We start from the raw sequence: 54,402 nt of genomic DNA, 5'->3' as shown, positions 1-54,402 counted from the left end.
ACTTCGACAACCTCGTGGAGGGCGCCGCGCCGCGCGAGGCTGTCCTGCGCGCGGCCGCCGCCCTGGCGGGCGTGCCGGCTGGATTTCGCGACAGTGCTGCTGGGACCACGACGCGCGTGGACCCAGCGGGCAGGACCGTCGAAGGAGCGCTGACGGCCACGCCTGGCACGTCGGTCATGGTCGACCGTAGCCGGGCGACGTCGGTGTGGCTCGAGCGTGAGGGGCCTGCGGGCCCTCTCGACGCGCTGATCCTTGAGCGCTGTGCGCAGGCCTTGCGGGTGAGGATCCGCCCGGTCACCGGGCCTCTGACGCCCGAGGAGCTCACGGCCACCGCTTGCGACGTCACCGCCCCACCCGCCGAGCGGGCGGCGGCGCTGACCACTCTGGGCCTTCCCCCGGATCCGGTCGTGGTGGCAACGCCCCCCGACACGCCGCCCGAAGTCTCGTCCCGTGCCCACGTCGCAGACGTGTGGATCGGGCTCCTGCACGACGATGCGCCGACACCAGGGCATCCTGCGGTCGCCGTCCGCACCGGCCGGGCCTTCTCGCAGGGGGGCGACGTCCCAGGGGCGTGCAGCCGGGCGATCGCGGCGCTGCGCTTGGCCGTGGGTCCTCACCACGGTGGGCCCACCGTGGTGAGGCATGAGGAACTCGGCGCGGCGCGGGTGATCAGTGAGCAGATCACCCCGCAGATGGCCGCCGCTGATCCCGAGATCGTCCTGCTCGAGGGAATGCGCGCACGCCGGCCCTGGGTCCCACAGACCTTCTACCACCTGGCCTCGGGAGCCACGCTGCGTCAGGCCGCGCAAGCCTTGCAGATCCACCATTCCACGCTGCAGGACCGGCTGGAATGGCTCGAAGTGCAAGCCGGCTATGCACTTCGCAGTCCTGAGGGTCGCCTGCGCGCCGCAAACGCCTGGACGCTCTGGAGGATCTCGGGACTCCTGCACACCGACTGACCGCAACGACGGTCGCCCGATGCCGGTCACGTGAAGCGTCGCGCAGGAGGACCGGGCGGCTCAGGCCCGGCTGTCCGCACTGCTCTCCCGCGCGATGGCCCCCAGCGCCTCGTCGAGAGTCGCCGCGAACGACACCCGGCGGGCTTGGGAGTGCGCGTGGGACGTCAGGAGCGCGGCGAACGCCGCGGCAACAAGAGCGGCTGCGTCGACGTCGCCCCATCCGGTCGTGCCGCGCCGCTCCTCGCGCCGCCGCAGCTCCTCCGCCACGAGATCTTGCGCATGCTGCATGCGCTGCAGATAGCCGGCCCGCAACGTCTCGGAGGACTGGATCACACGGTCCATCTCGGCCGCGTGCTGCCCCAACTCGGGGTCACTGCCGTAGGCGACGGCGTCGTCGAACATGCGCCGCAACGCGACCCACGCCGGTTCGTCGTCAGGGCGCTCGGCCAGCGCGCGGACGAACGCCTCCCCATGCCGGTCGACCTTGCCCAGCACGACCTCCTCCTTGCTGGAGAAATAGCGGAAGAAGCTCCGCCTCGACATCCCGGCCGCGGCGGCGATCTGGTCGACGGTCACAGCCTCGAAGCCCAGCTCGGCGAACAGCTTCTGCGCAGCGTCGATCAGCTCAGAGCGCACCGCCCGCCGGGTGCGCTCGCGCAGCGTCTCGCGGTCGCTCGTCGAGGTCATGCCCACATACTAGCCCATGAGAGCCACACTTGACACTGAGTGCCACGAAAGGCGTATGGTGTTATCTGAAGCGATCGACACGAGGAGTGCAGCAATGAGCAAGATCTGGTTCATCACCGGCGCGGGCCGCGGGTTCGGCAAGGAGTTCGCGAAGAGCGCGCTGGGTCGCGGAGACAAGGTCGCCGCGACAGCCCGCGACACCGCTGCTCTGGACGATCTGGTGAAGCAGTTCGGTGACAACGTGCTTCCGCTGAAGCTGGACGTCACCGACCGCGACGGTGTCTTTGCTGCCGTCGCCGCCGCGAACGAGCACTTCGGCCGCTTGGACGTCGTGGTGAACAACGCCGGGTACGGGCTCTTCGGCATGGTCGAGGAACTGACCGAGCAGCAGCTGCGCGACCAGCTCGAGGTCAACCTGTTCGGCGTCCTGCACGTCACCCAGGCCGTTCTGCCGATCCTGCGCGCGCAGGGCGCGGGACACATCATCCAGATTTCGACCGTCGGCGGCGTGACCGCGTTCCCTAACCTCGGCGGCTACCACGCATCGAAGTGGGCCCTGGAGGGCCTCAGCGACGCACTCTCGCAGGAGATTGCTGGCTTCGGCATCAAGGTCACCCTCGTCGAGCCGGGTGGGTTCAGCACCGACTGGGGTGGCAGCAGCGCGACCCACGCGAACCCGCAGCCGCAGTACGACCCCCTGCGTGAGCAGATGTCCGCTCGACTGGCCGACATCGGCGCCTCGATGGGCGACCCCGCCGCCGCCGGAGCAGCCATCCTCAAGATCGTCGACGCCGAACAGCCCCCGCTGCGCGTTTTCTTCGGTACCGCCCCTACCCAGGTCGCCCCGCACGTCTACCAGCAGCGCCTCGCCGAGTGGAAGCAGTGGGAGCCGCTGTCCATCGAAGCCGACGGCCACTGAACCGCCCTCGGGCAGAAGGAGTAGCAGCTCATGAGTCAGCGCACCATCGTCATCACCGGCGCCTCGGACGGCATCGGTGCGGCCGCCGCGAGGAAGCTCGCCGACCGAGGCGAACGCCTCCTGCTCGTCGGGCGCCGCCGGGACAAGCTCGACGCCGTCGCCCGACCGCTGGGCGCCGAGACCTTCACCGCGGACTTCGAACGGCTGTCGGACGTCCGCGCGCTCGCTACGCAGATCCGGGAGCGCACCGACCGCATCGACGTGCTCGCCAACAACGCCGGCGGTGTGTTCGCCCAGCGCGTGGTGACCGAGGACGGCAACGAGCGCACCATGCAGGTCAACCACTTCGCCGGGTTCCTGCTGACCAATCTGCTGATCGACGTTCTCGTGGCTAGCGACGCGAAGGTCGTCAACACCTCCAGCGTCGGAGCCCACGCGTTCGGCAAGATCGATCTCGCCGACCTCGACGCGACGAAGAAGTACAAGACGATGAAGGCCTACGGCGACTCCAAGCTCGCCAACATCCTGTTCGCCAAGGGGCTGCACGCCCGCTACCACGACCAGGGCCTGAGCGCCGTCGCGCTGCACCCGGGCAACATCTCGTCCAATTTCGGCCGAGAGACCGGGAACGGCATGATGAAGCTCATCTACAAGAGCCCCCTGGCTCGCATGCTGTCTAGGCCCGAGTCCGGTGCCGACAACCTCATCTGGGCGATGGACGGAACTCCCGGCCTCACCTGGCAGTCCGGGGAGTACTACGACGAGCACCGCAAGCTCCCCAAGCGGCCCAACCCGCAGCAGAACGATGCCGCTCTCGTCAACGCACTGTGGGCCGAGAGCGCCCGCCGTACCGGTCTCGAGGTCTCACCCGCCCTCGACGCCTGACCGCGGTTCCTGAGACCGCGGTCCAGACGTGTTTCTATCGGGAGTGAGCGGTGCGTCGGTGGTCACGCGTCGACCCGCGGGTCGTGCCTGGAGGCATGGCTTGAGGTGACCTCTTGGTGGCGGTCTGGCGCCTGCCGTGGTGTCTGAGCTCGCGCGCTGGTCACACCACGTGGCCGGTGGCAGGTAGCGCTAGGTTGGTGCGCGCTGCGAGCGTTTCGAGGAGCAGGCTTTGGAAGCCGCTGTCCATGGAGGCCGGGTGCGGGCGGCGCGATTTGCGGTGGTGCCAGTACCCGCCCGTCGTGGGGTGGATCTCGTCGACGGGGGCGGCGGCGAGCCACGTCTGGGTGCGATGCCCTTCGGTGAGATCGTCCGGCGCGGAGGAGCCGCCCATGCGCGTGGGCACCCAGCCCGGGTCGACCGCATGAGAGAGCGTGCTCGTGTACCGGCGCGCGAGCGCGAGGGCGAGCGTGGTGACGAACAACTTGCTGTCTGAGTAGGAGGCCTCGGTGCCCGTGTGGATCGGACGCAGGTCCGGTCGCCCGGAGTGATGCATCGAGCTGGACAGGAAGATCGCCCGGCCGGGCAGCGGCATCGACGCGGTGAGCAGATAGGGGGCCAGCACGTTCACCGCGAGTGTGTCGGCGCTGTCCATGACCCCGGCGTTGTGAATGACGGCGTCGAAGCGCCCGAACGCGTTCGCCTGTTCTGCGACGCTTACCGTCTCCTGCCGGTGGGAGAGGTCGCCGAGCACGATGCCGCGTATCTGGCCTCGAATCTTGTGGCCGTCGAGACGGCTGCGGGTGCGGGCGTGCAGGACGACGTCATGGCCCGCACGGGCAAGAGCGGTCGCGGTGGCCAGGCCGAGGCCGGTCGATGCGCCGGTGACCAGGACGAGTGCCATGAGCGCGCGTTCTCCGCTTCTGTCGAACGGGATGCGTCTGTTCGTTCAGGCCAACCGAGTGACGGCCTGGGCGAGCATGTCGACGATTCTCGCGGGCTCGGTGATCCCGACGGCGTTGACGTAGGCGACCGTGAAGCCGAGGTCGCGGGCCTGCTCTGCCTGATGCACGAGGTCGTCGACGGAGTCGTCGGCGCCGAGCACGAGTGAGATCGTCTTCTCGATCTCACTCTCCTCGCGGCCCACGGCATCGCAGTGACCGCGCAGCACATCGAGCTTGTGCCGGAGGTCGTGACTGGGGAACAGGTTGCACGCGTCGGCGTACTGGGCGACGAGGCGCAGGGTGCGCTTCTCGCCGCCGCCACCGATCATGAGGTAAGGGTTGTGCAGCGGCCCGGGAGAATCGAGCGAGCGCTCCAACTGGTAGTACGTGCCCTCGAACGAGTCCTGGGACCCCGACCACATCTGACGGCAGATCTGGAGTGTCTCCTCCAGGCGATCGAAGCGCTCGCGCGTGGGCGGGAACGGGAAGCCGAGTCCCTCCGCCTCCTGGACGAACCAGGCCGCTCCGATGCCCAGGCCCGCGCGGCCGCCGGAGAGGACGTCGAGGGTCGTGATCGTCTTCGCGAGCAGCGCAGGCTCTCGGTAGGTGACTCCGGTGACCAGCGTGTGCAACAGCACCTTCTCAGTGTGGGCGGCGATGAACCCGAGGGTCGTATACGCCTCGAGCATCTCGTTCTCTACGGGTCCGATCGGCGGTATCTGCCAGAAATGGTCCATGACCGTGATCCGGGAGATGCCTGCCTGCTCGGCGTCGCGCACATGCTGCGCGAGCGACCGTCGCAGCTCGCGGGAGCCGCCGGTCCAGGTGAAGTCGGTGATGTGCAGGGCAAGTTCCACGCTGAGTCTCTTCTTTCGGGCGATTCAGGGTTGGATGCGCAGGACGTGGTCGTCGTCGGGGCCGGGATCGCCGCGGCCGTCGGTGTTGTTCGTGAGCGTCTGCAGGGATCCGTCGGGGGCGACGGCGACGTCGCGCAGACGCCCGTGCTCGCCGACGAAGTGCTCAATCGAGGCTCCGAGGTCGTTCAGCGGGACCTCGCGGAGCCGCTCGCCGCGCAGGTTCGCGATCCAGATGCTGCCGTCGTAGACGGTGATGCCGCTCGGGCTGGCGTCGGCCGGATCCCACTGCTGGACGGGGTCGATGAACCGCTCGTCGCCGGCGATGCCTTCCACCTCCGGCCAGCCGTAGTTCCCGCCGGGCTCGATCACGTTGAGCTCGTCCCAGGTGTTCTGCCCGAACTCGCTCGCGTACATCGTGCCGTCGGAGTCCCAGGCGATGCCTTGCGGGTTGCGGTGGCCGTAGCTGTAGACGAGGGAACCGTCGAACGGGTTGTCGGCCGGTACGCCGCCGTCCGGGGTGAGCCGCAGGATCTTTCCTGACAGCGAGTCCCGGTCCTGCGCGGACCGCTGGTTCCCGGCGTCGCCGATGGTGACGTACAGCATGCCGTCGGGGCCGAAGGCGATACGTCCGCCGTTGTGATAGCTCGCCGCGTCCACGCCGTCGAGGATCGTCTCGGCCTCGCCCAGGCCGAGGCTGCCCGGCTCGCCGGTGAGCTCGTATCGCTCCAGACGGTTCTCCTCGCCCGCGGTGAAGTAGGCGTAGAGCACGCCCTCCTGCACGGCGATACCGAGCAGGCCACCCTCACCCATGGGTGTAGAGCCTTCGACCGTGGCGACCTCGCGGGACGTGCCGTCGTCGGCGAGTTCGAGGATGCGGCCGGAGTCGCGCTCGCTAATCAGAGTCGTGCCATCGTGAAAGGCGATCGACCACGGTGCCTCGAGTCCGCTGGTGACGGCGAGGGCCTGTCCCGGCTCGGCAGGCGACGTGCCGGGAGAGGAAGGCGCGTTCTGCGTCGCTGACGGCGGTGTCGTCCCGGCAGGCTCTTCGGCCGTGCAGGCGGTCAGAGCGGTCAGGACCGCGGCGGAGGCGGCGAGCAGTTCGACGGTTCGCGATGCCCTCACGCGTCGTCGTTCCCGACGAAGGTGCGGAACGCACCACGCTCGGCGTGCAGCGCCCAGATGCGCTCGGCCAAGGCGTCGGGCTCGTGGTTGGGGTCGCCTCCGCCGATACCGAGCGGGATGATCAGCTGCGCGACGTGAATGCCCTCTTCGGCCAGGGCGTCGTGCAGCATCTGGCCGTAGGCGCTCTCGCCGGCGAAGGCGACGGAGGTGCCCGTGACGTTTCCGTTCGGGCGTACGGCGCTGCCGCCGTTGATGAACAGGATCGTGCCGCGACCGAGGTCGCACATGCCGGGCAGGACGTGCTGGACGGCCGTGATCGGCCCGTAGATCGACTGTTCGACCGGACCGGTGAGGTCCTCGGCGGTCGTTTCGAGCACCGGCTTCATGAAGTCCTTGGCGGGTACCGGGCTGTACTGCAGGATCTCGATCGCACCCAGTTCCGCAGCGGCCGCGTCGAGCGCTGAGCGCAGCGCTTGCGGGTCGCGGACGTTTGCCGCGTACCCGCGCGCGGTGATGCCGTCGCTAGCGAGCTCGGACGCGAGCCGGTCGACGTTCTCCTGGTTGCGGGAGATGAGCGCGACGGAGAAGCCCTCGCGTCCGAAGCGGCGGGCGGTGGCCTGTCCGAGGCCGGGTCCTGCTCCGACGATGACGATGGTGGTCATGGTGCTCCTTCTGGGCACGGTCCCGGTGACCTGAAATGGGCGTGGACCTGGACGGGTCTGTGGTTTGCCTTTGTCCGCCGACGTCGCTCCTGGGGTCGCACAGCCAGGTCAGCGAGCTCGGCTGCGTCGTTCACGTGTTTCCACGCTAGGTTCCGCGCGCCGAGCCGGGGAGTCCCTGCGAGTACTCCCATCGACCGGGACTCCCTACGGGTGGAGGACTGTGGTGGCATGGTCCTGGACATTGCAGCGACCTCGGTCCAGATCCGGACCTCGACGGCCGCGGCCCCCCGACCTTGTCTCCCACCCCTGAAGGGCCCTCTTCCGTCATGCCTGAAATTGCCGTTCAGCCCGTCGCTCGACCCACCCCCGAGGCGGCGCGCCTGCCGTTCGTCGTCTATGTGCTCGCCGCCGGGGTGTTCCTCATGGGCACCACCGAGTTCATCGTCGCCGGGATCCTGCCGGAGATCGCCGCAGACATCGGCGTGGGCGTTGCCGATGCGGGACTGATGATCACCGTGTTCGCGATCGGGATGATCGTGGGCACCCCGCTGATGGCGATCGCGACCCTCAGGCTCCAGCGTCGGCTGGCTCTCTCATTGGCATTGGTCGTGTTCGCGATGGGTCACGTGGTTGTCGCGCTGAGCTCGCACTACGCGCTCGTCCTCGGTATGCGCTTCGTCACGGCACTCGCTACCGGTGCGTTCTGGGCCGTGGCCGCCGTCGTCGCCGCCAAGGCCGCGGGACCGCGGATGGCTTCCCGCGCGCTCGGCATCGTCCTCGGCGGCGGGATGCTCGCCAACGTCGTCGGCGTGCCGCTGGGCTCGTTCGCCGGCCAGGCGATCGGCTGGCGCGGCCCGTTCTGGGCGCTGGCGGTCCTGGCGCTGCTGGCCGTGGTCGCGATCCTCAAGCAGGTGCCCGCCGACCCGACAGGCGCGCCCCAGCCGTCCCTAAAGCGCGAGGCCGCCGCCCTGCGCGACGTGCGGGTCTGGCTCGTACTGGCAGGTGCTGCGATCGTGTGCGGCTCGTCGCTGGCTGCCTACAGCTTCATCTCCCCGCTGCTGACCGAGAACACCGGTATGTCCGCCGCCGCGGTCCCGCTCGTGCTCCTGGCGTACGGCGTCGGCGCCCTGATCGGATCGAACCTCGGCGGTCGCCTCGGCGCCGAGCGCCCGTACAGTGTGCTGTTCACGGCTGCGGCAGCGACCTTCCTCGTCCTCGTCGGCCTGGCGCTGTTCTCCCACGCACCGATCGCGACCGTGTCCCTGGTGTTCCTGCTCGGCCTGTTCGGTATGTCGACGAACCCGATCCTCATCGGCAAGGCCGTCGGCTACGCCGACGAGGCGCCGACGCTCGCCTCAGCGCTGAGCACCTCGGCGTTCAATGTCGGTACGGCCGTCGGCTCCTGGATCGCCGGCTTCGCCCTAGAGTCCACCCTCGGCGCGACCGGACCTGTCGTCGTCGGAGCGGCCATCGCCGCGCTGTACTTCCTCCCCCTGACCGCACTGATCGTGAAGGACCGCCGCACCGAGCGGCTCCGCGCGGACAACGGCGCCAGCACACACGACGGCCTGCCCATCGCGGTCTGAGCCAAGACCCTCATCCAGACACATGGCCCCGCCTCGCACGCAGCGAGGCGGGGCGTCGGTGCGCGGCGAGCTGCCAAGTCCGCAAGTCTCAGTGCCCGGCGGTGATGCGGATCGTCGTTCCGTCAGGAAGTGCGCGCAGCGCCTCCAGCGGATGGTCGAACCGGCCCACCCGGACCAGGCCCGGCCACCGGCCGGGGCTCGCGTAGTAGAGGACCAGGCAAGCCCCCGAGGCGTAGTAGCCGATCTCACCGGGCCGCGGAGCATCCGCACCTGGGACGCCGTCCAGAACAAGGGAGCGGCCGAGAGGTGCGAGCTTCTCCTGGTCGTGGAAGTCGTCGAACACAGCCTCGAAGGGCAGCATGTCAGCGATCTGGTTGGCAACAGGGTTGTCGTAGAGCTCGCCTGTGATCAGTTCGTCGCCGAGGCTCAAGGTGATCTTCACCGGCGTCTTCTTCCGTTGTTCGGGCCGGCTCACGCCCTCGAGCCCGGCCAGGAATCGTCGGTCAGTCGCTCGGCTCGCGACGCTTCCCGCCAGGAGCCAGTGCGGGCACCTCGTCCGCTGCGGTGGCAGTCCAGGAGGCGAGCAGCTGCATCCGCTCGGCTGAGTCAGAGCCCGGCTCGGCCGTATAGATCGTCAGCGTGAGGCCCGGCTCGGCGGCCATCTCCAGCCCTTCGAAGGCGAGCGTCATCGCACCCACTACCGGGTGCCTGAACGTCTTGAACCCTGTTCCGTGGTGCCGTACGTCGTGCGCACCCCAGAGACGGCGGAACTCGTCGCTGCGCGTGGAGAGCTCACCGACCAGGTCGTGCAGGTCCTTGTTGTGCGGGTCGCGGCCCGCCTCGGTGCGCAGAATCGAGACGGTGACCTCGGCGAACGCGTCCCAGTCCGGGTAGAAGTCGTGGGCGCGCTCGTCGAGGAAGGTGAACCTGGCGAGATTTGGCCTCTGCCCGGGCCTGTCGTAAGCCAAGGTGTAGAAGGCCCGACCCAACGCGTTCGCGGCAAGCAGGTCCATGCGACCGTTGCGAACGAACGCGGGGCCCGCGGTGACCGCGTCCAGCACCCACTGCAGGCTCGTGTGCGGCCTCCAGCCCTTCGGGCTGCGCTTGCGTGGCGGGCGCGCCACCGGGCTTGCGGCGTGAGCGAGGTCGAACAGGTGGGCGCGCTCAGCATCGTCCATGCACAGCGCTCTAGCCAGCGCCTCGAGCACCTCCGGGGACGCGCCGCTGATCGCGCCACGCTCCAGGCGCGTGTAGTACTCCACGCTCACGCCGGCCAGGGACGCCACCTCGCTGCGGCGGAGCCCCTTGACACGCCGGTTCGCGCCCGCCAGAAGGCCCACCTCTTCAGGGGTGACCTTCTCCCGTCGCGTGATGAGGAACTCGCGGACCTCCGCTCGGTTGTCCATGACTTCACGCTAGGTCACTGCCTGCGCGAGTGGGAGTCACTCGCAGTACCTCCATCGACGGGCCTGCCATATAGGGATCGGGTGCGCCTTCATGGCCCTGACCGCCCGCAACCGACGCGGCGCCGCGGCCCGACGCCCGCACTGAACAACACCGACGTGCTACCCGATGACGGGCACGTCTCGGCGTTCCGTCGGAGCCTTGACGGCCAAGCACCCGCCTCGCTGGAGACTTCTCCGGCGACAAGCAGTGAGCTGAAATCGCGGCGAGCCAGGAGCGCCGAGCATGTTCATCGGAAACCTCCCCGACCCGGCAGTCGCCGATCGACATCGGGTGGCAGTCCCTGACAGGGCCTCCCGCCGGGCGCCGGTTACATGATGGCCTGGAGACACAGCACACGAGCACAACCACGAAGGAGACCCACATGCGCGCCGTCGTCATGCATGCGCCCGGAGACGTCCGCGTCGACCAGGTCGACAAGCCCACCATCGTCGAGTCCACCGACGCCGTCATCCGTGTCACCGCGGCCTGCATCTGTGGGTCCGACCTGTGGCCGTACCGCGGCATCGAAGACGTCAACGGCCCGACCCCGATGGGCCACGAGTACATCGGCGTGGTCGAAGAAGTCGGCGACGACGTCCACGATGTTGCGGTCGGCGACTTCGTCGTCGGGTCCTTCGTCGCATCCGACAACACGTGCGAGATCTGCCAGGCGGGGTTTCAGTCGCGCTGCATCCACCAGGTCATGATGGGGTCGGTTGGGACCCAGTCCGACTACGCGCGGATCCCGCTCGCCGACGGCACCCTCGTGAAGGTCGACGGGGAGCCGACGCCGGCGCAGACGAAGAGCCTCTTGGCCGCCTCCGACGTGCTCGGCACCGGGTGGTTCGCCGCTGTCGCGGCCGAGGCGGGCCCTGGCAAGACCGTGGCCGTCGTGGGCGACGGCGCGGTCGGGCTCCTGGCTGTCCTCGCGGCCAAGCGCCTCGGCGCAGACCGGATCATCGCCATGTCGCGTCACGCCGAGCGTCAGGCGTTGGCGAAGAAGTTCGGAGCCACCGACATCGTCGAGGAGCGCGGTGAGGAGGGCGTGGCCAAGATCAAGGAGCTGACCGGTGGTTACGGTGCGCATTCCACCGTGGAGGCCGTCGGTACCCAGGAGTCGATGATGCAGGCGATCCACGCGACCCGGCCCGGTGGGCATGTCGGCTACGTCGGAGTCTCCCACGGAGTCGAGATCGATGGTCTCGACCTGTTCTTCTCCACGGTGAGCCTGCTCGGCGGTCCCGCGCCGGTGCGCCGCTTCCTCCCGGAGCTGGTCGACCTCATCATGACCGATCAGATCGACCCAGGCGTCGTCTTCGACCTCACGCTGCCGATCGAGGAGGCCGCCGAGGGCTACCGGGCGATGGACGAGCGCCGCGCCACCAAGGTGCTGCTCACCCTCTGACGACGCCGAGACGACACGCGGACCTGGCCGGCCGGACACCGTCGGCGACGAAGAGCCCCGAGACCTGGGCCTCGGGGCTCTCGTGCCGTTCCCGGGCATTCGCTGCCAGCGCTACTGCGCGGTGTACGCGCCGTCGACGGGCAGCGCGACGCCCGTCACGTAGCTTGCGGCGTCGGAGCACAGCCAGAGCACGGCAGCGGCGATCTCCTCGGGCCGGCCGAGGCGTCCCATCGGGATGGCGGCGACGGCGCCCTCGGGGTCGAGCTCGCCGCCGGCGGTCATCCGGTCGACCATCGGGGTGGCGATGGTGCCGGGGCAGACCGCGTTCACGCGCACACCGCGGGGTCCGTACTGCAGGGCGACGCTCTTGGTCGCACCGATCACGCCGTGCTTGGTGGCGTGATAGGTGGTGCGGCCGTCACCGCCGACGAGGCCACCCAGCGAGGAGCAGTTCACGATCGAGCCGGAGCCCTGTGCGCGCATCTGCTCCAGCTCGTGCTTCATCGAGGCCCACACTCCCTTGAGGTTCACCGCCACGATCTGGTCGAACGCTTCCACGGTCTCATCTGCCGAGTCGACCGGGGGCAGCATGATCCCGGCGTTGTTGAAGGCCATGTCGAGGCTCCCGAAGACCTCGACGGTGCGCGCCACGGCTGCGGCGACCTGGGTCTCGTCGGTGACGTCGCAGCCGATGCCGAGGGCACGGTGCCCCTCGTCGTTCAGCTGCTCGGCGAACTGCGTCGCCTGCTCCTCGTGGAGGCCGACGACCGCGACCTTCGCGCCAGACTCGGCGAAGGCGCGCGATGCCGCGGCTCCGATCCCGCTGTCACCTCCCGTGACGAACGCGGTCTTGCCGGTGAAGTCGTAGGTGACGCTCATGGCTGCCTTTCCCTTCGTTGGACGTCGGTGATCGGTCAGTCGACGATCTCGACGGTCGTCTGCTGCCCCTCGAACCGGGAGAGCTCTTCCTCGGTGGCGTCGTACGTCCCGAGGTGCAGCGTCTGGTCGGAGTACCCGATACCCGCGGTGTTGTAGTAGAAGCCGATGTTTCCCCACGGGACGTAGTAGATGAGATCGCCGTCCTCGGGGTCGGAGCCGGCGGTGCCTTCCCAGTCCAGCGCTGGCTCAAGGTAGGCGACCTTCTCGCGGCCGTTGAACTCCTCGAGCTCAAGCGTCATCGGCAGCCGGGAGAGCAGGTCGCGGGTGGCGGGGCTGTCCTCCTCGATGGTCACCTCGACGGTGGCGTCTCCGGCGGTGAACCGCACGACGGTGCCCACGACGCTCTGGTCAGCAGTGTCGGAGTCCTCCGTCGGGGTCGGCGTTGCCTCCGCGCTCTGGGTCGGTGAGGACGAAGGTGCCGACTGCGTCTGCGTGGGCGTCTCAGCAGGGTCGGCTTCACCGCTGCAGCCGGTCAACAGCAGCGCAGCGGCCAGCCCAACTGCCGTGGCCAAGGACCTCTTCGTGGATTTCATCGGGGTGAACCTCCTTCGTCGTGTTCGTGTTCGTGTCCGGGCTCAGTCGAGGACCGTGACCGTGACCTCGCCGTGCTCGAGCGCCTCCAGCTGCTCGCCCGAGGCGTCGAACACTCCTAAATGGACGATGTCGGCTGAGGGTTCGCCGCGCTCGCCGGCGCAGAAGAACGCGATGTTCCCCCAGGGGACGTAGATGGCCAGGTCGCCGCTGCCGCTGCTTGAGGGCGGGGAACCTGCGGTCTGGATGTCGCGTGGCGGGTAGGCGATCTTCTCGAGGCCGTTGAAATCCTCGAAGGTCAACGTGAGCGCCAGCATCGACAGCAGGTCACGGACCGCGGGGTTGTCCTCGTCGAGGGTGACGTCGATCGTGTCCTCGGACGCGGTCGTGAAGCGGATGACGGTGCCGACAACGGCGTCGTTCATGGAGTCCTCCACGGTCGGGCGGGTAGGCGCACTCGTGGTAGCAGCCGGCGGGCTCACCGAGCCCGTCGGCGAGGGCGCGGTCGACGGGTTCTCGCCGCGGGTCGACACGGCGCATCCTGCGAGACCCAGCGCGAGCACGATCGCCACGCCGGCGACGAACCGGGGCAGTCGCATCGAGGTTCCTCCCGTGTCGGCCCTGTGCGGTCTCCTCATCGTGCACGGCTCATCGGGAGAGGGGGGAGTCTCTGTCGAGAGGGGTACTGGCAGGGACTCCCGCAGGTGGCGCGGCCGGGATTGCATGGAGTCGCGACAACGCACAGGGCGGGGAGGGGCCGAGGCGCGGCCTCCCGTCGGACCAGATCGCAAGGGCCCACGTCGATGACGCAGCGGTCAGTCGAGAGATCCACGACCCAGGAAGGCCAGTTATGACCTCAAACCAGTCGCACGATCCGATGAGCACGCAAGGAAGCCGCGACGGATTGCGCCGGCGTCACGTCCTGCAGCTGACCGGTGCGGCGGTTGCTGCCGGGACGCTTGCTGCAGTTGGTGGCGGCGCTGCCCATGCCGAGACACCCCGACGTTGGGCGACGCAGTGGGACAAGACCTTCCCCCGCAGTCGGAAGGTCGACCACCAGAAGGTGTCGTTCCGCAACCGGCTCGGCATCGAGCTGGTGGCCGACATGTACAGCCCCAAGCGGCTGCGAGGCCGTGCGCCGGCGCTCGTCGTCGGTCACCCCTTCGGCGGCGTGAAGGAGCAGACGTCGGGCCTGTACGCGCAGACGATGGCCGAGAACGGCTTCGTGACGCTGGCATTCGACGCCTCCTACAACGGGGAGAGCGGGGGCCGGCCTCGCCACATCGCGTCCCTCGAGACGTTCGTGGAGGACTTCAGCGCTGCTGTGGACTACCTCGGCACACGCCGCACGGTGGCCCGCGACCGGATCGGCGTGATCGGGGTCTGCGCCAGCGGTGGGTTCGCCCTCAGCGCGGCACAGATCGACCCGCGCCTCAAGGCTGTGGCGACGGTGAGCATGTACGACATGGGCCGGGCCTACCGCGACGGTCTTGGGTATGCCCCCGTCCCGAGCGAGGTGAACACGATCGCCGAACGCCAGCTGGCCCTGGCCGAGGCCGCGGAACAGCGCTGGGTCGAGTTCCAGGGAGGTCAGGTGCGCTACGGGGGAGGGGACATGGTGCCGCTGAAGCCCTCGCAGCAGGCGGCAGCCGACGAGTTCGCCGAGTACTACGCAACGCCGCGGGGACAACACCCACGCTCGCACCCGTTGAGCCTGACCAGCCTCGGCGCGATCACCAGCTTCATGCCGCTCGCACAGATCCAGCTCACCGCTCCGCGCCCGCTGCTCCTCGTCGCGGGCGAGAACGCGCACTCGCGTTACTACACCGAGGACGCGTTCGCGCAGGCCCCCGAGCCCAAGGAACTTCACATCGTCCCTGGTGCCGGGCACGTCGATCTCTACGACCGGAACGACCTCATCCCTTGGGACCGACTCACGGGATTCTTCGGCGAACATCTCTGACAGAAGCTGGCTGGGGCTGTCAGCACTGATGGGGTGTACAGAACGGCGTAACCGGCGAAGGACACCGTGCCGTGGCCACCGGGCAACCACGGCGCCGAGCCCCGCTGCTAATCCGGCAGCGGGGCCCGGCGCTGCCGGTCGCCCACCACTCAGTGGCGACGCGATGCCGCTACGCCTCACCTCCGAAGATCTCCCTTGCCACGGTCATCGCGCTCATCCCGTTCGGCCAGCCGGCGTAGAACGCCAGGTGGAGGATCGCCTCCTTCAGCTCGTCCTCCGTGACACCGTTCTGGCGGGCGAAGCCGACGTGGAACCGCAGCTGGTCGGTCTTGCCCATCGCGGTGAGAGCGGCGACCGTCACGAGACTGCGGTCGCGCTTGGACAAGGTCTCGCGTTCCCAGACCTCGTCGAAGAGGACCTTGTCGGTGTAGTGAACCAGCCCGGGCGCGAAGTCGCCGAACGCGTCGTGCCCGCCGGTCCAGCCCGTGCTCTGCTCGTTGTTCATACGGGTACTCCCTCTTGGTCGCGCTGATGTGCTTCACCATCCATGGAACGCCCGGCGCGTGTCGCGCGGAAGCCAGAGAGCCGGGGATGCTCACAGAGGCTGACACCGGTCTCCGGTCGTAACGTTGAAGGGATGAGCGCGAACCGGAGTCGGAACGGGCGTCGGAGGGTAGTGCGCGTGCTACCTGCCCTTGGCTGATTGACCAACGACCAACGTCGGTGCGCTGGAACTTGGGCCACCATGACCCGCGCGCACCGCCCGCAATGCACGCGCTTCGGATGTGGGCCCCGAAGGCGGCGGACGGCCGACGAACGGCCTCGACCGGCTGCCGGCTGCCGGCTGGACCCAGGACGCTGCCCGGCACGGACACCGCGCTTGGGCGAGCATGAGACAGAAGGAGATGAGATGGACGACGACACGTTCGAGCAGGTCTTCCCGTTGGGGCAGAAGAACGACGCGTACGCGCAGTACTTCATCGGGCAGAGCTACCTGGCACCGCTGACCGACGGGAGCGTTCCCGTCAGCAACGTCTCCTTCGAGCCGAGCTGCCGCAACAACTGGCACATCCATCACGGCAGCGACGGTGGCGGTGACCAGGTCCTGCTGTGCACAGCGGGCAGCGGCTGGTACCAGGCCGCGGGCGAGGAACCCGTCAGCATGGAGCCGGGATCGGTGGTCCGCGTCCCGGCGGGAACAAAGCACTGGCACGGCGCGAAGGCCAATTCGTGGTTCTCCCACCTCGCGTTCATCACGCCGGGCGAGGGCGTCAGCAACGAATGGCTCGAGCCGGTCACCGACGAGGTGTATGGCCGGCTGCCGACGAACGGAGAAAGCGCATGAGCATCCTGAACGAGACGTACACGCTGTCGAACGGCGTCGAGGTCCCCAAGCTGGGCCTGGGCACGTGGTTCATCGACGACGACAAGGTCGTTGACGCGGTGCGCGCTGCCGTGGAGATCGGCTACCGCAACATCGACACGGCGCAGGCCTACGGCAACGAGCGTGGTGTCGGCGAGGGGATCCGCACCTGCGGTGTGCCGCGCGAGGAGCTGTTCGTGTCGACGAAGCTCGCCGCGGAGATCAAGGACTACGACGGCGCGGTCGCCGCCATCGACGAGTCGCTCCAGAAGCTGGGCTTGGACTTCATCGATCTGATGCTGATCCACGCCCCGCAGCCGTGGGACGACTTTCGCGGCGGGGACTACGCGGAGGGCAATCGCGAAGCGTGGCGCGCGCTCGAGGACGCGCACAAGGCGGGGAAACTCCGTGCGATCGGCGTCTCGAACTTCCTGGTGTCGGACGTCGAGAACATCGTGGCAGGCGGCACGGTCACCCCGCACGTGAACCAGCTGCTCGTCCACGCAGGCAACACGCCTGCGGAGCTGCTGGCGTACTGCCAGAGCAATCAGATCCTCGTGGAGGCGTACTCGCCGATCGCGCACGGGGAGATCCTGAAGAACCCCGACGTGCAGGCCATGGCCGAGCGGTACGGCGTGAGCGTCCCGCAGCTGTGCATCCGGTACACCCTGCAGCTCGGCACGGTGTCGCTGCCGAAGACGGCGAACCCTGACCACATGCGGTCCAACGCGGACGTTGACTTCGAGATCTCCGACGAGGACATGGACGGCCTTCGCGACCTGCACGCCAAGGACTACGGGGATTCCAGCGCGTTCCCGGTCTACAGCGGGAAATAGTCCGCTCCGCCACATTGAGGGTGCCCCGTGAGGTCCGGTCCCCACGAGGCGCGCTGTCGGCTTGTGTGCTGGATCTGGCGAGGTTCGCGGCTGGCCGCAGTCGATCGCGTGTCCGAACTTTCGGCCAGGCGGCTACGCGATGGACGGGCCCGCAGAGAACTACCCTGCACACAGAGGTCCCCGGCCGGTCCGGCCGGGGACCTCTCACCTCATCTGGGCGAAGTCCCTTGCGTTCTCATCGCACGCGGGTCCAGGTGCCGTGCAGCTGGACGAACTCGCCGCCGATGACGGAGGAGGCCATGCACGCCCCGTTGGTGTAGTCCTCGATGTGGGTGACGTGGTCGTTCGAGTCCGGCTCGGTCCACCGCACGACGTAGAGGCCGTCGCGGACCTGGGTCGTGGTGTAATTCATCGTCTCGGTGCGCCCCTCGATCGCGCCGCCGGTGACGAGGAAGCTCACGCGCGTCTCGGTCTCGAAGGTGATCTCGACGGTGAAGTGGCCGAGCGGGGTGTCGGGGCCGAGGTCGGCGAGCCAGGTCTGGCCGACGCTGGGGAGGGTGGCGTTGCTGTCCATGTGTGAGGTTCCTTTCGGGTGTCGTCAGCTGGAGCGGACGACGTTGATGTTGAGCTCGAAGGTGCCCAGTGCGCCGACGAGGGTGAAGTAGAGCCGTGAGTACATCTCCACGGCCCGGGCGGCGCTGATGTCGCCGAGGTCGATGACCTTCTCGGCGGGCCAGCCGAAGCTCTCCAGCAGGGCGCGCACCGTCCCCTTGGCACCGGTGTCGTTGCCCGAGACGAAGATGCTGTGCTCGCCGGGAACCCGCGACGGTTCGACCATGACCTGGCAGAACACGCTGGTCAGGGACTTCACGACCTTCGCGTCCGGGTAGGTGCGCTGGATCTGCTCACCGAGACTGTCGGTGTTCGCCACGGTCAGCGTGGGCGGGAAGCCCTCGGAGAACTCCAGTGGCAGGGCGAGGTCCAGCAGCACCTTCCCGGCGAGGTTCTCCGCGCCGACCTGCTCCAGCGCGGCGAGGGAGGCCGCGCCGCCGGTCGCGTTGAGGACGACCTCGCCATGCGCGCCGGCATCAGGGAAGGGCAGCAGCCGGATCCGGGGGTGCTCTTCCTGCCACTGGGCGTAGGGCGGGGTGTCGACGTCGCCGGTCTTGCTCCACTCGGTGCGTGCGAGCGTCGCCTGCGGGTTGCGGGTTCCGACGACGACGTCATGACCGAGGGCGTCAAGCTTGGCGGCCAGGAGGCGGCCAACGAGGCCGGTGCCGAGGACGGCGATCTCCATGGGGGTGTTCTCCTTCGGATGTGGTGGTCAGCGTGCGTCGCGCGGCGTGATCTCGACCGTGGCGGCCTTCGGGCTTGGCGAGACCATCGGGGGCAGGTACGTGCTGCCCGCGTACTTCTCGCGGTAGGCCTGGTCGATCCGCTGGTTCAGTGCCTCGTTCGTGATCGGGGCGAACTCCACCTCGTGCTCGCGACCCGCGGCGGTAATCTTTCCGGCGCGCTGCGCGATCGCGGAGCGGTACCAGCGGCCGCGCACGCCGTTCCAGGCGCGGACGAACACCCGGCCCTCGACGACGACCGACCAGATCCAGGTGGGGGTGCCCGTCGTCCTGCCGTCGGGGTGGTACGGGGCGATGTGGAGGTCGTCGGTCGTAGCGATCTCCTCGATGATGTCCGTAGGCCACGAGGCCATGAGCGTGTCCTTTCCGTTCGCTGCGCCGCGCGAGAGCACGGCGCGGCCCTGTGCTGCTTCTTCCATGCTCCGCCGGGCGCCGCTCGTGCGGCAGGCACTGTCAGGGACCCCCACTCGGGGATGCTCCGCCGTAGCGTGGATGACATGGAGATGCAGGATGAGATCAGGGACTTCCTCATGTTGCGCAGGGCGCGCGTCTCGCCCGAGCAGGCGGGCCTGCCCTGTGTCGGTGGCGACCGCCGGGTACCGGGGCTGAGGCGCGAAGAGGTTGCGATGCTCGCCGGCGTCAGCGTGGAGTACTACACGCGCATGGAGCGCGGCAGGATCGGCGGAGCCTCCGAGAGCGTCCTCGAGGCGATCGCCCGCGTGCTCCGGCTCAACGACGACGAGCGCGCCCACCTGTACGACCTCGCCCGCAACGTCGCGCCCGGGCAGCGCCCGAAGCAGGCTCCGCGCTCGGGGTCCGTGGACGCGTCAGTGCGGCAGGTGCTGGAGTCGATGAGTGTGCCCGCCGTGGTGCAGAACCAGCGCCTGGACGTCCTGGCTGCCAACGAGCTAGGTCGCGCCCTTTACGCGGTCCTGTTCGACAGCGCGAAGCGACCCCCGAACTTCGCACGATTCGCGTTCCTCGACTCTCGTTCAGCCGCCTTCTACCCCGACCTGGACGACGCGAAGAACCTCATCGTCGCCGTCCTGCGGGCCACCGCCGGACGAGACCCTCTCGATCACAGGACGACCGAGCTCGTCGGTGAGCTCTCCACCCGCAGCGCCGATTTCGCCAGTCGGTGGGCTAAGCACGACGTCAGGCGTCACACCCGGGGGCGCAAGGTGATCGACCACCCCGAAGTGGGACGACTAGAGCTGGCTTACAACGACTTCGCCCTGCCCGGCGACCCGCACATCACCATCACCACGTACACGGCCACGCCCGGCAGTGCCAGCGCCGACGGGCTGACGCTCCTTGCTTCCTGGACCGGCTCGGACGAGCAGCCTCGACAGGGTGGCGCTGCGCCGAGCACACCGGCCAGCCCCGCCGCTGCGGACTGAAAAGGGGGGGAGGCGCTTCCTCGATCCGGTCAGCTCGCCAAGAGGAACGCATAGTCTGTGTACCCCTCGGCGGCGTCCGTGTAGAACAGCTCGGGGCGCGGCTCGTTCTGCGGGTGACCGCCCTGCCATCGTTCGACGAGGTCAGGGTTGGCGATCACCGCGCGCCCCACCGCGACCGCGTCGACGAAAGGTGCTCGGAGAAGCTGCTCGGCTTCGATCAGCGACGTCACGGTGGCGAAGCCGCTATTGATGACTAGCGGGCCGTCGAAACGTCTGGCGAGTTCCTGGACGAGAGCACCGACCGGGTCATGGTGCAGCACCGAGAGATACGCGAGGCCGAGCTCCTGCAACTGATCGAGAAGGCCGCCATAGGTCGCGAGCACATCCGCCCGGTCAGGCTCGAACGTGTCCTGGTAGCCGTGCTCAGGTGAGATCCGGACTCCGACACGTCCAGGACCCACGGCATCGACGACGGCTGTGATGACCTCGACGACGAAGCGGGCACGGTTCTCCGGCGAACCGCCGTACTCGTCGGTGCGGAGGTTCGAGGCAGGGGAGAGGAACTGCTGCAGGAGGTAGCCGTTGGCAGCGTGGATCTCGACACCGTCGATGCCCGCCGCGATCGCACGACGGGCCGCAGCGACGTGCTCGTCGATCACCAGGCGCAGATCGTCGGAGGTCATCGGCTCGGGCGCCACGAAAGCCTGCTTGCCGTCCGCGGTGTGCAGCTGCCCGCTGACGGCGACGGCGCTGGGGCCGATCACGCGACGGCCACCGTTGACAGCGGGATGGGCGGTGCGACCCCCGTGCATGAGCTGCATCACGATACGACCGCCCTCGGCGTGCACCGCGTCGGCGACGCGCACCCACCCTGCCGCCTGGTCGTCTGTGGCGATACCAGGCTGGCCGACATAGGCCTGCGACTCACGACTGGGGTAGGTGCCCTCGGTGACGATCATCCCCAAACTCGCACGCTGCCGGTAGTGCTCGACGAGCAGCTCCCCGGGGACGCCGAACGGACCCGAACGCAGGCGGGTCATTGGGGCCATAACGACCCGGTTGGCGAGTCGGATCTCCCCGAGGAAGATGGGGTCGAAAAGGGTGGTGGCCTCGGTGATGGCGGCTGCGGTGTCGAGCATTGGGGTCCTTCGAGGGGGGTACTCCTGGTCTGTCCACCGATTCCATCAGTCGCGTCCCGAGAGAGGGAGACTCTGTGAGGGCCTCCCTCGTGTACCTGCAGCTCTGCATGTCGCGCGTGGCCGCGCGAAGTTAGGGGAACTCCCCGCGAGAGCTCCGGTACCGGCCCCCGGCCGTTGCCTGCCCGCTCACGGGTTCAAACCGCTTGACGCTCATCCGTTGTACGTGACGCGAGCCGGGGCACGGGTCGTGATGGCCCGTGCCCCGGCTTGTTCGAGCTAGTCGCGCAGCAGCCTGCGTCCCTCGCTCGGGTCCACAGCAAGGCCCTTCAGGCTGCGACGGTCTTGCGCGTCGGCGCCGGGAGGCGTGCCGCCGAGCTCCACGGTGATGGCATCGACGCTGCGGATGAGTGCGGCCGAGGCGGCCTCGTCGTCGACGCGCCGGTCAACCCGGGTGCTGAACCGTTCGAGGTGCACGAGGGCGTGGCGGTTGTTGCCACGTGCCTCGGCGGCGCGGACGCGGAACAGGGTGTTCCGCAGCTGGACGACGTCTCTGCCCTGGATGATCTCGGACTCCTCGAAGTGGCGCAGGAGGATATCGAGGTCACGCAGCGACGTCTTGACGTAGAACCTGAAGGTCTGCGTCGTGGTGTTGCCCGCCGGGTCCGTGGCCGTGACGACCAGGGTGTGCTGGCCGAGCTCGAGCCGCCAGAGTTCGAGCGGGACCGACAGGTCGATCGGTTCGCCGTCGAGAGTGGCCACGACTGTGGCTGTTGGGTCGTCGATCGTGAAGTCGAAGTCGATCGTGCCGCCGACGCCGTAGAGGCTCCCGTCGTCCAGACCGGGCAGCTCGAACGTCGGTGCGGTGATGTCGACCGGTTCGGCCGTGGCGTTCATCTCGAGGTCGCTGCCCTCGGTGCACGTGCCGTCAGGCAGGGTCACCTGTGACTCCGGGGTGTACGGCGGATGCGCATCCGTCGCTGCCGCCCGGACGGGCGGTGGGGCGTTTCAGGTACCGAGAACGAACGTCTGGATCGCGATGACGGCGGCACCGCTCGCCCATTCGGTGAACGAGGGGCTAAGCGTGGCGATCTGGGGGTCGCCCGCGAGCGGGTCGCGGTCGCTGTGCAGACCATCGAGCAGTGCCTCGTGCGCGACGTCTGCGAGCCGGACGCCCTCACCGCCGAGGACGATCCGGTCGGGCATGGTGAAGTTGGCTGCGGCGGCGACGAGGCGTCCGAGTGCACGTCCGGCGTCGTCCACGACGCGTCGTGCGGCGCGGTCGCCCGCGAGGGCGAGGTCGAGGGCCTCGTCGTAGCCCACGGGGCGGCCGAGCGCGATCGAGATCTGGGCGGTGATGGAGCCGATCGCGAGCATCGCGGTCGCGCAGCCGCGGTGCCCGAGGAAGCATGGCGGGCCCGCGGGGTCGAGGGGGTGGTGGCCGACGAGGCCGAGGCTGGCGTCGTCGTTCGTCACGAGGCGGCCGTGCGCGACGAGGCCGAACCCGACGCCCGCGCCGAGGGTGATGAGGGCGAAGGTCGCCGCTCCGCGGCCGGCGCCGAACCAGTGGGTCGCCTCGGTGAGCGCGGTGACGTCGTTGGCGATGACCGTCGGCAGGGACGTGCGTTCACGGAGCATCGTGCCCAGGGGCACGTCGGCCCAGTCGAGGAACGGCGCACGCACGACGTCCGTCGCCCCGACGACGTGACCGCCGAGGCTCACCCCGACCGCCGTCACGTCGTGCGGTGCGCGTGCGGCGAGGTCAGCGACGAGGCGTGCCACGGTCTCGGCGACGGCGCCGGGGGAGTGGTCGGTGAGCGGAAGGTCGTCAGTGGCGACGGTGTCGGCACGAAGCGTCGTCAGGACGCCGTGCGCCATGTCTCCGGTGAGCTTCACGCCGACGAAGTGGTGCGCGCCGGCCACGACGTCGAGGGGCTGAGAAGGGCGCCCGACCCGGGACCCGGGCGCCGGGTCCTCGACCTCGACGAGGAGCCCCGCGTCGAGCAGCGGCTTGGTAAGACGCGTGAGGCTCCCCGCCGAGAGGTCGAGCCGTCGCGAGAGCTCGGCGCGCGAGAGCGGGCCGTCGAGGAGCACATCGAGCGCGATGCGGTGGGCGGGACCGCTGAGCGGGATCCACGGGCCTGGAGTCACACGGCCACTGTGGCCCATTACGTTCCGCGGCGCAACGAAGTGCGGCGATTAAGTTCACTCCGCGAAATAACTCTGCATCAAGGCGGCCTTGGATCTGCGGACCCGAGGGTGCTTGACACCCATAATAGTTTTGCCGTAGAAATAATCTGGTAGCAACACCGACGAAGAGGTCCCGCATGACGACGCAGACGTCCGCAAGCACGACGACACCCGATGCCCACTCGACCACGCCTGGCCTGCTGCACCTGCGTGCGGCCGGTGTGAGCCTCGTGCTCGACACGTCGGGAGGCCGCCTGCCGCGGGTCCTGCACTGGGGTGCGGATCTCGGTGACGTGTCGGTGTCCGAGCTCCAGGCGCTGGCCGCGACGAGCGTCCCGCCTGTCGCGTCCGGCACGACCGATGAGCCGGTCCAGTTGTCCCTGCTGCCCGAGCAGTCGGTGGGCTGGCTCGGGACGCCGGGCGTGACCGGCCACCGCGACGGGGCCGACTTCTCGACCGCGTTCGCGGTGACCGACGTCGAGGTCGCGCACGGGATTGACCGGGACGGTGCGCCCGTCGCCCACCGCGTCGTGGCCCGTGCGCACGACGAGGCGGCGCGTCTCGGTCTGGTACTCGAGCTCGAGCTGCTCGCCGACGGGCTCGTGCGCACGCGCGCCGAGATCACGAACCTCGGCGGTGCCGTGTTCACGGTGAGCGGCCTCGACGTCGCCCTGCCGGTCCCGCGCGAGGCTGACGAGATCCTGGACTTCACCGGTCGTCACCTGCGCGAGCGCAGCCCGCAGCGGCACGCGTTCGTCGCGGGTACGCACCTGCGTGAGTCCCGCAGGGCGCGCAGCCACGACGGAACGCTGCTGCTGACCGCGGGCCGGCGCGGGTTCGGGTACCGCTCGGGCGAGGTCTGGGGTGTGCACGTCGCGTGGTCGGGCAACACGCGCACGTTCGCGGAGCAGGCCATGCCGCAGGGTGTGCGCGTGCTTGGCGCGGGCGAGCTGTTGCTCGCGGGCGAGGTCCGGCTCGCCGAGGGGGAGTCGTACGCGAGCCCGTGGGTCTACGGATCGTACGGCGACGGGCTCGACGAGCTCTCGCACCGCTTCCATGCCTACCTGCGCTCGCGTCCCCAGCACCCGCGCACGCCGCGCAAGGCGCTGATCAACGTGTGGGAGGCCGTGTACTTCGATCATGACCTGGAGCGGCTCAAGGCGCTCGCCGACGCGGCCGCGGCCGCCGGGGTCGAGAGGTACGTGCTCGACGACGGCTGGTTCCGCGGGCGCCGCGACGACACCGCGGGTCTGGGCGACTGGACCGTCGACGCCGACGTGTGGCCCGAGGGTCTACACCCCCTCGCCGACCACGTCACGGGCCTCGGCCTGGAGCTCGGCCTGTGGTTCGAGCCCGAGATGGTCAACCCCGACTCCGACCTCGCGCGTGCGCATCCTGAGTGGATCCTGCAGACCGGGAACCGGCTCCCGCCCGAGGCGCGCCACCAGCAGGTGCTCGACCTGGCCCACCCGGGGGCATGGGATCACGTGTTCGGGCAGATCGACGCGATCCTGACCGAGTACCCGGTCGGGTACGTCAAGTGGGACCACAACCGCGACCTGATCGAGGCCGGCCACAGTGCCTCGGGCGCGGCGGGTGTGCACGCGCAGACGCTCGCGACCTACCGGCTGCTCGACGCCCTGCGCGCCGCGCACCCCGGCGTCGAGTTCGAGTCCTGCTCGGGCGGTGGGGGCCGTGCCGACCTCGGGATCCTCGAGCGGACCGAGCGGATCTGGACGTCGGACTGCATCGACGCCCTCGAGCGCCAGACGATCGAGGCCGGCACCGGTCTGCTCGTCCCGCCCGAAATGCTCGGGTCGCACATCGGCTCGCCCGTCTCGCACACGACCGGTCGGCGCCACGAGCTGAGCTTCCGCGGCGCGACCGCGTTCTTCGGCCACCTCGGTATCGAGTGGGACCTGACGTCCGCGACCGACGACGAGCGGGCCGAGGTCGCACGCTGGGTCGAGGCGTACCAGGAGCACCGCTACCTCCTGCACCACGGGCGCACGGTGCGCGCCGACGACCCGGACCCCGCGCTGCGCGTGCACGGGGTCGTGGCGACCGACGCGCGCGAGGCGATCTTCGCCGTCGTGCAGGTCGCGACCGGCGTCTGGGCGCCGCCCGGGCGCGTGCGCCTGCCCGGCCTCGACCCCGACGCCACCTACGACGTGCGGCCCCTGCCCCCGGGCGACGAGGTCGTCCCCGGCCACGGCGAGGCGCTCCCGCCGTGGTGGACGCAGGACACCCGCCTGTCCGGTCGCACGCTCGCCGTCGCCGGTCTCCAGGCCCCGAACCAGTTCCCCGAGCGGACCGTCCTGCTGCACCTCACGGCCGTCTGATTCTGCGCCCGGGGCCGGCGCGTCGTCGGCCCCGGACAGCGCCCCAGCACTCCCGTTCCCTCACCTCGCGACGACGCGACAGGAGTAACCGACATGGCAGTCGTGACACCGCCGGCCCGTCCGGCATCAACAACCCCGGTACCGACCGGTCGACGGCGGCGCTCTGCCGGTGGCGGCCGGGGCGACCTGCGCACCGCGCTGATCTTCCTCATCCCGGCGACCATCGGGTTCGTGGTGTTCTACCTCGTGCCCACGGTGCGCGGGGCGTGGTTCAGCTTCACGAACTACTCGGTGCTCGCCCCGGCGGAGTTCGTCGGGCTCGACAACTACCGCCGACTGGTCGACGACCCGCTGTTCTGGAACGCGATGGGCGTCACCGGCTACTACGTCGTGGTGAACATCGTCATCCAGACCGTCGTCGCGATCGGCCTGGCGATGCTGCTCCAGCGCATGACCCGCTCGATCCTCGTGCGCGGCATGGCGCTCCTGCCGTACTTCGTCGCGAACGTCGTGGTCGCACTCGTGTGGTTCTTCATGCTCGACTTCCAGATCGGCATCGTGAACGTGCTCCTGGGCAAGGTCGGGATCGACCCGCAGGCGTTCTTCGGAGACCCCGCGCTCGCCCTGCCGACGATCGCGCTCATCAACGTGTGGCGGCACATGGGGTACACGGCCCTGCTGATCTTCGCGGGCCTGCAGACGATCTCGCCCCAGGTCTACGAGGCCGCGTCGCTCGACGGCGCGTCCGCCTGGCGCCAGTTCCGGTCCATCACGCTCCCGCTGCTGCGCCCCGTCCTCGCGCTCGTGCTCGTCATCACCGTCACCGGGTCGTTCCAGATCTTCGACACCGTGGCCGTCACCACGAACGGCGGACCCGTCAACGCCACGCGCGTCATCTACCTCTACATCTACGACCTCGCGTTCGCCCAGCTCGACTTCGGCTACGCGTCCGCGCTGTCGGTCGTCCTGTTCGCCGTCCTGCTCGTCGTCGCGCTCGCCCAGCTCAGGCTGCTGCGCGCGAACGAGTCGGACAACGCCTGAGGAGGAGCCCACCGTGTCGACGACGACCAACCCACCCCTCTCCACACCCTCCGACGACCAGAGCCTCACCACGACTGCGGTGCGACGCGCACCCGAGAAGAGACCCTTCCCCTGGGGACGCGTCGTGGGCTGGATCTGCCTCGTCGTGATCCTGCTCATCACGATCTTCCCGTTCTACTGGATGCTGCGCACCGCGTTCTCCGACAACCGGGCCCTCGCAGCGCAGTCCGACAACCTCCTGCCGGCCGACTTCACGCTCGACGCGTTCCGCCGCGTGTTCGGCCTCACGACGCTCGAGGAGTCGCTCGCCCAAGGCGGTGCGGGCGGGCGCATCAACTTCTGGCTCTACCTGCGCAACTCGGTGATCGTCGCGACGGCCATCACGCTCGGCCAGGTCTTCTTCTCCGCGATGGCCGCCTACGCCTTCGCACGGCTGCGCTGGCGCGGGAAGGACACGGTCTTCGCGATCTTCCTGTCCTCGCTCATGGTGCCGGGCATCTTCACGGCGATCCCGAACTTCGTGCTCATCAAGGAACTCGGGCTGCTCAACACGTTCCCCGGGCTGATCCTGCCGACGTTCTTCATGACGCCGTTCGCGATCTTCTTCCTGCGCCAGTTCTTCCTCGGCATACCCCGCGAACTCGAGGAAGCCGCGATGCTCGACGGCGCAAGCCGGGCCCGCGTGTTCCTGCGGATCATCCTGCCGATGGCCGGCGCCCCGATCACCACGCTCGCCGTCCTGACCTACATCACCGCGTGGAACGAGTACTTCTGGCCCCTGCTCGTGGGGCAGAGCGACGACGTGCGCGTGCTCACCGTAGCGCTCGGCATCTTCCGCTCCCAGACGCCGCAGGGCAGCCCGGACTGGTCCGGCCTCATGGCCGCGACCCTCATCGCGGCCCTGCCGATCGTGCTGCTCTTCATCGCGCTCGGCAAGCGCATCGTCAGCTCCATCGGCTTCTCCGGGATCAAGTGAGGCACACCATGACCACCAGCCGCACCGCACGCTCCGCGACCGCACGACTCCGTTGCGCGACCACCCTCGCCGCCGCGACCGCCACCGCCCTCACGCTCACGGCCGGCTGCGCCTCCCAGCCCGGAGGGGCAGGTGACCAGGTGAGCATCACCTACTGGATGTGGGACGCCAACCAGCTGCCCGGCTACCAGCAGTGCGCCACCGACTTCGAGGACGCGAACCCCGACATCCTCATCAACATCGAGCAGTACGGCTGGGACGACTACTGGACACAGCTCACGGCGCGCATGGTCGCAGAGAGCGCCCCCGACGTCTTCGTCGACCACGCCCAGCAGTTCGGCAAGTTCGCGAGCTTCGACCAGATCCTCGACATCTCCGGCCGGGTCGAGGCATCCGATCTCAACCTCGACCAGTATCAGGACGGCCTCGTCGACCTGTGGCGCGGCACGGACGGCGGCCTCTACGGGCTCCCCAAGGACTGGGACACGGTCGGGCTGTTCTACAACGCCGACATGGTCACCGAGGCCGGCTACACGCCCGAGGACCTGTGGGAACTCGAGTGGAACCCCCAGGACGGCGGCACGTTCGAGCAGCTCATCGCCCACATGACGGTCGACGAGAACGGCGTGCGCGGCGACGAGCCCGGCTTCGACAAGGACCGCGTCGCCGTCTACGGCATGGGCTACAACGAGAGCGGCGGCGGATACGGCCAGGTGCAGTGGAGCACGTTCGCGCTCAGCAACGGATGGACCTACGCCGACACCAACCCGTGGCCCACGGCGTTCAACTACGACGACCCCGCCCTCGCCGAGGCGATCGACTGGTACCGCGGGCTCATCGACAAGGGCTACATGCCGCCCCTGTCCGTCGCGACCTCAGGCATCGGCACGATCGAGTCCCTCGGCTCAGGCGGGTACGCGATGCTCATCGAGGGATCCTGGAACGCCCGCGCCATGTCCGAGCTGCAGGGAATCGACGTCCAGGTCGCCCCGACGCCCATCGGCCCGACCGGGCACCGAGCGAGCGTCTTCAACGGCCTGTCCGACGCGATCTACGCAGGCACCGAGAACCCCGACGAGGCCTGGCGCTGGGTCGAGTACCTCGCCAGCCCCGCCTGCCAGGACGTCATGGCCGGCGAGGCCCGGGTCTTCCCCGCGATCAAGGGATCATCCGATAAGGCGATCACTGCGTTCGAAGAGATCGGCGTCGACGCGCAAGCCTTCGCCGTCCACGTCGACGAAGGGACGACCACCCTGTCTCCCGTCACCGACCGCTGGGCCCAGATCCAGACCATCATGCAGCCCACCATGGACTCGATCATGTCCTTCCAGACACCGACCTCAACCCTCCCACCGGCGAACGAACGCGTCAACGGGCTGTTGGATCGGGAGAAGTAGACCCCGCACCGTGCGCGCACCGTCGGCCCGCCTACCTCAGTCCTCGCGGCGACGCAGTGGATGGGCTCGACATCGCACGGCTCGCATAGGGCGCACGGAACGCTGGACGCTCAGCCTGTCGACACCGGGTGGCCTACTCGTCCACGCCGAAGAGGGCAGGCGCGACCGGCCGCGTCGACGCGGCGCGCGGGCCCGGGTTCGCCGTGGTTGATGTGGAGACGACCGTCCCCGTCCCGACGCTCGCGTCGGTGCGGTCGCGGATTGGCGCGGGCGGGACTTCAATTCGGACGTAACGCGAACCGACGTGGAGTACCTGTTAAAGGCTCTGGGTCCAGACGTCCCGAAGTCCACGGGCGAGGCTGTCCGTTGCCTCGTCGAGGGTGATCATCGCCGGATCGAGCACGTACAGGTGCCCATCGAAGCGTCGAAAGCCGATCGACTCCCACAGGCGGCCCAGTGCTTCGGCTCCTGCTTCCCAGACAGCGTGCGGCACGTCCAGGCCGTACTGATCCCTCAGCTCAAACGGCGCGGCGTGCAGGGCAACGAGACCGGCGTCGGAGTCCAGCTGACGGACGGCGAGGCCCGCAAGGTAGCGCCCGATACCACCCTGGTTGCGCAGCTCCTTCAGCAGGTGGACGTGGTTGATCAGTACGAGCCTGTTGCCGAACGGCGTGATGTCCAGTTCGTCTGTCAGTCGTTCGGTGAGTTCGTCACCATCGACCAACGGCGCGAAGACCTCGGCGTCGCTGCTGATCTCGTCCATGCGGTCCGCGAGATCGATCCCGGTCCCCAGTGCGAAGGTCCAGCCATCCATCCACAACAGCTGAGGTGGCTCATCGCCCTCGCCCTCGTCCTCGTCGTCAGCGTCGTCGACGGACAACTTGGGATGCGCGGCTACTGACACATGCCACGCCGTCGGACCAGGCCGGCCATCCTCGACAACGAGCGTCGAGTTCACCGTGATATGAACCGAAGACAGATCGGGTGCCACTCTCGGAGCGTAGTGCGACCGGGCACCGCTTGTCCGTCTCATCCGCTCACGCTGGCGATGTCAGAGCGCGATGAAAGCTCCTGCGGCGGGGCGCGGGACACGGTGCGATGCAGTGTTCCTGCACGCAGTTGGTTAGGTCCGAGGGGTCGTTACGGCCTCATCCTCGCCCTCGGCGGCGGGTGACCGGTGACTAGTGGCCACACAGTCGACACCCTCCGACGAGCTGACGCTTGCCAGGTGGTCAGCGCATCTCTGGAGCTCTTTCCGCACCACCAAACGGGCAAATATGACATAAGGTACGTTATCGGCCTGATTTTGGGCAGACTTCTCCCTACCCATCAGTCAAGGTGCGTTTCGCTACTTGCTCTGCGGTCGCTGCGCCTTGGCGAGCCGGACGGCGCGCTCGTTCGCGCGGTCCGAGACCAGGGGCAACAGGCGGGTCACGAAGAGCGTGGCCGCGTGAAGCAGAGCGGTAGCCGCAGACAGGATCACCGCGGGCGCGGAGATGACGTCCATGGCGCAACCTTTCTCTGGTGGGCACCCAGCTGAGGGCTGGGCGTGGGCCGCAGCGTGGTCGCTGCGGAGTTCGGGGGCGCCGAAGCCCCGGGCGCGGCTCGCTCGACCCTTGCGGGAATCGCGTCAGTCGCATCGTCGGGACACGACAACGCCCGGCGCTGAGGCCGGGCGTTGGAGTCAAGTCTGAGACTGCTGCGGTCAGGCGCTTCGTCGGCGATAGTGGCGGCGCGCCACACGAAGGACGTGCAGCGGGTCGAAGCGGTGCGCCCGCCCGCGGGCCTCCAGTGGGCGGAGCAATCCCCGGTGAACCCACGCTCGAATGGTCGAGGGCAGAACTCCGGCGAGGTCCGCCGCCTCGGCGGTCGAGACCGGTCCTCGCATCAGCGAGGGTCGAACGAGGAAAGGCCCGGGGGTTCGCCGCGTCCGCCTCTCCGCCTCGCGCTGCGCCTGTGACAGGTCGCCTCGTGTGTACACGTGCGCCCGGCCACGCGTTCCTACAGCCTTGAGGTATCCGCGATGGACCCACTGGCGGACGGCGGCTGCCGACACGCCCAGCTCGTAGGCAGCTTGTTGCGCGGTGAGTTCCTCGTCGTGTGGAGATTCTGGAGGCCACAGGTCGTCGTAGTCGGCTGGCGATCTCAACGACTTGGGTCGTGGTCGAGCACCAGGAGGAGCCGCGAAGGGGTTCAGGACATGGCGATCCAGCGGAGGGCGAGTCGTTGCTGTCTCAAGCACGTCGCGCACCTGCCGAACAATGTTGGGCTCGAGGGTGGCCGTCGCCGATCGAGGCGACGGGCCAAGTTTCCGCGCCTCGGCCAGGACCTGGTCGGCGCCGACGCCGAGCTCTCGCGCGAGTTCATACACACGCAGAAGTGCCACCCCTCAAGTGTGACACTGTCACGATAACTGCCCGAGTGTTCCGGGGGCGGCGCGCCGGTTGCCCTGCGATAGCAACAGAAAAGCCCCGAGGCTGTCTCGGGGCTTCCTATTCCGGGGCACAGGTCTCCCCACTGAGAGTGACATTACATGTGAAGATCGGCCAGCAACGGTGCGACACGCCGTACGAGGTCGCCTATGGAGCCTGGATCAGCGCGTAGTCGCACAAGAACTCCGAAGGCCTGATCCTCTGGTCTCCTCAGGGCAGGCAGCAAGCACCCACCGTTTTCACCATATGCGTTCGCATCTCTGTGGGCAACGGCGGCGCGCCCGAGGGCGCACGCGGTCCCCACCATGTCGGTGGCGGTCGCTACTTTCACCCATCGTGACGGAAGCAGTCTGGGTAGCGCTCTGCGGCGGCGTAGGGGCCGCCTTGGTCGGCGTATGGGGACCAGTCCTCCTGGTGGCTCACACACGCCGTGTTGAGCGGCGCGACGCACGAGAGCTGAGAACCGCCAACGGCGTCGCGGCGATCGTGCGCGCCGCCACAGCACTGCGCAATCGGCTCGGCCTCGCACGCTTCCGCCACGCGAACGAGGAGCTCCTCGCCCTCGTCGATGCGGTCACCGACTTCTCTGCGACCGAGCTGAAGGCCCATCCCCGAGTCTGCCTTTGGCTCCTTGACCGGCTGGACGAGATAAGCGGTCGCATGGAGCGTGTCGAGAGAGAGCGCTGGTCCCGGCATCACCTCGAGAACCTTGAAGATGTGACCATCGTCCTCGCCGAGACTGTCGCGACCCTCACCACCTGGCACCAAGGTCTCCTGAAGCCGGAAAGGCTGACCCTGCCAGGACAAGCGAGCACCAACGACTGAGACGCAAAGTGCATCCCCAGTCTCTGTCGCCCCCCGACCTAACCGCGGAGCCCCGTGAAGATCCAACCGCGAGACGGGCTGCGTCCCTGGTGCCACGACCGTGCCGCTCGGCTCAATCGCCCTTGATTCGGCAGTAGCCAGACGGGTCACACGCGCACCAGGGTCCCGCGCCGCAGTTTGGGCTCTGTGAGAATGATGCCGTGAGCTCCAGCGACGTCACGCCGGCCGGGTACGCCGAGCTGCTCGAGCGCCTCAAGGACCGGGTCCGCACGAGCCAGGTGCGCGCTGCCCGGGCCGCGAACACCGAGCTCCTGCGGCTGTACTGGTCCATCGGGCGCGACATCCTCGACCGCCAGCAGGCCGCGGGATGGGGCGCAAAGGTCGTCGACCAGCTCGCCGCCGACCTGCGCGCGGAGTTCCCCGACCAGCGCGGTTGGTCGCGCCGCAACCTGCTCTACATGCGCGCAGTCGCCCAGGCCTGGCCCGACGAGGACGCGTTCGTGCAACAAGCTGTTGCACAACTGCCCTGGGGCCACGTCACCGTTCTGCTCACCCGCCTCGACGACCCAACCCGTCGCGACTGGTACGCCGCCCAGGCCGCGGAGCACGGCTGGTCCCGCGCCGTGCTCGAGAACCAGATCGCCTCGCACCTGCACCAGCGCATCGGCGCCGCACCAACGAACTTCACCACGCACCTGACCCCGGCGGACTCCGAGCTCGCCCAACAGCTCGTGCGCGACCCCTACGTCTTCGACCACCTCGGCCTGACCGGACGCGTCAACGAACGCGACATGGAACAAGCCCTGATGGACAAGCTCCAAGACACCCTGCTCGAGTTCGGGCACGGCATGGCCTTCGTCGGCCGCCAGGTCCGCTTCACCGTCGCAGGCGACGAACTCGTCATCGACCTACTGCTCTTCCACGTCGAACAGCTGCGCTACGTCGTCGTGGAGCTCAAGATCGGCCAGTTCGAATCAGGACACGTCGGCCAGCTCGGCACCTACGTCGCCCTCGTCGACGACCGCCTACGCAAGCCCGACCGCCACGCCCACACCGTCGGCATCCTCCTCGTCGCCGGCCGCAACGAAGCCATCGTCCGCTACGCCCTCGCCGGCGCACCCGCACCACTCGCCGTAGCCAACTACACCTACGACAGCCTGCCCCCCGACGAGCAAGCCGCACTCCCCCGCGCCGACGAACTCACCGCCATCCTCGAGCACGCCGCCGGCGACGAGCCCGCAAACCAGACGTAACGACCCTTATCGGCGTCCGGGTGATCGCCCGCCCAAGTGCTTCCCAACCGTTCCCCCACCAGGGCCTGACCTGACAGGATGGCGTCATGGCACAGTTTTTCGTACCCCAGCCGCCCGACTGGCCCGCTGGAACCCCGGAAGAGCTGTACGCCCAGTTTGCGAAGTTCGCCAACTCCCCGCCGTTGCCCCCTGACCGTCGCATCGAGTCGATCACGTTCATGCACGACGGTGAGGAGTGGACCGCAACCGTCGGGGAAAAGCTCCACGGACGACGCCGCCGAGCGCCGCGTCGGGGGCAATCACGGAGCACCGACGAGGCGCTGCATGATCGGGCTACTGTGCTGGCGATCTACCGGGGCCTGAGCACGATGGTCGTCACGGACGCCTTCGTGCCGGGTCGCTCGCGCTGGCACAACCCCTTCATGGCGGGTGACGCACCTCGGATCACGCTGTTCGATCCCCCCACGCCCGGGGGACACGACGACGGCGAAGGGGGCGAGCCATCGACGAGCCCTGACGACGGCCCCGAAGCTGGCACCGCTACGGATGCAGCATCATGACGTTGGTCGTGTAGGTCGTCTCGACCCCGAAGCCCGTTCCGAACTGCTTCGGGGGCCCTGTCACCGAGCCGTGGAAACGGCCAGCGCAGGAGCACTCACAGTCCCAGTACGTCTCTGGCTTCGCCGTCCAGCACTTCTCTGCGCACTTGGTTTGCGTCGATCCGTGCAGAACCAACTCGACCGGCATGCCGAGCATGCCGGGCAGCCGTTCGATGAGCACGGGAAGATGATCGCGAGCCACTTCGAAACACCGAAGGTCGCGGTTGTACTGCGGGTGAGTCCGCTCGCCGCAGAGCTGCTTCAGGAGGACAAAGTTCCCTCGTCCGCTCTGCCGGAACGGTAGCCAGACCTGGAGGCGGCCGCGTAGTGGTCGAACGATCCTCGCCATGGCCCGAACGTATCCGCTCTCGCCGAGTCAGTCAGCAGTGCTGGACGCGATTCGCACTGCTCGCGCAGCTCGACGAGCGATCGCACGACTACGCTCTCCCCGGAACAAGGAGGCGGTCAGGGTGGCGTGGAAGTGGTGGGAGAACCTCTGGAGTCGCATGCGGGCTCCGGCTTCGGACTCGTCGGCTCCGACTGCTTCGCCTGCACAGGTGGCACTCGAAAAGGTCTTCACGCCGAGCACCCCGGCGGAGGGGTCCTACGTCGAGCGCCCGGTTCAGGAAGCCGATCTTCGCCGAGCCCTGAGCACTCCAGGCACCCAGACCGTCGTGTACGGCGAGTCAGGTGCGGGCAAGACCTCGATGACGGTTCGCGTTCTGACGGAGATGGGTCGCGAGTTCATCGTCACCCGCTGCGAGGCTGGAAGCGACTACACGAAGGTCCTCACGTCCGCCTTCCACCAGCTCGGCGTGGTGACGAGCACGAGTCACACAAACACCGACAACCGAAGCCTCAACGTGTCCGGGGGTGTCCCCTCAATCCTTGAGGCCGGAGGACAATGGGAGGTCGGGCGCGAGAAAGAGTACGCCCCCGTTGTCAGCGCGCCAGTCGACGCCGAGAATCTTGTTGGGCATCTCGGAAAACGCGAGAAGGTCTGGGTGATAGAGGATTTCCACAAGACCAGCGCCGAGACCAAGGCCGCGCTGTCACACGCGCTCAAGATTTTTAGTGATAGCGGGCCTACGTATCCCAAGACTCAAGTGATCGTCCTCGGCGCAGCGGACACTCCCGTCGAAGTCTGGGGTACCCCGGACGCGAACCTGCGAGACCGGCTCGCGCACATCGAGCTGCCGCCTCTGACCGACAAAGAGCTCGGAGCTCTGCTCGACAAGGGCTCGTCGCTGCTCAACGTCGACTTCTCCGAGGTCCAGCAGGAGATCATCCGTCACTCCGTCGGGCTCGCCGGAGTGACGCACGGTCTCGCCTTCGAGTGCTGCTACGCATCCGGCGTCAGGGCTCCACAGCAAGAGCGGGTGTCGATCACGAAGCAGGTGCTGGCTGTCGCCAAGTCGAGCTACAGCCGCACGCGGCAGGTCGCGATCAAGGATGCGTTCGAGAAGGCGCTACGTGTCAAGCGTTCCGTGACCTACAACAATCATTCCATCATCGTCAAGGCGCTCGCCACACTTGGTGAGCGAGGGGGAACGCACGCTGAGATCCTTGCCGCCATCAAGAGGGACCACCCTGCCTACCCGTCGAGCAACCTGACCATCTACCTGCGCGAGCTCCAAGGCGAAGACCGCGGGGCGGTAGTGCGAAAGACAGCCACGGGGTATTTCCGCTTCGAGAAGCCGCTGATGCACTCCTATGCCCGGCAGCTCTTCGACATCAACTCCGCCGACGAGATCTTCTGGTCTGACATTGCGGCCACCCAGGTCGAGAAGGCGGCCGCGGCGCAGAGTCTCGTTGGTGCCGACGGAGGCGACGGGCAGGGCGAGGAGTAGAGCGACCTGGCCGCCATCGCGACATCCCGCTAGCGCTCCACCTCAGGTCCTGTGCGCTTCGGCTGAGGCGCCGCTGGCCGGCGCTGTTGGGGCGGGAAGCTTGCCCGGGCGCTGCGGGCCGCGTTGGCGGCGCTACGGTCTACGAGGCCGGCGTTCGGGCCGCGCACCTGGTCCACCTCGATGACGCGCGGCCGGTCGTTCGCGGGTGTCCAGTAGCGGCGGAAGCTCGTGACGCTGCTGCACTCGTGGGCGACGCGCTCGGCGGACTCCTGGGAGATCGCGCGGAGCCCCTCCCCCGCGTACACGCCGCGTGCGTAGTCCTCGGGGACCCAGCGGCCGCCGTGGCGGTACTTGGGTTCGCCGCCGAGCGCCTTCGTGTAGGCCTCGCGCCAGCGTTGGGCGATCCTGGCGGCCGAGACGTCGTAGGGCACCTCGACGTCGACGACGTCGACGCGGTAGCCGGCGCGCTCGAGCTGGTGCCCGAGCTCGACCGCGGCGTCCGGCTTGGACAGGACGGAGTCGATGACGACGTTGGCTCCGGCGCGGATCGCTTCTTCGCGCACGACCTTGGCCAGCGCGGAGGACTCCTCGTGCACGAGGGCGGCGAAGTCGAGCGGGAAGAACCGCTCCCCCTGGGCCTCGAGCTCGCGCACGGCGGGTGGCTTGATGAACGTCTCGTAGGACCCGTCGGCCGCGGCCGCGTCCAGGAGCTGGGTCTTGATCTCGTCGGGGTCGACCTCGAGCCACCGGCGCCGGCTCTCGCTGCTGGGATCGCCGATCAGCTCGTCCAGGATCCGCGACTTGCCGGCGCCTGGCGGGCCGGCGAGCACGATGGCCCGCTTGTCGTGCGCGACCTCGTTCTCCATCGTGGCGCGGAAGCGGCCGAGGATCTTCTGGTGCAGCTCCTCGCGCATCGGGGTGGGCATCCCGGGGGTGAAGAACCAGGCCGGGTTCGCGATGGTGGCGTGCGGGCTCTCGCGCGACAGGGGCGCGCCTGGTGCCGACAGGGCCCGGACAGTCTGGGCATGGCGGTCAACTTCGGCGGCCGTCGTCACGGCCTGGGAGCCTAGTTCGTCTGGTGCGCCTGGCCCACCGCGACATACATGTCCTGGTCGATCAGGCCCTCGCGGTAGGCGCGCACGACCTCCTCAAGCGTGTGCGTCCCGGGCGCGTCGACGACCAGGGCGTCGTACCCGTCGCTGCGCGCGATCGGGTCGTACGGCCAGCGCACGAGCTCCTCCAGCGCGCGGTCGCGGTCCAGCTCCCCTGCGGCGTACCGCTGGGCGATCTCGTACGGGCTCGCGCCGGAGAACCCGGGCCGGACGTCGTCCACGGCCCGGGCGGTCTTGAGCGCCTGGCTCACCGCGGACTGCGTCACGTGCAGCTCGGCGGCCAGCTCGCTCTGCGTCATCGTCGTCGCGAGCGCGCGCAGCGTCCGCTGGTAGGACAGCTCGGTGACCGAGCGCCGACTGCGCAGCCGGCGCAGCTCCTCCACGGTGGGCTGATCGATGGTCGACATGCTCACCACCTCCATTCATTAGGCATCTTATACCGCGTGGTTCATCAGGGCTCGCGCAGCGTCACCACGTCGCCGGCGGCTACGTCGGCCAGGGCTCCGGCCGGTACCTCGAGCAGCGCGGTCGCTGGGCCCGGTGCGGTCGACCGCGGGCAGGTCGTCTGGTCGACCTCGGTGCACGGGTCGAGGGTCGCAACGCCAATCACGCGGTCATCGTCGATCCAGGCGACGTCGATCGGGACCTGCATGCCGGCCATCCACATCTGGTGCTCGGCGCGTTCTCCGAACTGGAACAGCATCCCGGTGTCGGCAGGGATCTCCTCGCGGCCGGCCAGGCCTTCCTTCTGCTCGTTGGCACTGTCCGCGAGCTCGACGGCGAACACCTCTCCCCCGACCTCGACCGTGGCCTCGGCCCGCGGCGAACTGCACGCGGCGACGACGGCGACGGCCAGGACGGCGAGGCCGCGGCGCGGGTTCATCTCCCGTAGTCCCTGCCGGGTGCTCCCGGTGCGGGACGGTTGACGCGCGCGACGGCCGGCGCGGTGGCGGACGGCCGGGCGGTGGACGGCGGTCGGGAGGCGGCGACCAGGCGCAGGGCGTCGTTCACGTGGTCGTCGATCGCGCCGGCCTTGGTGGTGATGCGCGCGAACATGGCGCGCAGCGGGCCGCGGTCTCCCGTGCGGGCCAGGCGGGAGGCCTGGTCGTTCTCGGACTCGTATCCGGGCCGGCCGAGCGTCACCTTGGTCCAGTCCAGGCGGTGGCCGGACTCGCGGGCCAGGGCGGTGATGAACTCGCGCTGGACGCGCCCGTTGCCCTCCCGGAAAGGGTGGGTCTGGTTGACGATGTCGTAGACGCTGGCGAGCGCACCCGGCACGGCGCTCGGGTCGAGGGTGCGCAGGTTGTCGGTGTCGCGCAGGTAGGTCGCGACGGCGTCCATCGCGTCGTCGATCCGGTCCAGCGGCGCGAACCAGCCGTCTCGGCTCTTGCGGATCGACACGGTGCGCACGTCCCCGGCCCAGTCGTACACGTCTTGGAACAGGTGCCGGTGGATCGCTCGCAGCCCGGCGAGGTCGTATGTCGCGGGCAGCCCGTGCTCGCGCAGGGTCAGCGCCCGGGCCTCGACGCGCCGGTCCTCGCGCTCGCGCAGCATCTCGGGTGTGGTGGCGCCGACGCGGTTACGCAGGGTGCGCCCGTCGGCGAGTAGATACCCGTCCCAGCGGGCGTGCTCGTCGCCGCTCTCCCAGGGGCGTTCGGTCAAGGGCTGGCTCCGTCCTGGTCGCTGTCGAGCGCGATCGTCTGTCGCATCAGTTCCTCGGCGTCGATCTCGCCGCGGACGTACTTGTCCTGGATCGCGCGGGCGGCGTCGCTGGTGCGTCCGCCCTCGAGCTGGGTGCTGTGTCGGATGCGCTGGGCATCGTCGGCGCGCTGGGCGCGCTCCTCGTCGCTGATCGGCATGCTCTTCCTCCCGGTCCTGGCGCATGCCAACCTAGCCGGGCCCAGATGCCGGCTCAGGTGGTGCCGCGCGCGGCGGCCGCGGCGATCGCGAGCTCGCCGGCGATCACCCCGAGGTCGGTGTGCGGGGCCAGGCGGGCGTGCAGCTGCGTCCCGACGCGCGACAGCGGCAAGTCCGCGATGCGCGCGACGAGCGCGGCTACGGCCCGCACGGCGTTCACACGCCCCTCGACGGTCGTCAGGTCGTGACGAGCCAGGACGACGTCGACGACGACGGACACCAGGCTCTGGGGCTGGGCCAGGCGCTCGGCGAGGGCCTGGCCGTGGCCGTCCTGGATGAGCTGGGCGGGGTCGGTCCCGTCGGGCAGGACCAGGGCACCGGCGGTGCCGGCTTCGTCATCGGTGAGCAGGTCCCATGCGCGCACGGCGGCCGCCTGGCCGGCAGGGTCGGCGTCGAACGCGAACACTGCTAGGGCGACTGCGTCGGCGTGGATCGCGCGCACGCGCTCGAGGTGGGTCGCGGTGAGCGCGGTGCCGCAACCGGACAGCGGCACGACGGGTGACCCGGTGCGGCGGATGGCCTCGACGTCCAGGGCTCCTTCGACGACCACGACCCGCGCGCCGGCCTGGATGCGGCGGACCGCGGCCGGGTCGATCCCGTACAGGTCCCGAGACTTGTCGAACGCGAGCGTCGTCGTGGTGTTCAGGTACTTCGCGGGGGCGTCGTCGACGTCGTCGGCCGCGGGGCTGCGTCGGGCGGTGAAACCGATGATCGCGCCAGTCTCGTCGCGGTAGGGCAGGACCAGGCGGTCACGGAAAACGTCCCCCACTCCCCCAGCCTTGGTGCGGAACGCGAGGCCGGCCGCCACGAGCTCGTCGGGGCTGTACCCGCGGCCGCGCATGCGTCCCACGAGCCGGGCCCATCCCTCGGGCGCGTACCCGGCCTGCAGGCCGCGCAGACCGCGCCGGGCGAGGTAGCCCCGGGTCCAGTCCTCGGCCTGGTTCGCGTTCCAGCGCCAGTACTCCCACGCGGCGGCGTTGATCGCCACGACCCGCTCACGGGTGAGCTTGACGGTCATTTCAGGCCTCCTGGCGGGCTGCGAGGGCGGTGATCCGGTCGGGCCGGAAGCCGGCCCACGACTCTTCGCCGGCGACGACGACCGGGGCCTGGAGGAACCCGAGCGCGCGCACACGCTCGAGCGCATCGTCGTCGGTGCTGATGTCCACCACGGAGTACTCGATGCCCTTCTTGTCGAGCGCGCGGTACGTCGCGTCGCACTGCACGCACGCCGGCTTGCTGTACACGGTGACCTTGATGCTCTGGCTGGCCATGATGCCCTCCCCCACGTCGTTTTTCGGACCGTCCCTGCAAGCGAAGCGTTTGGCCGACAGCCGTCCCAGGACGCACCCGCAGGGCGCGAGCAACGCGAGCGAGTCGGGATGCCCACCTGGTCGCGAAGTTCTCGGCGGGCTCAACGAGCGCAGCGAGTGCAGCCGAGAAGTTCGCGGGCAGGCGGGCCGTAGCGCAGCGGAGCCGACTTGCGCCCGGGGACGGCCGGCCACACTCGGAGCCAGGGACGGACCGAAGACTCAGAACGCTCGTCAGCCGCGGCCCGCAGGGCTGCGCCAGATCGTGCGCGGCGCTCCGTCGCCGGGCACCGTGGTTCACGCCACGGCCGTCTCGCCGCGGTCCGTGGCCCACTGCATCTGGGGCTGGTTCGCGGGCTGGTTCAGGACGACGTCGTGCTTGCGCAGGACCCGGTTCACCGTCGACCGCGACCACGGCACGCGCTGTGCGAGGTCCCGCTCGGAGCGCGCCTCGCGTGCGAGCTGAAGAATCAGGGCGTCGCGCTGGTCGGCGGACATGGTGCGCGGGTCCAGGTCGGCGCTCGACCGCGCCACGCGGCTCGTGTTGACCGGCTCGACCACGACCGCCTCGTCCTCGGCGGGCTCTGCGACCGGCTCGACCTGCGCCGTCTCGTCAGGCTCGTGCGTCGGCGAGGGGGCCTCGTCGGGACTCGCGTCAGACTCGACAAGCGGCGCGGCAGCTGCCGGAGCGACCACCGGGCCGGCGCTCTCGACGGCGACCGGCCGGGGGCGGCGCACGCCGAGCAGGTGGGAGAGCGCGGCGCCCATGCCCATGACGGCGACGGGGACGCACGCGACGCCGACGACGACCTGCCAAGGAGCGCGCTCGATGCCCGCGGCGTGGAGCAGGTGGTAGGTGATCTGGCCTGCGGCACCGATGACGAGGGAGGCCAGAACAGACCAGCCGGCGAACGAGCGCGCGGCGGGCCGGATGTTGCGGTGGGTGAGCCAGACGCCAAGGGCGAATGCGGCGTAGACCTCCATGCCCAGCGGCAGCGTGATCGCAAGGTTCAGGGTGAGGTCCATGATCCCGGGGAGCAGGTTCACCGGGCCGAAGCCGGACATCTGGCCCAGGTCGACCCAGCCGCCCCAGATCGCGACGAAGGCGCCGGCGGCGAGAAGGACGACAGGCCAGCGCGGGAACGACTCGTAGGTCTCGGCCGGGGCCTGCTGAGCCGTCGTCGGCTCAGGCATGGGCCGGTAGGGCCGAACCAGCGAGCCAGCGAGAGCGAGGGGCCCACGAGAGGGGTTCATCATGCCTCCAATATCCGAACGCTTGCGTTCTAGTTTAGCAGAAACAGAACGCTTTGGTTCTGTTAGCGTGGTCGGGTGAGCAAGGAATCTGGGCCCGGCGGGCCGCGTGATCCGGGCCCCGGGCCGCGCGGGCTGTACGACAGCGCGCGCCTGGCTCAGCGGCTCGGCGTCTCGCCGGTGTCGTTGCGCACGGCCCGGCACCGCGGGGTCGACTGGCTACCCGATCCGGCCGGCGAGCTCAACGGCGGCCCGGTGTGGACCGCGGAATCCCTCGAGGGCATCGAGGACCGTCGCCGGGGCGCGGGGCGGCCGCGTCGGCAGGGGTGACTAGAGTCAGCTTCAAGCGTGCTCGGGTTCAGTAGAGCAAGTCACGCGGAACCTTCTGCGGGCAGTAGACCTGCGCGGCGCCAAGGGCCAGCACCTGAGCGGTGAAGTCATCGGTGTCCAGCGTCTCGGCGACGTGATCGGTCGCCTCAGACAGCGCCAGATCGTCGCCGCTGACCTTGGCGCACACGCCATGTCCGGCAGCGAGGAGGTCGTCTCGCGGGAACTCGATGTCTGAGTTCTGGCCTAGAGCCTCGTCCACGAATGCGAGGAAGCGTTCGTCGTCTTCGCTCGTCCCGCAGCCAGTGACGAGTAGCCCGACCACCACTGTCGCGAGCAGCGCTCCTACGCCCCTGGATCGCACCGCGTCACCGTACCGGGCGGCACTGTGGGCGACCCGAGCCGTCACGCGATCCACGCATCGAGGGTGCGGCGAGTGATGCCTGCTCGTGCGGCGAGGTCGACCTTCGTGTGCAGCTGGGCGCGGTAGAGACCGCGGACTGCGGTGCGGAGCAGCGCGCGCTGGTGTGCCTCGTCGACGTCGGCGGCGCCGCTGGTGGGGGTGCCGTTGGCGGTGAGCTCGGCCAGGAGCCGGTCCCCGTGGGTGGCGTACCAGGCTGCGGCGAGGACGTCGTCGCGGGGTCCGAGCTCGAGGACGTGCGCGGCGAGGCGGGCGGTGACGGGCACGAGCCCGGTGCCGCTTGCGTGGGTGAGCCAGGCGGCCACGAGCCGGACCGGGCGCACGCTCGCCGGCAGCGGGTCGGGCAGGTCCTTGAACGCGCGGCGCAGGTCGAGGGCGCCTTGCATTCGCGTGTCCCAGTCCCATGAGCCGATCGCATCGCCCGCGTGGGCCAGGGCGTCGGTCCACGGCTCACGGTCGGCCTCGGGCTGGGCCAGGGCGAGCAGGCGCAGAGTGTGCGCGGCGCACTGGCCGGCGGACAGGGTCCGCCGGGCGGCCTTGTACCCGGTGCGCACGCGGACCTGTCCGGCCTCGGCCGCGGCCCACGCTCCCCCATCGCCGGCAGGCGGCGCCGCGGCCGCGCGGACCTGCTCCAGCAGGCCGAGGATCGGACCGGCGTGCTCGTCGGGCAGGGCGTCGACGCGGCGGGTCGTCATGGGTGGGGCACCTCGGGGTTGCAGGCGGTCGTGAGCCGCGCCGGAGGCGGGGGGTGTGGGGGGCGGCAAGTCCCCCACGGCGGCGCGGCGGGTAGGGGTGAGCCTACGGGTTCGGGGTGCGGTGGCGGTCGTCATGGCGGGTCTCCTCGTGTCGGTACGGGCTGGGCCAGGGCAGGCCGGGCGCGGCCCGCCCTGGCTCGGGGGTCATGCTGCGGTCGCGGGCTGGTGGTCGGTGACCTCGTGCCAGGGCGCGCGGTCGGTCCAGGAGTAGCCCGTCTCGACGCTCACGGTCCTGGTGTTGACTCGGACGACGCGGCGCCAGTCGCCGCTGATCTTCACGGCGTCACCCTTGGCGACGTTGTGCGGCCCGTAGTCGGTGACCGTGCCGTCCGCGATCTGCTGGGCGCGCACGCCCTGCCAGTGCGCGAGGTTGTCGCGGGCCTCGGCGATCGCCGGCTCGAGGCGACGACGGCGCCGCGCCTGCTCGTGCTCGGTCGCGGGCCGATATCCCGTGTCGGGGTCGTAGACCGGCGCGACCAGCTCGCGCTCGTACTTGCGGATCTGGGCGGCCAGCCGGTCGATCCGGTTTCCGACGGTCACCGGGCTGTATCGGGCGCCGGTCGTCGCCGTGGCGGTCGCTGCGGCCTGGTGGGCGGCGTCGGCGTCGCGTTGGGCGTGGACGGCGGTTCCGAGCGTGGACCAGGCGCGTTCGGTGTCGCGGCGGTGGCGCTTCTCGGAGTGGTGGCCGATCTTGATCGGCTCCCCGCCCTCGGGCAGCCGCTCGACGGCGGCCTCGTGCCGCGCGTAGGCGGCCGCGGCGGCGCCTGCCTTGCGCTCGGCCTTGGCTGCCAGCGCGTCGACGCGGGCGGCCTGGCGGGCGATCTTGTCGGCCTCGACGACGGCGGCCGGGCGGGCCGTGTCGTCGATGGTGACCTCGACGTCGTGACCGGCCTCGCGCAGCGCGGCCGCGGTCGTCTCGATCGTGCGCACCTTGGCGGCGCGGTCGCGCGACTGCGGCACGTACCAGGTGCCGAGGTTGCGGCTCCAGCGCCAGCGGTGGGCCTTGAGGACGACGTTGGTGCCGTCGCCGCGCTCGGTGCCGTCGATGAGGGTTCCTGCCTCGCGGGTGTGGGTGATGGTCAGCATGGTTCGCTCCTGCTCGCGTCTGGGGTGTGGTGGGCCAGCCGGTGGGCCGGGGGTTTCCCTCTCCGGCCCACCGGGGCACGTCACGCGCGCAGAGCGGCCCTCTGCCCGAGCCGGGTGGACCACTGCTCCGGGCTGACGGGGCGCAGGAGCCCGCCGACGACGTCGAAGTTTGTACGGCCCTTCCACGTGCCGCGGGTGGCGTGGTCGCCGCTGGCGAGGATGTTCGTCGCGGACAGCGTCCGGTGGTCCGCGCGGTCCATGCGGTCGAGCAGGTCGTTCAGGTTCTCGCCCGTGCGCGCGGCGCGCTGCTTGGCGAGCTCGATGCTGCGGTCGAACGCCTCGCGGGCGAGAGACGGGATGGCGGCGGTGTTCTGAGCCACGGAGGCCCTCCTTCGCGTTGGTGTCGGGTGGCCGGTGGTCTCCGGCCGTTGTGTGCCCTTCCAACAACTCAAGTATACATTCTTAGCACGTACATGTATACCTCAGTTGAAAGGCGGGCCGGGCGTGGTTGGCGCCCGGCCCGCTGGTTGGCTCAGTCGAAGAGCTGGCCGGCCTCGTCCTCGGCTGCCTCGTCGGCGGCGTCGATGGGGTCGCGTCCGGCGTCGTAGTCCTCGCGCCAGGGGCGGTCCGCGATGTCGCGGTGGGTGAGCCAGATTTGGCGCGTGAGCCGGAGGTCGACCAGGGCGAGCCAGAGCGCGAAGTCAGCGTCTCCGTTCGCGTACTCGGTGACGTACCGGTCGGGGTAGCCGGTCAGGCGGTGGCGGATGCGCTCCTCGAGGGCGGCGCGCTGCTCGCCCTCGAGCTGGGCAGGGTGGCAGTTGATCGCGGCCACGCGCTGACGCATGGTCTGGTGCTCGGTCGTCATGGTGGTTCCCTTCGTGGGCCGGGCTGGTTCTGGTGGTCCGCGGCGGGCCGGTCGTCGGCCCGCCGCGGGTGTAGGTCAGTCCTCGCCGGGGAGGCTGATCGTCACGACCGGTGCGGCGGTGTCACCTGGGCCGACGTGAAGCACCAGGTCGAGGTCCTGGGCCTCGACCTGGCCCGGGGCGTTGGGAACTCGGGCCACGGTGAACCGGGAGCGGCCAGCGCGAGCCGCGATCGTGGCGAGCCAGAGCACGTCCCACAGTCGCCCGGTCTCGTCCTGCCCGGCTTCGTGCTCGGGGTTCCACGCGACGGCCTCGGCGTGGGCCGCCTGGGTGAGCGCGACGGGCCAGCGGAACCCTGCTTCCTTGGCCAGCGGTCCGGCGTCGACGAGCACGCCGTCCGCCATGGCCTGGGCGCGGGTATACGTGTGGATCGGCGGGCCGAACACACCTTTGGTGGGGATGGTGGTGGTCATGGTGACCCTTCCTGCCAGGTGGTGGGTGGCCGGTGGTCCCGACCGTTTTTCGCCCCCTCCTGGCGTCGCAATCACCGCCCGGATAAGCGGCCCGGAGTGCAACCGACCGGTCCCGGACTGGCGGGGCTCGTCGGCCGAGCTCAGGGAGCGCAGCGACCGCAGGCCGACGAGTTTCGACGGTCCGGGACGCGCAGCGAGGTCGGTTGCGCGCAGGGTCGCGCGGGCGATGATGGAGAGCCAGGAGGGGAAGAAAACCGCGCGCAGCGCGGCAACCGCGGCCGCGCAGCGGCCACGACTCGGGTCCCGGCCACCGGCCGGGAACACCACGCACTCCGGCGAGACTCGACCACCACAGCCAGCCCGACCACTCCCCCACCGGCCGCCGGCCGGCCCCGGGCTCAGTCGTGCTTGATCACGAGCTCGACGACAACGACGACGGCGCGCGCCACCGTGGAAGCCACCGCGGCCCACTCGCCGCCTGGCCACCGCGGGAGCCGTGGTCGGCCGGTCGGCCGGTCGGCGTGCTCGGCCGGTGGCCGGTGGGGGCCCGGTCGGTTGGCGGGAGGGGTCTTGCCCGGTCGGTTCGGTGTCGCCCAGCGTGGGTAGTTTCGTCCCGCGTCGTTCGTCATGGTGTTCCCCTCGTCGTCATGTGGTCCGTCGCGCCGGCGATCTGGCGCGATCACTGATGGAAGGTGACCGGTGGTGCCTGGCTGTGACGCCCTCCTGCTCACAACCAACGGGCGAACCGGAGGGCCGTGTGACAGTGGGCGTGGTGCGAAGAACGGGCGAGGAGTGCCGTCGCGACGTCGACGAGCGGAGGCGGGGGTCCGGGGGGCGGCAGCTCCCCGGTGCCCGTGCCGGCCCTCGATGGGCCGGTAGGGGCAGCACCACGCAAACGGCACGCGGCCCGCAGGGACTCCCCCACGGACCGCGCGCTGGGCTGGGCTACTTCTTCTTGGGTGCCTTCCCTCGGGCGATCTTCTCGACGTCGCTGAGGACGTAGCCCCAGGTCTCCAGCGCGCCCAGGTACTCGGACAGGCTGCCCTCATGCCGCCAGGACTGGACCCCGGTCCCGGTCTCGCACGCGGCCAGGCAGAGCACGAGCGCGATGTGCTGCGCCCTGCCCGCCGTGGCCTTCGCGGCGGCCTGGGCGATGCCCTGGCTGCGGCCCCGGTACGCGCTCGTGGCGGGCTTGATCCCGAGCCACTGCGCGGCCAGTTCGTGGTCCTTGTCGGCCCCGTGCCCCAGGGTGTGGGTGCCGGTCGCGATCCGTGCGGCGATGAACGCGGCCGCTCCGGTGGGGGCGGTCTTGCGCTGGGAGAACTCCGCGAGCCACTTCCGTCGGACGACTTCGGCGGACTTCCATGACTTGTTGTTCTCGATCACCCGGCGGCGCTCGGCCTTCTCCGCCTCGCTCATCGACCCCTTGCGCTGGGTGCTCGCGGTGCCGTACCGGTCGCCGTGGCCGTGCTTGCGCCAGTTCGTGCAGACGTAGACGACCTCGACCCGCTGCCACTGGGCCGAGATGTAGGCCGCGTGGCCGGGGCATTCGGCGTGCGTGTCCACGGTGAGGTCGGTGCCGTTCGGGTCGTCGGCGGCGGGCTTGAGGCTGTCCAGGCGCTTGATCTTGGCGTCGTCATAGGCGGGCCGGGGAATCTCGGTCACGTTCTGCGCGGCCAGCGTGTCGCGCGCCGCAGCGACCTCGGCGGCGCGCTGGCGGTCGTCTCGGGCACGCTGGGCCGCGTGGGCGAAGCCGTTCGGGTCCTCGACGGCGACGGCGGTCAGGCTCTTGACGGTCTCGGGGTCGTCCTCGAACTCCGTGATCGCGGCCGCGACGTCGAGGGGCAGGTCGTACTTGGCCTGGACGGCAGCGCCGAACTTCGACCCGGCGACCGTGAGCGCGCTGGCCACGACGCCCTTGTCCGTGCCGGTGCGCTTGGCGATCTGCGCGGCGCTCAGCCCGATGAGCGACAACTGCTGGAACGCGGCGGTGCGGTGGCTGTCGCGCATGTCCTTGCGGTGGTCGTTCTCGGCCAGCTGCTCGATGATGCGGCGGGCCTCGTCCTCGGTGCCATCGATGATCTGTACCGGGATCGTGTCCCGCTGGGCCTCCACGGCGGCCAGTGTGCGGCGCTGCCCTTCGAGAACGACCAGAGTTCCGTCCTCGGCGCGGCGGGCGCGGACGGCCTGCAAGACGCCGTGCTGCTTGATGGAGCCGACGAACGCGGGGGTGAGGTCCGCATCGGCGCGCACGTTGACGCCGACGACGAGCGTTCGGGGGTCGACGTGGGCGAACTCGACGCTCTCGGGGGCTGGTGCCGACCCGACCTCGATGGACGTTGCTGCGGTGGTGGTCATGGTGACCCTTCCTGCCAGGTGGTGGGTGGCCGGTGGTCCCGACCGTTTTTCGCCCCCTCCTGGCGTCGTAATCACCACCCGCGCGGGGCCCCGGGCCGCAACCCGCGGTCCGGCCCGACGGCGGGGCCGGTTTGCGCGGACACGCTTTTCGTCCGCGCGGGCCGGTTTCGACGGCGGGCCGGCGCCGAAGGCGAGCGGGTTGCGGCACGGGGTGCGCGGGTGATGATGAAGAGCCAGGAGGGGAAGAAAACCGCGCGCAGCGCGGCAACCGCGGCCGCGCAGCGGCCACGACTCGGGTCCCGGCCGAAGGCCGGGGGCACCACCCACCCCGGCGAGCTCGACCACCACAGCCAGCCCCACCCCTCCCCCACCGGCCACCGGCCACCGGCCACCGGCCGGACCATCTGCCCACCGATGGCTCGCAGTGGTCGCATCGTCGTCGCCGCCGCCCCGCGCTGAAGGCGGGGGTTCGGGGGGCGGCAGCTCCCCGGTGCCCGTGCCGGCCCTCGATGGGCCGGTACGGGCAGCACCACGCGCGACGACGCGCGGCCCGCAGGGGCTACCCCACGGGCCGCGCGCGGGGCGGTCAGTGCGCGTCGCGTTCGCGCGCGACCCAGGCGGGAGGCATCCCGACCTGGATGGCGGTGTTGAGCAGGAGCGCGAGCCGGTAGGACTCGTCACTGCGCAGCGCGCGGGCGAACGCGTCGCCCGCCGCCGGGCTCTGCCCGTGCCACCAGGCCACCAGGCCCCAGAGGGTCCAGGCGGGGGCGCTGGTGGGCACGTGGGCGACGATCTGGGCGAGGAGGTCGGAGGCCGCGTCTGCGGCGTGGCCCGGGCGCTCGCCCACCTTCGGGTCAACGATCGCCGCGACCGCCCGCCCGGTCGCCTCGTCGGGTGCGTTTCCGGCGGCGGTCTCGGTCACGGTGTCGGGGTCGATCCCGGGGACCATGGACAGCAGCGCGGCGTCGCGCACCTTGGTGTGCGTGAGCATCTGCGCCAGTTCGCCGTAGACCCCGGGGCCGCCGACCAGGCCCGTGAGCGCGAGCCGCCACGTGGCGAGCGCGTGCGTGGTCTGCTCGTCGGCGCTCTTCGCGGCCTGCTTCTCGGCTGCCCGCCGGGCCGTGGTCTGCGCCTCGGGCGTGGCCTCGGCGGGCAGCAGCCCGGCGCGGTCGCGGACCGGGGCGATGCCGAGGGCGACCATCTCAGCGGCGAGCACGCTCGTCGTGACATCCGACAGGGGGCGGACGACGGCGAGCGGGGCGTGCATGTCGACGTACCCGGCGGCGCTCACCTGGACGGCGTCCTGGACGTCGACGGCCTGCCCGTGCAGCGCTTCGGTCATGCTGGCGAGCGCGCGGTCGGCCTCCTGCCGGTCGTCGGTGTACAGGGCGAGCACGGCCGACGCGGCGCGGTCGTTCGCGATGTGCACGGCGAGCATGTCGGCCGTCTCGGGCGTCACGTCGGACAGGTCGGCGCGGGCTACCAGTCCGACCTGTCCCGTGGTCGACCGGCGCCCGACGACGACCAGGCTCTCGGTCGGCGCGTAGCCGATGCGCGCGGGGATGTAGGCGAGCAAGTCGGCGATGGAACGCGCACGGATCTGGGGCTGCTGAGCCACGTAGGGCTCCTTCCTGCCAGGTGGTGGGTGGCCGGTGGTCCCGACCGTTTTTCGCCCCCTCCTGGCGTCGTAATCACCACCCGCGCGGGGCCCCGGGCCGCAACCCGCGGTCCGGCCCGACGGCGGGGCCGGTTTGCGCGGACACGCTTTTCGTCCGCGCGGGCCGGTTTCGACGGCGGGCCGGCGCCGAAGGCGAGCGGGTTGCGGCACGGGGTGCGCGGGTGATGATGAAGAGCCAGGAGGGGAAGAAAACCGCGCGCAGCGCGGCAACCGCGGCCGCGCAGCGGCCACGACTCGGGTCCCGGCCGAAGGCCGGGAGCACCACCCACCGCCGTGAGCTCCACGCCCCAGCCGCCCACACCGCTCCCCCCACCGGCCACCGGCCGGGTCTGGGAACGACATCGCCCCGGTGTCCCTCATTCGAGGGATCACCGGGGCGGTGGAAAGAGTTGCTAGAGGTGCTCTGGGGCCGGGCCGTTCGGCCAGATCAGGTCTCCCACGACGAACCCGCTCGGACCATCTGCCAGGAGCCTGAGCAGGCTCCCTTCGACGTCACGCGCCGCAGGCATCGTCACCGTGACCGTGTGGGGGTATGTGAGGTCGATGGTCATGCGCTGCTCCTTCGGTCGGTGGCGGTCAGGACCCGATGGGCCGGCCCCTGCGGAACTCTCCTCGGTTCGCGGGGAACGGTTCGCCGTCGTTGAGCTCGTCCTCGAGGCGGGCTAGTTCGCGCTCGAGCGCGGTGTTGAGCAGCGCGGTCATGGAGACGTGGCCGCCGTCGAGGCCGGCAGTGCGCAAGACGGCTGTCTCGGCGCGGCGGATCAGGGCCTCTTGGAATCGGAAGGTCCGGGAGATCATGGCTGTGCCCACGGCGGCCTGCACCGGAGGTTCGGGCTCGGTCGCGCGCGGGCGCTGCGTCGGGGCACGTCGCGGCGTCGTGGCCGCGGGCGGAGCCTCGGGCCGGTTGTCCGGCTGCTTCGACGGCGCCGCCGGAGCTGCGGGTTCGGCTGGCTGCTGGACTACTGGAGCGGGCACCGCGGGGGTCGCGATCGGCTCGACGCGGGGCGTCAGGGAGATCGGGCTGGTTCCGCTGGGTCGCTTGCGCTCGACCATCAGGCGATCCTCTCGGCGTACGCGGGCAAAATCCGATCGATGATGCGCTGGGCGATCTCGTCGAAGATGCGGACTGTGGTGCGTCCGCGTTCGTCGTTCCAGGCGGTGAGCGAGACGCCGGCGGCATCGGCCTCTGCGAACCTCGTCCACTCGGGCACGTACGGCGGCGTGAGTTCCACTTCCACGTCGCCGGGGATGATCTTGACGGTGCGCAGGTCCCACACGAGGTCGCCGAAGCGCTCACGTAGGCCCTCGATCTGGAAATCCCCCTCGGCGGTCTGTCGGCGCCGTGTCACGAGGACTCCCCCGACGCGGAGCTCGGGGTTGGCGAGGTCGACGGCGTGCTGCGTCACGAAGTCGCTGACGCGGATCGCGGCTTCGACGGAGTCGTAGCCGGTGTCTGAAGGGATGACCACGACGTCAGCAGCGCTCATCGACATCTGCACCAGGTGGCCAAGGTCTGGGCGCGAGTCGATGAGGACGACGTCGTAGTCCTCGGTCCAGCCCGTGAGCGCCTTGCGCAGACGCCGGAACGCGCCGACGGTGCCGGCTTCGGCTTCGCGGTTGATGAGGTCGAAGCGGGCCGGAATCACGTCGATGTGCTTGGCCTCTGCCGTCATCTCGCCGGCGGCGTTCTTCCAGCCGCACTCGACGACTGCGCCCTCCCCGGCGCCCTCGGCGTTCGCGGCGATGGCCTCGGACACGCTCGGGATCGGGTTGGCGGAGTCCCACTCGATCCCGAGCCGTCGGGTGGCGTTCGCCTGCGGGTCCATGTCGACCACCAGGACGTTGAGCCCCTGGCGTGCGAGACCGGCTGCGGTCTGGACCGTGCATCCGGTCTTCTGGACTCCGCCCTTGTTGTTGGCGAAGAGGATCGTGACGGGCATCTTTGGCACCTCCTGGCGCAATGCAAGCATTGCAATGCTTGCTTTCGTTGCTGGACGCGCCGCGGCGCACGAGGAAGCATAGCAACTAATGGAATGCTTGCAATACTTGTAAGCCTTGCGTTGCTTGTAAGGCTTACAAGTATTGCCTACCCCTACGACGCGAGGCCGTCGACCAACGTCCACTCGCTCGCCTGCGCATCGTCTGGGGGCCACCACCAGGACTCGGCCGGGTCTGCGAGTTCGGCTGCTTCGTGCCGCGTGAGGTAGGTACGCCATGCGCGGCGCTGTGCGGCGTAGAGCCGGAGCTGGGCCTCGACACCCTCGAGGGCGCCGAGGTGCTCGGCGACGCGAAGCAGGGCGTCCGAGCGGGGGAGTAGGGACCCTGCGGTCCGATCGAGGAGTCCCCATGAGCTCAGCAGGTCGACGGCCTCATGGACAGCCCGGCGGGAGATACCGGTCGCGTCCACGAGCTGCGTGATCGTCTCTGCCTGCGCGTTCTCGACGGCCTCGAAGACGAGGGCCGCCACGTGGCCGAGGGCGCGGAAAGCTGGTCTCAGCGCATGCACCTTCCCGCGGTCCCACCGCAGGGCCGTGGCGCGGTCTGCCAGGTCCGACGGAAGGGTGAGTGCGTAGAGGTCGGCGTGCTCGCCACGGCCCTGCTCGAGCCGGTCGATCCAGCCGGCTCTCCCGAGCTCATGCAGCAGGACGGAGACGGTTGAGTGGTCCATCCCTGTCGCGATCGCCAGGGATCGGGTGCCGAACGAGACGTACCGGCTCCCGGTCTTGTGCGCTGCTTCTCCGAGAGCTCGCAGGAGGAACCGAGCGCCGTACCACTTCCGTCCGGGGAAGCGGTGTTGCTCTGTGGTGCGGAGGCAGGCTCGCCAGGTCCGGACGAAGGCGTGCTCGTCGCCGAGATCTGGGGTGCCCCCCTGTGACTCTTGGGCGCTTGTGTTGGATCTGTGCACAGTGTGACTCCCGGCCGTCGTGGCCGGATCGGCGTGCTGCGCGACGTGGCGTTGGGCGTTGTGCCAATCGCGTGCGAGGGCGCCGTGGCGTTGGGTGGGGGAGTAGCGGGCGTAGAGCGCTGCCAGTCCGGGCCAGCGTCCGTCGGTGAGGCGGGCGGCGACGTCGGCGAGGCGCCAGCCCGCGGCGGCCGCGCCGGCGATGACGGCTTGTCGTGCCTCGGACGGTGAGGGGTAGCGGCCGGTGTCGTACACGCCGTCGCGGGCGATACGCGTCAGCCGGGCCGAGAGGGCCCGGCCGCGGGCGGCCGAGCTGTGGGGGTCCGTAGCGGGCTCAGAGGCCCGGAGAGGGGCCTGTGCGGCCCGCAGGGCGTCGATCTGGGCGCGGTAGGCATGCTGGAGCGCGGCGACCGCTGCGGCTGGGCTGGGCCGGTGCAGGACGTCGACGGCGATGTTGAGGCTCATCGTGAGCGCCTGGTGGCCGCCCGTTGCGTGGGCGGCGCCGGGGACGCGGATGCAGCCGGTGCGCAGCGACTGGTGCGGTCCGGGGTCCATCGTGGGGTAGGCGGTGGCGATCGCCTCGACGAGTTCGCGGGCGCTGGTGTAGTCCAGGCGCTCGGTGAGCGGGACGTAGACGTGGCGGCCGCCGTTGGGGGAGACGTCGGTGATCACCCGAGCGCCGACCGATTCGAGCTCGCGCACGAGGCGTGTCGCGTCGGCGAGGACGCGCGCGGCGCCACCCCGTGAGGAGTCGAGGTCGAAGCACAGGGCGCGGCAGGTGCCGTCGTCGCCGTACACGCGCACGGCCGCCGGCGCCGAGGGCAGGGCGGCGGTCAGGGGGCGCTCGTCGCGGTCCCGGTACTGGATCCCGCCTGCGCGCCGTGATCCGAGGCGGACCCGCGGAGCGCCCGCGAGCAGGGGAGCGCAGGCGGCCCACTCTGCCGCCGCGACGTCGTGGGACGCACTGGACGTTCGTTCAGAATCGGGCGCGGGCAGGTCGACGCCGCTCGGTGTGTCGCCCTCGAATTCGTGTGCGAGGGCCCGATGGGTGCTTATGATGGTCTCCAGACAGCGACGCACCTGAGGGTGCGTCAATCGGGGCCCATCACCTCCGCGCCGCCAAGCTTGAGGGTGATGAGCTTCTGATCGTGGCCCGCCCCTTCGGGGGCGGGCCGCTCTGCGTTATGGGGTTATGCGCTCTTGCGAGGAGCGGCCTCCCGTCCATCGGCGATCACGAGTTCGAGCCCGTCCTGCTGGGTGGCCGACGACGGCCACCACTCGGGAACTCCGTTGTCGTCGAGCTCGCTGCGCGCGTGCTTCGCCAGCTCCTCGAGCACGAGGGCGAGCGACACGCCGGTGGCGTCCGCGATCTCGTCGAAGGTGGCCTTGGCGTCCTTGTCGATCTCAGCGAACAGGGACCGGCGCGTGTGAGCGTCGAGAGACCCGCGGGCCCGTCGTGTCCTCGCTGCCTTCGTAGCCATGCCCTGAAACTTAGCCATAGGCATATGGCGGCTGTGGGAGGACACGCCGGGCGTGTCGTCAGCGGCCGGCGATGTAGTCGCCGAAGGCGGCGCCCACCCGCTCGACCGCCTGGCGGTCCGCGCGCCACTGCACACGACGCCCCTGGCGCCGCTCGGGAGGCACGTCGGCAACCACCAGGCCCTCGCCTTCCAGGGCTCTGAGGTGACCCTGGACTGCTGGCCGCGTGGCTCCGAGCAGGTCGGAGAGTTCCGCGATCGTGAGCGTGCCGTGGAGTGCGAGGGCGCGCAGCACCTCGGCGCGCGCTCTGTTGCCGATGAGCTCAATGGCGACCTCGACCTCCCTAGGCATCCCGGGGGGCTTTGTGAGTCGCGGCATGGGCTTCATCCTGCCGGATGAGCACCCAACGCCCCGTCCCCCCGCTACTCATAATCTATCGTTACAAGTTGACCAGTGGTGCTTGATACGTGAACACGGATTGTGGCTGTGCCTCGACGTACCGGGGGGGGGGGGGGGGGGGGGGGGGGGGGGGGGGGGGGGGGGGGGGGGGGGGGGGGGGGGGGGGGGGGGGGGGGG

The 54,402-nt window shown here is 69.7% G+C and carries 60 protein-coding genes (1 of these 60 only partly in view); 18 read left to right on the top strand and 42 right to left on the bottom strand.

Annotated features, from left to right (window positions below; translation table 11 throughout):
• A protein-coding gene (locus AC3WT4_RS17405) for a helix-turn-helix domain-containing protein (protein ID WP_492316056.1) crosses the window boundary here: on the top strand, positions 1-959 show its 3' portion. Its footprint begins 70 nt before the window's first position; only the last 959 of its 1,029 coding nucleotides appear in the window; its start codon lies off the left edge, out of view; it ends in the stop codon at positions 957-959.
• 60 nt (positions 960-1,019) lie between these two features.
• Here AC3WT4_RS17405 and AC3WT4_RS17400 read toward each other — a convergent pair whose 3' ends face one another.
• A complete protein-coding gene (locus tag AC3WT4_RS17400; RefSeq protein ID WP_492316055.1) occupies positions 1,020-1,646 on the bottom strand; it encodes a TetR/AcrR family transcriptional regulator in 627 nt (208 codons plus the stop codon).
• Positions 1,647-1,740: 94 nt separating this feature from the next.
• Here AC3WT4_RS17400 and AC3WT4_RS17395 point away from each other — a divergent pair, with 94 nt between their 5' ends.
• Together AC3WT4_RS17395 and AC3WT4_RS17390 are read left to right on the top strand one after the other, a co-directional pair.
• The gene (locus tag AC3WT4_RS17395) at positions 1,741-2,565 is read left to right on the top strand and encodes an SDR family oxidoreductase (RefSeq protein ID WP_492316054.1); all 825 of its coding nucleotides are present in this window, start codon (positions 1,741-1,743) and stop codon (positions 2,563-2,565) included.
• A gap of 30 nt (positions 2,566-2,595) precedes the next feature.
• On the top strand, positions 2,596-3,450 hold the full coding sequence (locus AC3WT4_RS17390; RefSeq protein ID WP_492316053.1) for an SDR family NAD(P)-dependent oxidoreductase: 855 nt from the start codon (positions 2,596-2,598) through the stop codon (positions 3,448-3,450).
• A gap of 160 nt (positions 3,451-3,610) precedes the next feature.
• On the opposite strand, the gene AC3WT4_RS17385 is transcribed toward AC3WT4_RS17390, so the two are convergent.
• The 4 genes from AC3WT4_RS17385 to AC3WT4_RS17370 are packed head-to-tail and all read right to left on the bottom strand — an operon-like array spanning position 3,611 to position 7,032.
• On the bottom strand, positions 3,611-4,351 hold the full coding sequence (locus tag AC3WT4_RS17385; RefSeq protein ID WP_492316052.1) for an SDR family NAD(P)-dependent oxidoreductase: 741 nt from the start codon (positions 4,349-4,351) through the stop codon (positions 3,611-3,613).
• Between the two features lie 45 nt (positions 4,352-4,396).
• Positions 4,397-5,248 (bottom strand): LLM class F420-dependent oxidoreductase, encoded by an 852-nt coding sequence (locus tag AC3WT4_RS17380; RefSeq protein ID WP_492316051.1) that lies wholly within the window; start codon positions 5,246-5,248, stop codon positions 4,397-4,399.
• A 24-nt stretch (positions 5,249-5,272) separates the two neighbouring features.
• Positions 5,273-6,370 carry a PQQ-dependent sugar dehydrogenase gene (locus tag AC3WT4_RS17375; RefSeq protein WP_492316050.1) on the bottom strand — a complete coding sequence of 366 codons (1,098 nt, stop codon included), beginning with the start codon at positions 6,368-6,370 and terminating at the stop codon, positions 5,273-5,275.
• Positions 6,367-7,032: an SDR family NAD(P)-dependent oxidoreductase gene (locus AC3WT4_RS17370; RefSeq protein ID WP_492316049.1), complete on the bottom strand. Its 666-nt coding sequence runs from the start codon at positions 7,030-7,032 to the stop codon at positions 6,367-6,369. The genes AC3WT4_RS17375 and AC3WT4_RS17370 overlap by 4 nt, the downstream gene beginning before the upstream one ends.
• A 326-nt stretch (positions 7,033-7,358) precedes the next feature.
• Here AC3WT4_RS17370 and AC3WT4_RS17365 point away from each other — a divergent pair, with 326 nt between their 5' ends.
• Positions 7,359-8,618 carry an MFS transporter gene (locus AC3WT4_RS17365; protein WP_492316048.1) on the top strand — a complete coding sequence of 420 codons (1,260 nt, stop codon included), beginning with the start codon at positions 7,359-7,361 and terminating at the stop codon, positions 8,616-8,618.
• A gap of 88 nt (positions 8,619-8,706) precedes the next feature.
• Here AC3WT4_RS17365 and AC3WT4_RS17360 read toward each other — a convergent pair whose 3' ends face one another.
• Both AC3WT4_RS17360 and AC3WT4_RS17355 read right to left on the bottom strand, forming a co-directional pair.
• Positions 8,707-9,060, bottom strand: coding sequence for a cyclophilin-like fold protein (locus AC3WT4_RS17360; RefSeq protein WP_492316047.1), 354 nt, complete (start codon positions 9,058-9,060; stop codon positions 8,707-8,709).
• A 61-nt stretch (positions 9,061-9,121) separates the two neighbouring features.
• Positions 9,122-10,024, bottom strand: a complete 903-nt coding sequence (locus AC3WT4_RS17355; RefSeq protein ID WP_492316046.1) for a helix-turn-helix transcriptional regulator — start codon at positions 10,022-10,024, stop codon at positions 9,122-9,124.
• 422 nt (positions 10,025-10,446) lie between these two features.
• On the opposite strand from AC3WT4_RS17355, the gene AC3WT4_RS17350 reads away from it, so the two are divergent.
• Entirely contained in the window at positions 10,447-11,469 is a 1,023-nt protein-coding gene (locus AC3WT4_RS17350) for a zinc-dependent alcohol dehydrogenase family protein (RefSeq protein ID WP_492316045.1), read from the top strand.
• Between the two features lie 111 nt (positions 11,470-11,580).
• On the opposite strand, the gene AC3WT4_RS17345 is transcribed toward AC3WT4_RS17350, so the two are convergent.
• From AC3WT4_RS17345 to AC3WT4_RS17335, 3 genes are read right to left on the bottom strand one after another with little or no spacing between them, the layout of a single operon-like run.
• On the bottom strand, positions 11,581-12,348 hold the full coding sequence (locus AC3WT4_RS17345) for an SDR family NAD(P)-dependent oxidoreductase (protein WP_492316044.1): 768 nt from the start codon (positions 12,346-12,348) through the stop codon (positions 11,581-11,583).
• Between the two features lie 35 nt (positions 12,349-12,383).
• Positions 12,384-12,941 (bottom strand): cyclophilin-like fold protein, encoded by a 558-nt coding sequence (locus tag AC3WT4_RS17340; RefSeq protein WP_492316043.1) that lies wholly within the window; start codon positions 12,939-12,941, stop codon positions 12,384-12,386.
• Between the two features lie 42 nt (positions 12,942-12,983).
• The gene (locus AC3WT4_RS17335) at positions 12,984-13,364 is read right to left on the bottom strand and encodes a cyclophilin-like fold protein (protein ID WP_492316042.1); all 381 of its coding nucleotides are present in this window, start codon (positions 13,362-13,364) and stop codon (positions 12,984-12,986) included.
• A gap of 425 nt (positions 13,365-13,789) precedes the next feature.
• Here AC3WT4_RS17335 and AC3WT4_RS17330 point away from each other — a divergent pair, with 425 nt between their 5' ends.
• The gene (locus AC3WT4_RS17330; RefSeq protein WP_492316041.1) at positions 13,790-14,902 is read left to right on the top strand and encodes an alpha/beta hydrolase; all 1,113 of its coding nucleotides are present in this window, start codon (positions 13,790-13,792) and stop codon (positions 14,900-14,902) included.
• Between the two features lie 169 nt (positions 14,903-15,071).
• On the opposite strand, the gene AC3WT4_RS17325 is transcribed toward AC3WT4_RS17330, so the two are convergent.
• Positions 15,072-15,407: a carboxymuconolactone decarboxylase family protein gene (locus tag AC3WT4_RS17325; RefSeq protein WP_492316040.1), complete on the bottom strand. Its 336-nt coding sequence runs from the start codon at positions 15,405-15,407 to the stop codon at positions 15,072-15,074.
• Positions 15,408-15,812: 405 nt separating this feature from the next.
• Here AC3WT4_RS17325 and AC3WT4_RS17320 point away from each other — a divergent pair, with 405 nt between their 5' ends.
• Together AC3WT4_RS17320 and AC3WT4_RS17315 are read left to right on the top strand one after the other, a co-directional pair.
• Complete coding sequence (locus AC3WT4_RS17320; protein ID WP_492316039.1) at positions 15,813-16,247, top strand: cupin domain-containing protein; 435 nt, start codon at positions 15,813-15,815, stop codon at positions 16,245-16,247.
• A complete protein-coding gene (locus AC3WT4_RS17315) occupies positions 16,244-17,101 on the top strand; it encodes an aldo/keto reductase (RefSeq protein WP_492316038.1) in 858 nt (285 codons plus the stop codon). Before AC3WT4_RS17320 ends, AC3WT4_RS17315 begins: the two co-directional genes overlap by 4 nt.
• Positions 17,102-17,336: 235 nt before the next feature.
• Here AC3WT4_RS17315 and AC3WT4_RS17310 read toward each other — a convergent pair whose 3' ends face one another.
• The 3 genes from AC3WT4_RS17310 to AC3WT4_RS17300 are packed head-to-tail and all read right to left on the bottom strand — an operon-like array spanning position 17,337 to position 18,809.
• A complete protein-coding gene (locus tag AC3WT4_RS17310) occupies positions 17,337-17,675 on the bottom strand; it encodes a MoaF-related domain-containing protein (RefSeq protein ID WP_492316037.1) in 339 nt (112 codons plus the stop codon).
• Positions 17,676-17,699: 24 nt separating this feature from the next.
• On the bottom strand, positions 17,700-18,398 hold the full coding sequence (locus tag AC3WT4_RS17305; RefSeq protein ID WP_492316036.1) for an NADPH-dependent F420 reductase: 699 nt from the start codon (positions 18,396-18,398) through the stop codon (positions 17,700-17,702).
• A 27-nt stretch (positions 18,399-18,425) separates the two neighbouring features.
• On the bottom strand, positions 18,426-18,809 hold the full coding sequence (locus AC3WT4_RS17300) for a DUF2255 family protein (protein ID WP_492316035.1): 384 nt from the start codon (positions 18,807-18,809) through the stop codon (positions 18,426-18,428).
• A gap of 144 nt (positions 18,810-18,953) precedes the next feature.
• Here AC3WT4_RS17300 and AC3WT4_RS17295 point away from each other — a divergent pair, with 144 nt between their 5' ends.
• Positions 18,954-19,856 carry a helix-turn-helix transcriptional regulator gene (locus tag AC3WT4_RS17295; RefSeq protein ID WP_492316034.1) on the top strand — a complete coding sequence of 301 codons (903 nt, stop codon included), beginning with the start codon at positions 18,954-18,956 and terminating at the stop codon, positions 19,854-19,856.
• A gap of 29 nt (positions 19,857-19,885) precedes the next feature.
• Here the strand turns inward: AC3WT4_RS17295 and AC3WT4_RS17290 are convergent, their stop codons facing one another.
• The 3 genes from AC3WT4_RS17290 to AC3WT4_RS17280 all read right to left on the bottom strand — a co-directional run bounded on the left by AC3WT4_RS17290 (position 19,886) and on the right by AC3WT4_RS17280 (position 23,143).
• Positions 19,886-20,995 (bottom strand): alkene reductase, encoded by a 1,110-nt coding sequence (locus tag AC3WT4_RS17290; protein WP_492316033.1) that lies wholly within the window; start codon positions 20,993-20,995, stop codon positions 19,886-19,888.
• A gap of 276 nt (positions 20,996-21,271) precedes the next feature.
• Entirely contained in the window at positions 21,272-21,934 is a 663-nt protein-coding gene (locus AC3WT4_RS17285; RefSeq protein WP_492316032.1) for an FIMAH domain-containing protein, read from the bottom strand.
• A gap of 66 nt (positions 21,935-22,000) precedes the next feature.
• Positions 22,001-23,143: an ROK family transcriptional regulator gene (locus AC3WT4_RS17280; protein ID WP_492316031.1), complete on the bottom strand. Its 1,143-nt coding sequence runs from the start codon at positions 23,141-23,143 to the stop codon at positions 22,001-22,003.
• A gap of 176 nt (positions 23,144-23,319) precedes the next feature.
• Between AC3WT4_RS17280 and AC3WT4_RS17275 the strand changes: the two genes are divergently transcribed.
• The 4 genes from AC3WT4_RS17275 (at position 23,320) to AC3WT4_RS17260 (ending at position 28,938) form a co-directional block, all read left to right on the top strand.
• On the top strand, positions 23,320-25,524 hold the full coding sequence (locus AC3WT4_RS17275; RefSeq protein WP_492316030.1) for an alpha-galactosidase: 2,205 nt from the start codon (positions 23,320-23,322) through the stop codon (positions 25,522-25,524).
• 93 nt (positions 25,525-25,617) lie between these two features.
• Positions 25,618-26,565 (top strand): carbohydrate ABC transporter permease, encoded by a 948-nt coding sequence (locus AC3WT4_RS17270; protein ID WP_492316029.1) that lies wholly within the window; start codon positions 25,618-25,620, stop codon positions 26,563-26,565.
• Between the two features lie 13 nt (positions 26,566-26,578).
• Entirely contained in the window at positions 26,579-27,541 is a 963-nt protein-coding gene (locus AC3WT4_RS17265) for a carbohydrate ABC transporter permease (protein ID WP_492316028.1), read from the top strand.
• Between the two features lie 8 nt (positions 27,542-27,549).
• Complete coding sequence (locus AC3WT4_RS17260; protein ID WP_492316027.1) at positions 27,550-28,938, top strand: ABC transporter substrate-binding protein; 1,389 nt, start codon at positions 27,550-27,552, stop codon at positions 28,936-28,938.
• A gap of 316 nt (positions 28,939-29,254) precedes the next feature.
• On the opposite strand, the gene AC3WT4_RS17255 is transcribed toward AC3WT4_RS17260, so the two are convergent.
• The 3 genes from AC3WT4_RS17255 to AC3WT4_RS17245 all read right to left on the bottom strand — a co-directional run bounded on the left by AC3WT4_RS17255 (position 29,255) and on the right by AC3WT4_RS17245 (position 31,309).
• Positions 29,255-29,929, bottom strand: a complete 675-nt coding sequence (locus AC3WT4_RS17255; RefSeq protein WP_492316026.1) for a hypothetical protein — start codon at positions 29,927-29,929, stop codon at positions 29,255-29,257.
• A 357-nt stretch (positions 29,930-30,286) separates the two neighbouring features.
• The gene (locus tag AC3WT4_RS17250) at positions 30,287-30,445 is read right to left on the bottom strand and encodes a hypothetical protein (protein WP_492316025.1); all 159 of its coding nucleotides are present in this window, start codon (positions 30,443-30,445) and stop codon (positions 30,287-30,289) included.
• A gap of 198 nt (positions 30,446-30,643) precedes the next feature.
• Entirely contained in the window at positions 30,644-31,309 is a 666-nt protein-coding gene (locus tag AC3WT4_RS17245; RefSeq protein ID WP_492316078.1) for a helix-turn-helix domain-containing protein, read from the bottom strand.
• Positions 31,310-31,706: 397 nt separating this feature from the next.
• Between AC3WT4_RS17245 and AC3WT4_RS17240 the strand changes: the two genes are divergently transcribed.
• The 5 genes from AC3WT4_RS17240 (at position 31,707) to AC3WT4_RS17220 (ending at position 35,897) form a co-directional block, all read left to right on the top strand.
• Complete coding sequence (locus tag AC3WT4_RS17240) at positions 31,707-32,195, top strand: hypothetical protein (protein WP_492316024.1); 489 nt, start codon at positions 31,707-31,709, stop codon at positions 32,193-32,195.
• A gap of 200 nt (positions 32,196-32,395) precedes the next feature.
• Positions 32,396-33,448, top strand: coding sequence for a PDDEXK nuclease domain-containing protein (locus AC3WT4_RS17235; RefSeq protein WP_492316023.1), 1,053 nt, complete (start codon positions 32,396-32,398; stop codon positions 33,446-33,448).
• An 86-nt stretch (positions 33,449-33,534) separates the two neighbouring features.
• Positions 33,535-34,008: a hypothetical protein gene (locus AC3WT4_RS17230; protein WP_492316022.1), complete on the top strand. Its 474-nt coding sequence runs from the start codon at positions 33,535-33,537 to the stop codon at positions 34,006-34,008.
• Between the two features lie 163 nt (positions 34,009-34,171).
• Positions 34,172-34,351, top strand: coding sequence for a hypothetical protein (locus tag AC3WT4_RS17225; RefSeq protein ID WP_492316021.1), 180 nt, complete (start codon positions 34,172-34,174; stop codon positions 34,349-34,351).
• A gap of 253 nt (positions 34,352-34,604) precedes the next feature.
• The gene (locus AC3WT4_RS17220) at positions 34,605-35,897 is read left to right on the top strand and encodes a hypothetical protein (RefSeq protein ID WP_492316020.1); all 1,293 of its coding nucleotides are present in this window, start codon (positions 34,605-34,607) and stop codon (positions 35,895-35,897) included.
• Between the two features lie 29 nt (positions 35,898-35,926).
• On the opposite strand, the gene AC3WT4_RS17215 is transcribed toward AC3WT4_RS17220, so the two are convergent.
• The 22 genes from AC3WT4_RS17215 to AC3WT4_RS17110 form a co-directional block, all read right to left on the bottom strand.
• The gene (locus AC3WT4_RS17215; RefSeq protein WP_492316019.1) at positions 35,927-36,952 is read right to left on the bottom strand and encodes a zeta toxin family protein; all 1,026 of its coding nucleotides are present in this window, start codon (positions 36,950-36,952) and stop codon (positions 35,927-35,929) included.
• An 11-nt stretch (positions 36,953-36,963) separates the two neighbouring features.
• Positions 36,964-37,416 (bottom strand): LysR family transcriptional regulator, encoded by a 453-nt coding sequence (locus AC3WT4_RS17210; protein ID WP_237841217.1) that lies wholly within the window; start codon positions 37,414-37,416, stop codon positions 36,964-36,966.
• A 44-nt stretch (positions 37,417-37,460) separates the two neighbouring features.
• Positions 37,461-37,892, bottom strand: a complete 432-nt coding sequence (locus AC3WT4_RS17205) for a DUF192 domain-containing protein (RefSeq protein WP_492316018.1) — start codon at positions 37,890-37,892, stop codon at positions 37,461-37,463.
• Complete coding sequence (locus AC3WT4_RS17200; RefSeq protein WP_492316017.1) at positions 37,889-38,671, bottom strand: Fic/DOC family protein; 783 nt, start codon at positions 38,669-38,671, stop codon at positions 37,889-37,891. The genes AC3WT4_RS17205 and AC3WT4_RS17200 overlap by 4 nt, the downstream gene beginning before the upstream one ends.
• Positions 38,668-38,868: an antitoxin VbhA family protein gene (locus tag AC3WT4_RS17195; protein WP_024841890.1), complete on the bottom strand. Its 201-nt coding sequence runs from the start codon at positions 38,866-38,868 to the stop codon at positions 38,668-38,670. Before AC3WT4_RS17195 ends, AC3WT4_RS17200 begins: the two co-directional genes overlap by 4 nt.
• Before the next feature lie 53 nt (positions 38,869-38,921).
• On the bottom strand, positions 38,922-39,944 hold the full coding sequence (locus tag AC3WT4_RS17190; protein ID WP_492316016.1) for a toprim domain-containing protein: 1,023 nt from the start codon (positions 39,942-39,944) through the stop codon (positions 38,922-38,924).
• Between the two features lies 1 nt (position 39,945).
• Positions 39,946-40,182 (bottom strand): glutaredoxin-like protein NrdH, encoded by a 237-nt coding sequence (gene nrdH / locus AC3WT4_RS17185; RefSeq protein WP_459257020.1) that lies wholly within the window; start codon positions 40,180-40,182, stop codon positions 39,946-39,948.
• 348 nt (positions 40,183-40,530) lie between these two features.
• Positions 40,531-41,427, bottom strand: coding sequence for a hypothetical protein (locus AC3WT4_RS17180; protein WP_492316015.1), 897 nt, complete (start codon positions 41,425-41,427; stop codon positions 40,531-40,533).
• Positions 41,428-41,842: 415 nt separating this feature from the next.
• A complete protein-coding gene (locus AC3WT4_RS17175; protein ID WP_492316014.1) occupies positions 41,843-42,229 on the bottom strand; it encodes a DUF732 domain-containing protein in 387 nt (128 codons plus the stop codon).
• Positions 42,217-42,927: a hypothetical protein gene (locus AC3WT4_RS17170; RefSeq protein ID WP_492316013.1), complete on the bottom strand. Its 711-nt coding sequence runs from the start codon at positions 42,925-42,927 to the stop codon at positions 42,217-42,219. The genes AC3WT4_RS17175 and AC3WT4_RS17170 overlap by 13 nt, the downstream gene beginning before the upstream one ends.
• 204 nt (positions 42,928-43,131) lie before the next feature.
• A complete protein-coding gene (locus tag AC3WT4_RS17165) occupies positions 43,132-44,073 on the bottom strand; it encodes a DUF3560 domain-containing protein (protein WP_492316012.1) in 942 nt (313 codons plus the stop codon).
• A gap of 80 nt (positions 44,074-44,153) precedes the next feature.
• Positions 44,154-44,453 carry a hypothetical protein gene (locus AC3WT4_RS17160; RefSeq protein WP_492316011.1) on the bottom strand — a complete coding sequence of 100 codons (300 nt, stop codon included), beginning with the start codon at positions 44,451-44,453 and terminating at the stop codon, positions 44,154-44,156.
• A 152-nt stretch (positions 44,454-44,605) separates the two neighbouring features.
• Positions 44,606-44,938 (bottom strand): hypothetical protein, encoded by a 333-nt coding sequence (locus AC3WT4_RS17155; protein WP_114552837.1) that lies wholly within the window; start codon positions 44,936-44,938, stop codon positions 44,606-44,608.
• A 75-nt stretch (positions 44,939-45,013) separates the two neighbouring features.
• Positions 45,014-45,409, bottom strand: coding sequence for a DUF6573 family protein (locus AC3WT4_RS17150; protein ID WP_492316010.1), 396 nt, complete (start codon positions 45,407-45,409; stop codon positions 45,014-45,016).
• Between the two features lie 945 nt (positions 45,410-46,354).
• The gene (locus tag AC3WT4_RS17145; RefSeq protein ID WP_492316009.1) at positions 46,355-47,767 is read right to left on the bottom strand and encodes a ParB/RepB/Spo0J family partition protein; all 1,413 of its coding nucleotides are present in this window, start codon (positions 47,765-47,767) and stop codon (positions 46,355-46,357) included.
• A gap of 586 nt (positions 47,768-48,353) precedes the next feature.
• On the bottom strand, positions 48,354-49,385 hold the full coding sequence (locus tag AC3WT4_RS17140; RefSeq protein WP_492316008.1) for a DUF4192 domain-containing protein: 1,032 nt from the start codon (positions 49,383-49,385) through the stop codon (positions 48,354-48,356).
• 452 nt (positions 49,386-49,837) lie between these two features.
• Positions 49,838-49,996, bottom strand: coding sequence for a hypothetical protein (locus AC3WT4_RS17135; RefSeq protein WP_492316007.1), 159 nt, complete (start codon positions 49,994-49,996; stop codon positions 49,838-49,840).
• A gap of 25 nt (positions 49,997-50,021) precedes the next feature.
• The gene (locus tag AC3WT4_RS17130; RefSeq protein WP_492316006.1) at positions 50,022-50,498 is read right to left on the bottom strand and encodes a ParB family protein; all 477 of its coding nucleotides are present in this window, start codon (positions 50,496-50,498) and stop codon (positions 50,022-50,024) included.
• Positions 50,498-51,385, bottom strand: coding sequence for a ParA family protein (locus tag AC3WT4_RS17125; protein ID WP_492316005.1), 888 nt, complete (start codon positions 51,383-51,385; stop codon positions 50,498-50,500). The genes AC3WT4_RS17130 and AC3WT4_RS17125 overlap by 1 nt, the downstream gene beginning before the upstream one ends.
• Positions 51,386-51,537: 152 nt before the next feature.
• Entirely contained in the window at positions 51,538-53,145 is a 1,608-nt protein-coding gene (locus AC3WT4_RS17120; protein WP_492316004.1) for a MarR family transcriptional regulator, read from the bottom strand.
• A gap of 392 nt (positions 53,146-53,537) precedes the next feature.
• On the bottom strand, positions 53,538-53,828 hold the full coding sequence (locus tag AC3WT4_RS17115) for a hypothetical protein (RefSeq protein WP_170963580.1): 291 nt from the start codon (positions 53,826-53,828) through the stop codon (positions 53,538-53,540).
• 58 nt (positions 53,829-53,886) lie between these two features.
• Entirely contained in the window at positions 53,887-54,204 is a 318-nt protein-coding gene (locus AC3WT4_RS17110) for an ArsR/SmtB family transcription factor (protein WP_264032394.1), read from the bottom strand.
• Positions 54,205-54,402 lie beyond the last annotated feature (198 nt).

Source organism: Cellulosimicrobium sp. EB106-03-01-XG111 (assembly GCF_058792115.1).
This window is presented reverse-complemented; position numbering and strand designations above follow the sequence as displayed.

Excerpts from the sequence above, each read along its gene's own strand:
- AC3WT4_RS17400 (WP_492316055.1), bottom strand. The coding sequence starts at position 1,646 with ATGACCTCGACGAGCGACCGCGAGACGCTGCGCGAGCGCACCCGGCGG.
- AC3WT4_RS17395 (WP_492316054.1), top strand. The coding sequence starts at position 1,741 with ATGAGCAAGATCTGGTTCATCACCGGCGCGGGCCGCGGGTTCGGCAAG.
- AC3WT4_RS17390 (WP_492316053.1), top strand. The coding sequence starts at position 2,596 with ATGAGTCAGCGCACCATCGTCATCACCGGCGCCTCGGACGGCATCGGT.
- AC3WT4_RS17385 (WP_492316052.1), bottom strand. The coding sequence starts at position 4,351 with ATGGCACTCGTCCTGGTCACCGGCGCATCGACCGGCCTCGGCCTGGCC.
- AC3WT4_RS17370 (WP_492316049.1), bottom strand. The coding sequence starts at position 7,032 with ATGACCACCATCGTCATCGTCGGAGCAGGACCCGGCCTCGGACAGGCC.
- AC3WT4_RS17365 (WP_492316048.1), top strand. The coding sequence starts at position 7,359 with ATGCCTGAAATTGCCGTTCAGCCCGTCGCTCGACCCACCCCCGAGGCG.
- AC3WT4_RS17355 (WP_492316046.1), bottom strand. The coding sequence starts at position 10,024 with ATGGACAACCGAGCGGAGGTCCGCGAGTTCCTCATCACGCGACGGGAG.
- AC3WT4_RS17350 (WP_492316045.1), top strand. The coding sequence starts at position 10,447 with ATGCGCGCCGTCGTCATGCATGCGCCCGGAGACGTCCGCGTCGACCAG.
- AC3WT4_RS17345 (WP_492316044.1), bottom strand. The coding sequence starts at position 12,348 with ATGAGCGTCACCTACGACTTCACCGGCAAGACCGCGTTCGTCACGGGA.
- AC3WT4_RS17340 (WP_492316043.1), bottom strand. The coding sequence starts at position 12,941 with ATGAAATCCACGAAGAGGTCCTTGGCCACGGCAGTTGGGCTGGCCGCT.
- AC3WT4_RS17335 (WP_492316042.1), bottom strand. The coding sequence starts at position 13,364 with ATGAACGACGCCGTTGTCGGCACCGTCATCCGCTTCACGACCGCGTCC.
- AC3WT4_RS17330 (WP_492316041.1), top strand. The coding sequence starts at position 13,790 with ATGACCTCAAACCAGTCGCACGATCCGATGAGCACGCAAGGAAGCCGC.
- AC3WT4_RS17325 (WP_492316040.1), bottom strand. The coding sequence starts at position 15,407 with ATGAACAACGAGCAGAGCACGGGCTGGACCGGCGGGCACGACGCGTTC.
- AC3WT4_RS17320 (WP_492316039.1), top strand. The coding sequence starts at position 15,813 with ATGGACGACGACACGTTCGAGCAGGTCTTCCCGTTGGGGCAGAAGAAC.
- AC3WT4_RS17315 (WP_492316038.1), top strand. The coding sequence starts at position 16,244 with ATGAGCATCCTGAACGAGACGTACACGCTGTCGAACGGCGTCGAGGTC.
- AC3WT4_RS17310 (WP_492316037.1), bottom strand. The coding sequence starts at position 17,675 with ATGGACAGCAACGCCACCCTCCCCAGCGTCGGCCAGACCTGGCTCGCC.
- AC3WT4_RS17305 (WP_492316036.1), bottom strand. The coding sequence starts at position 18,398 with ATGGAGATCGCCGTCCTCGGCACCGGCCTCGTTGGCCGCCTCCTGGCC.
- AC3WT4_RS17300 (WP_492316035.1), bottom strand. The coding sequence starts at position 18,809 with ATGGCCTCGTGGCCTACGGACATCATCGAGGAGATCGCTACGACCGAC.
- AC3WT4_RS17295 (WP_492316034.1), top strand. The coding sequence starts at position 18,954 with ATGGAGATGCAGGATGAGATCAGGGACTTCCTCATGTTGCGCAGGGCG.
- AC3WT4_RS17290 (WP_492316033.1), bottom strand. The coding sequence starts at position 20,995 with ATGCTCGACACCGCAGCCGCCATCACCGAGGCCACCACCCTTTTCGAC.
- AC3WT4_RS17275 (WP_492316030.1), top strand. The coding sequence starts at position 23,320 with ATGACGACGCAGACGTCCGCAAGCACGACGACACCCGATGCCCACTCG.
- AC3WT4_RS17270 (WP_492316029.1), top strand. The coding sequence starts at position 25,618 with ATGGCAGTCGTGACACCGCCGGCCCGTCCGGCATCAACAACCCCGGTA.
- AC3WT4_RS17260 (WP_492316027.1), top strand. The coding sequence starts at position 27,550 with ATGACCACCAGCCGCACCGCACGCTCCGCGACCGCACGACTCCGTTGC.
- AC3WT4_RS17250 (WP_492316025.1), bottom strand. The coding sequence starts at position 30,445 with ATGGACGTCATCTCCGCGCCCGCGGTGATCCTGTCTGCGGCTACCGCT.
- AC3WT4_RS17230 (WP_492316022.1), top strand. The coding sequence starts at position 33,535 with ATGGCACAGTTTTTCGTACCCCAGCCGCCCGACTGGCCCGCTGGAACC.
- AC3WT4_RS17210 (WP_237841217.1), bottom strand. The coding sequence starts at position 37,416 with ATGTCGACCATCGATCAGCCCACCGTGGAGGAGCTGCGCCGGCTGCGC.
- AC3WT4_RS17205 (WP_492316018.1), bottom strand. The coding sequence starts at position 37,892 with ATGAACCCGCGCCGCGGCCTCGCCGTCCTGGCCGTCGCCGTCGTCGCC.
- AC3WT4_RS17195 (WP_024841890.1), bottom strand. The coding sequence starts at position 38,868 with ATGCCGATCAGCGACGAGGAGCGCGCCCAGCGCGCCGACGATGCCCAG.
- AC3WT4_RS17190 (WP_492316016.1), bottom strand. The coding sequence starts at position 39,944 with ATGACCGTCAAGCTCACCCGTGAGCGGGTCGTGGCGATCAACGCCGCC.
- AC3WT4_RS17180 (WP_492316015.1), bottom strand. The coding sequence starts at position 41,427 with ATGCCTGAGCCGACGACGGCTCAGCAGGCCCCGGCCGAGACCTACGAG.
- AC3WT4_RS17170 (WP_492316013.1), bottom strand. The coding sequence starts at position 42,927 with ATGACGACCCGCCGCGTCGACGCCCTGCCCGACGAGCACGCCGGTCCG.
- AC3WT4_RS17165 (WP_492316012.1), bottom strand. The coding sequence starts at position 44,073 with ATGCTGACCATCACCCACACCCGCGAGGCAGGAACCCTCATCGACGGC.
- AC3WT4_RS17155 (WP_114552837.1), bottom strand. The coding sequence starts at position 44,938 with ATGACGACCGAGCACCAGACCATGCGTCAGCGCGTGGCCGCGATCAAC.
- AC3WT4_RS17150 (WP_492316010.1), bottom strand. The coding sequence starts at position 45,409 with ATGACCACCACCATCCCCACCAAAGGTGTGTTCGGCCCGCCGATCCAC.
- AC3WT4_RS17145 (WP_492316009.1), bottom strand. The coding sequence starts at position 47,767 with ATGACCACCACCGCAGCAACGTCCATCGAGGTCGGGTCGGCACCAGCC.
- AC3WT4_RS17135 (WP_492316007.1), bottom strand. The coding sequence starts at position 49,996 with ATGACCATCGACCTCACATACCCCCACACGGTCACGGTGACGATGCCT.
- AC3WT4_RS17130 (WP_492316006.1), bottom strand. The coding sequence starts at position 50,498 with ATGGTCGAGCGCAAGCGACCCAGCGGAACCAGCCCGATCTCCCTGACG.
- AC3WT4_RS17125 (WP_492316005.1), bottom strand. The coding sequence starts at position 51,385 with ATGCCCGTCACGATCCTCTTCGCCAACAACAAGGGCGGAGTCCAGAAG.
- AC3WT4_RS17115 (WP_170963580.1), bottom strand. The coding sequence starts at position 53,828 with ATGGCTACGAAGGCAGCGAGGACACGACGGGCCCGCGGGTCTCTCGAC.
- AC3WT4_RS17110 (WP_264032394.1), bottom strand. The coding sequence starts at position 54,204 with ATGCCGCGACTCACAAAGCCCCCCGGGATGCCTAGGGAGGTCGAGGTC.